This is a genomic window from Labrys sedimenti, assembly GCF_034424805.1.
GTDB lineage: Bacteria > Pseudomonadota > Alphaproteobacteria > Rhizobiales > Labraceae > Labrys > Labrys sedimenti.
Window position 1 is genome coordinate 1,298,156 of the sequence record NZ_JAXOUF010000001.1, and the last position, 46,407, is coordinate 1,344,562.

The 46,407-nt window shown below is 63.9% G+C and carries 41 protein-coding genes and 2 pseudogenes (1 of these 43 running past the window's edge); 29 read left to right on the forward strand and 14 right to left on the reverse strand.

The window, feature by feature from the left end:
• Positions 1 to 751 carry the 3' portion of a TCR/Tet family MFS transporter gene (locus U1R88_RS06195; RefSeq protein ID WP_322430434.1) on the forward strand. It extends 488 nt beyond the left edge of the window, so the window shows 751 of its 1,239 coding nt (coding positions 489-1,239); its start codon lies beyond the left edge, outside the window; the stop codon is at positions 749 to 751.
• 261 nt (positions 752 to 1,012) lie between these two features.
• Here the strand turns inward: U1R88_RS06195 and U1R88_RS06200 are convergent, their stop codons facing one another.
• Together U1R88_RS06200 and U1R88_RS06205 are read right to left on the reverse strand one after the other, a co-directional pair.
• Positions 1,013 to 1,756 carry an alpha/beta fold hydrolase gene (locus U1R88_RS06200; protein ID WP_322430435.1) on the reverse strand — a complete coding sequence of 248 codons (744 nt, stop codon included), beginning with the start codon at positions 1,754 to 1,756 and terminating at the stop codon, positions 1,013 to 1,015.
• A gap of 156 nt (positions 1,757 to 1,912) precedes the next feature.
• The gene (locus tag U1R88_RS06205) at positions 1,913 to 3,442 is read right to left on the reverse strand and encodes a UxaA family hydrolase (RefSeq protein WP_322430436.1); all 1,530 of its coding nucleotides are present in this window, start codon (positions 3,440 to 3,442) and stop codon (positions 1,913 to 1,915) included.
• 160 nt (positions 3,443 to 3,602) lie between these two features.
• Between U1R88_RS06205 and U1R88_RS06210 the strand changes: the two genes are divergently transcribed.
• Both U1R88_RS06210 and U1R88_RS06215 read left to right on the forward strand, forming a co-directional pair.
• Positions 3,603 to 4,319: a GntR family transcriptional regulator gene (locus U1R88_RS06210; protein WP_322430437.1), complete on the forward strand. Its 717-nt coding sequence runs from the start codon at positions 3,603 to 3,605 to the stop codon at positions 4,317 to 4,319.
• A gap of 11 nt (positions 4,320 to 4,330) precedes the next feature.
• Complete coding sequence (locus tag U1R88_RS06215; RefSeq protein ID WP_322430438.1) at positions 4,331 to 5,383, forward strand: aldo/keto reductase; 1,053 nt, start codon at positions 4,331 to 4,333, stop codon at positions 5,381 to 5,383.
• 142 nt (positions 5,384 to 5,525) lie between these two features.
• On the opposite strand, the gene U1R88_RS06220 is transcribed toward U1R88_RS06215, so the two are convergent.
• Together U1R88_RS06220 and U1R88_RS06225 are read right to left on the reverse strand one after the other, a co-directional pair.
• On the reverse strand, positions 5,526 to 6,428 hold the full coding sequence (locus U1R88_RS06220) for an EamA family transporter (RefSeq protein WP_322430439.1): 903 nt from the start codon (positions 6,426 to 6,428) through the stop codon (positions 5,526 to 5,528).
• Positions 6,425 to 7,084 carry a nitroreductase family protein gene (locus U1R88_RS06225; protein ID WP_322430440.1) on the reverse strand — a complete coding sequence of 220 codons (660 nt, stop codon included), beginning with the start codon at positions 7,082 to 7,084 and terminating at the stop codon, positions 6,425 to 6,427. Before U1R88_RS06225 ends, U1R88_RS06220 begins: the two co-directional genes overlap by 4 nt.
• A gap of 121 nt (positions 7,085 to 7,205) precedes the next feature.
• On the opposite strand from U1R88_RS06225, the gene U1R88_RS06230 reads away from it, so the two are divergent.
• Positions 7,206 to 8,177 carry a LysR family transcriptional regulator gene (locus U1R88_RS06230; protein ID WP_322430441.1) on the forward strand — a complete coding sequence of 324 codons (972 nt, stop codon included), beginning with the start codon at positions 7,206 to 7,208 and terminating at the stop codon, positions 8,175 to 8,177.
• A 143-nt stretch (positions 8,178 to 8,320) separates the two neighbouring features.
• A complete protein-coding gene (locus U1R88_RS06235) occupies positions 8,321 to 8,773 on the forward strand; it encodes a hypothetical protein (protein WP_322430442.1) in 453 nt (150 codons plus the stop codon).
• An 80-nt stretch (positions 8,774 to 8,853) separates the two neighbouring features.
• Here the strand turns inward: U1R88_RS06235 and U1R88_RS06240 are convergent, their stop codons facing one another.
• Positions 8,854 to 9,444 (reverse strand): hydrolase, encoded by a 591-nt coding sequence (locus U1R88_RS06240; RefSeq protein WP_322430443.1) that lies wholly within the window; start codon positions 9,442 to 9,444, stop codon positions 8,854 to 8,856.
• 370 nt (positions 9,445 to 9,814) lie between these two features.
• On the opposite strand from U1R88_RS06240, the gene U1R88_RS06245 reads away from it, so the two are divergent.
• The 7 genes from U1R88_RS06245 (at position 9,815) to U1R88_RS06275 (ending at position 15,397) form a co-directional block, all read left to right on the forward strand.
• The gene (locus tag U1R88_RS06245; RefSeq protein ID WP_322430444.1) at positions 9,815 to 10,585 is read left to right on the forward strand and encodes a GNAT family N-acetyltransferase; all 771 of its coding nucleotides are present in this window, start codon (positions 9,815 to 9,817) and stop codon (positions 10,583 to 10,585) included.
• Positions 10,586 to 10,756: 171 nt separating this feature from the next.
• Complete coding sequence (locus tag U1R88_RS06250; RefSeq protein WP_068289934.1) at positions 10,757 to 11,059, forward strand: DUF2849 domain-containing protein; 303 nt, start codon at positions 10,757 to 10,759, stop codon at positions 11,057 to 11,059.
• Positions 11,059 to 12,726, forward strand: a complete 1,668-nt coding sequence (locus U1R88_RS06255) for a nitrite/sulfite reductase (RefSeq protein ID WP_322430445.1) — start codon at positions 11,059 to 11,061, stop codon at positions 12,724 to 12,726. The genes U1R88_RS06250 and U1R88_RS06255 overlap by 1 nt, the downstream gene beginning before the upstream one ends.
• Positions 12,710 to 13,477 carry a phosphoadenylyl-sulfate reductase gene (locus U1R88_RS06260; protein ID WP_322430446.1) on the forward strand — a complete coding sequence of 256 codons (768 nt, stop codon included), beginning with the start codon at positions 12,710 to 12,712 and terminating at the stop codon, positions 13,475 to 13,477. Before U1R88_RS06255 ends, U1R88_RS06260 begins: the two co-directional genes overlap by 17 nt.
• A 59-nt stretch (positions 13,478 to 13,536) precedes the next feature.
• Positions 13,537 to 14,037 (forward strand): DUF934 domain-containing protein, encoded by a 501-nt coding sequence (locus tag U1R88_RS06265; RefSeq protein ID WP_068289930.1) that lies wholly within the window; start codon positions 13,537 to 13,539, stop codon positions 14,035 to 14,037.
• 114 nt (positions 14,038 to 14,151) lie between these two features.
• A complete protein-coding gene (locus U1R88_RS06270) occupies positions 14,152 to 14,502 on the forward strand; it encodes a hypothetical protein (RefSeq protein WP_068289929.1) in 351 nt (116 codons plus the stop codon).
• 67 nt (positions 14,503 to 14,569) lie between these two features.
• Positions 14,570 to 15,397: a class I SAM-dependent methyltransferase gene (locus tag U1R88_RS06275; RefSeq protein ID WP_322430447.1), complete on the forward strand. Its 828-nt coding sequence runs from the start codon at positions 14,570 to 14,572 to the stop codon at positions 15,395 to 15,397.
• An 8-nt stretch (positions 15,398 to 15,405) separates the two neighbouring features.
• Here U1R88_RS06275 and U1R88_RS06280 read toward each other — a convergent pair whose 3' ends face one another.
• Complete coding sequence (locus U1R88_RS06280) at positions 15,406 to 16,353, reverse strand: LysR substrate-binding domain-containing protein (RefSeq protein WP_322430448.1); 948 nt, start codon at positions 16,351 to 16,353, stop codon at positions 15,406 to 15,408.
• Positions 16,354 to 16,510: 157 nt separating this feature from the next.
• Between U1R88_RS06280 and U1R88_RS06285 the strand changes: the two genes are divergently transcribed.
• On the forward strand, positions 16,511 to 17,935 hold the full coding sequence (locus tag U1R88_RS06285) for an MFS transporter (protein ID WP_322430449.1): 1,425 nt from the start codon (positions 16,511 to 16,513) through the stop codon (positions 17,933 to 17,935).
• 32 nt (positions 17,936 to 17,967) lie between these two features.
• On the opposite strand, the gene U1R88_RS06290 is transcribed toward U1R88_RS06285, so the two are convergent.
• Entirely contained in the window at positions 17,968 to 21,390 is a 3,423-nt protein-coding gene (locus U1R88_RS06290; RefSeq protein ID WP_322430450.1) for a YhdP family protein, read from the reverse strand.
• A gap of 295 nt (positions 21,391 to 21,685) precedes the next feature.
• Between U1R88_RS06290 and U1R88_RS06295 the strand changes: the two genes are divergently transcribed.
• The 5 genes from U1R88_RS06295 (at position 21,686) to U1R88_RS06315 (ending at position 27,103) form a co-directional block, all read left to right on the forward strand.
• A complete protein-coding gene (locus U1R88_RS06295) occupies positions 21,686 to 22,159 on the forward strand; it encodes a peroxiredoxin (protein WP_322430451.1) in 474 nt (157 codons plus the stop codon).
• Positions 22,160 to 22,278: 119 nt separating this feature from the next.
• Positions 22,279 to 24,381 (forward strand): molybdopterin-containing oxidoreductase family protein, encoded by a 2,103-nt coding sequence (locus U1R88_RS06300; protein ID WP_322430452.1) that lies wholly within the window; start codon positions 22,279 to 22,281, stop codon positions 24,379 to 24,381.
• Complete coding sequence (locus U1R88_RS06305; RefSeq protein ID WP_322430453.1) at positions 24,378 to 24,737, forward strand: MmcQ/YjbR family DNA-binding protein; 360 nt, start codon at positions 24,378 to 24,380, stop codon at positions 24,735 to 24,737. The genes U1R88_RS06300 and U1R88_RS06305 overlap by 4 nt, the downstream gene beginning before the upstream one ends.
• A 356-nt stretch (positions 24,738 to 25,093) precedes the next feature.
• On the forward strand, positions 25,094 to 25,633 hold the full coding sequence (fae, locus tag U1R88_RS06310) for a formaldehyde-activating enzyme (protein WP_068289909.1): 540 nt from the start codon (positions 25,094 to 25,096) through the stop codon (positions 25,631 to 25,633).
• Positions 25,634 to 25,822: 189 nt separating this feature from the next.
• A complete protein-coding gene (locus U1R88_RS06315; RefSeq protein ID WP_322430454.1) occupies positions 25,823 to 27,103 on the forward strand; it encodes a cystathionine gamma-synthase family protein in 1,281 nt (426 codons plus the stop codon).
• Positions 27,104 to 27,131: 28 nt separating this feature from the next.
• Here the strand turns inward: U1R88_RS06315 and attM are convergent, their stop codons facing one another.
• The gene (gene attM, locus U1R88_RS06320) at positions 27,132 to 27,923 is read right to left on the reverse strand and encodes an AttM family quorum-quenching N-acyl homoserine lactonase (RefSeq protein ID WP_322430455.1); all 792 of its coding nucleotides are present in this window, start codon (positions 27,921 to 27,923) and stop codon (positions 27,132 to 27,134) included.
• Between the two features lie 117 nt (positions 27,924 to 28,040).
• Here attM and U1R88_RS06325 point away from each other — a divergent pair, with 117 nt between their 5' ends.
• Positions 28,041 to 28,898, forward strand: a complete 858-nt coding sequence (locus tag U1R88_RS06325; protein ID WP_322430456.1) for a LysR family transcriptional regulator — start codon at positions 28,041 to 28,043, stop codon at positions 28,896 to 28,898.
• Between the two features lie 79 nt (positions 28,899 to 28,977).
• On the opposite strand, the gene U1R88_RS06330 is transcribed toward U1R88_RS06325, so the two are convergent.
• Positions 28,978 to 30,453 (reverse strand): hypothetical protein, encoded by a 1,476-nt coding sequence (locus U1R88_RS06330; RefSeq protein ID WP_322430457.1) that lies wholly within the window; start codon positions 30,451 to 30,453, stop codon positions 28,978 to 28,980.
• Positions 30,454 to 30,671: 218 nt separating this feature from the next.
• Here U1R88_RS06330 and U1R88_RS06335 point away from each other — a divergent pair, with 218 nt between their 5' ends.
• Positions 30,672 to 32,252 carry an alkaline phosphatase D family protein gene (locus tag U1R88_RS06335; RefSeq protein ID WP_322430458.1) on the forward strand — a complete coding sequence of 527 codons (1,581 nt, stop codon included), beginning with the start codon at positions 30,672 to 30,674 and terminating at the stop codon, positions 32,250 to 32,252.
• A 166-nt stretch (positions 32,253 to 32,418) separates the two neighbouring features.
• Here U1R88_RS06335 and U1R88_RS06340 read toward each other — a convergent pair whose 3' ends face one another.
• The 5 genes and pseudogenes from U1R88_RS06340 to dctP form a co-directional block, all read right to left on the reverse strand.
• Positions 32,419 to 33,936 (reverse strand): malonate--CoA ligase, encoded by a 1,518-nt coding sequence (locus U1R88_RS06340; RefSeq protein ID WP_322430459.1) that lies wholly within the window; start codon positions 33,934 to 33,936, stop codon positions 32,419 to 32,421.
• Between the two features lie 10 nt (positions 33,937 to 33,946).
• Positions 33,947 to 35,371: a malonyl-CoA decarboxylase gene (locus tag U1R88_RS06345; protein WP_322430460.1), complete on the reverse strand. Its 1,425-nt coding sequence runs from the start codon at positions 35,369 to 35,371 to the stop codon at positions 33,947 to 33,949.
• A gap of 27 nt (positions 35,372 to 35,398) precedes the next feature.
• Positions 35,399 to 36,742 carry a TRAP transporter large permease gene (locus U1R88_RS06350; RefSeq protein ID WP_322430518.1) on the reverse strand — a complete coding sequence of 448 codons (1,344 nt, stop codon included), beginning with the start codon at positions 36,740 to 36,742 and terminating at the stop codon, positions 35,399 to 35,401.
• Positions 36,743 to 36,838: 96 nt separating this feature from the next.
• A pseudogene (locus U1R88_RS06355) lies at positions 36,839 to 37,354 on the reverse strand (TRAP transporter small permease); the annotation flags it as partial.
• Between the two features lies 1 nt (position 37,355).
• Positions 37,356 to 38,375, reverse strand: a complete 1,020-nt coding sequence (gene dctP, locus U1R88_RS06360; RefSeq protein ID WP_322430461.1) for a TRAP transporter substrate-binding protein DctP — start codon at positions 38,373 to 38,375, stop codon at positions 37,356 to 37,358.
• Positions 38,376 to 38,536: 161 nt separating this feature from the next.
• On the opposite strand from dctP, the gene U1R88_RS06365 reads away from it, so the two are divergent.
• From U1R88_RS06365 to U1R88_RS06405, 9 genes and pseudogenes are all read left to right on the forward strand, one after another.
• Positions 38,537 to 39,196, forward strand: coding sequence for a GntR family transcriptional regulator (locus U1R88_RS06365; RefSeq protein ID WP_322430462.1), 660 nt, complete (start codon positions 38,537 to 38,539; stop codon positions 39,194 to 39,196).
• A gap of 523 nt (positions 39,197 to 39,719) precedes the next feature.
• Complete coding sequence (locus U1R88_RS06370; protein WP_322430463.1) at positions 39,720 to 41,645, forward strand: autotransporter outer membrane beta-barrel domain-containing protein; 1,926 nt, start codon at positions 39,720 to 39,722, stop codon at positions 41,643 to 41,645.
• Positions 41,646 to 41,810: 165 nt separating this feature from the next.
• Positions 41,811 to 42,545: a FadR/GntR family transcriptional regulator gene (locus U1R88_RS06375; protein WP_322430464.1), complete on the forward strand. Its 735-nt coding sequence runs from the start codon at positions 41,811 to 41,813 to the stop codon at positions 42,543 to 42,545.
• Complete coding sequence (locus U1R88_RS06380; RefSeq protein WP_322430465.1) at positions 42,542 to 43,381, forward strand: inositol monophosphatase family protein; 840 nt, start codon at positions 42,542 to 42,544, stop codon at positions 43,379 to 43,381. Before U1R88_RS06375 ends, U1R88_RS06380 begins: the two co-directional genes overlap by 4 nt.
• A gap of 255 nt (positions 43,382 to 43,636) precedes the next feature.
• On the forward strand, positions 43,637 to 44,611 hold the full coding sequence (locus U1R88_RS06385; protein WP_322430466.1) for an MBL fold metallo-hydrolase: 975 nt from the start codon (positions 43,637 to 43,639) through the stop codon (positions 44,609 to 44,611).
• 33 nt (positions 44,612 to 44,644) lie between these two features.
• The gene (locus tag U1R88_RS06390; protein ID WP_322430467.1) at positions 44,645 to 45,109 is read left to right on the forward strand and encodes a tetratricopeptide repeat protein; all 465 of its coding nucleotides are present in this window, start codon (positions 44,645 to 44,647) and stop codon (positions 45,107 to 45,109) included.
• A gap of 58 nt (positions 45,110 to 45,167) precedes the next feature.
• Entirely contained in the window at positions 45,168 to 45,614 is a 447-nt protein-coding gene (locus tag U1R88_RS06395; RefSeq protein WP_322430468.1) for a DoxX family protein, read from the forward strand.
• Positions 45,615 to 45,840: 226 nt separating this feature from the next.
• Positions 45,841 to 46,257, forward strand: a complete 417-nt coding sequence (locus tag U1R88_RS06400; protein ID WP_322430469.1) for a DUF3592 domain-containing protein — start codon at positions 45,841 to 45,843, stop codon at positions 46,255 to 46,257.
• A 68-nt stretch (positions 46,258 to 46,325) separates the two neighbouring features.
• Positions 46,326 to 46,407 (forward strand): annotated as a pseudogene (locus U1R88_RS06405) (IS5/IS1182 family transposase); the annotation flags it as partial.

Genomic DNA, 46,407 nt, shown 5'->3' on the forward strand with positions numbered 1-46,407 from the left:
CCTGCTCGCCGGGCTGGGCCCGCGCGCGCCCTTCTTCGCTGCCGCGGCGCTGTCGATCGCCAATCTCGTCTATGGCTATTTCGTATTGCCGGAGACATTGCCGCCCGCAAAGCGCCGCCCCTTTGTTTTGTCCCGCGCCAACCCGCTCGGCACGCTGATCGCTTTTCGCCACCATCCCTTCCTGCTCGGCGCCGGGTTGGTGCTTTTCCTGCATTTCCTGGCCAACAATGTCTACCCGGCCATCTGGGCCTACTACACGATCTACCGCTATGGCTGGAGCGAGTTCGATGTCGGCCTGTCGCTGGCGGCCTTCGGCGTGATCACCGGCATCGTGCAGGGCGGCCTGGTCGGCGCCATCATCCGGCTCCTCGGCGAATGGCGGACCGCTGCCATCTGTCTGGCGCTCGAGGCGATCGTGCTGGTTGCCTATGGGCTAGCCAGCAAGGGCTGGATGATCTACGCACTGCTCGGCTTTTCCAGCCTCGCCGGCATCGCCATGCCTGCCATCAATGCGATGATGTCGCATCAGGTCGACGACGATGCGCAGGGTGAGTTGCAGGGCGCGATTTCCGGCCTGATGGGCATCACCGCCATTCTGAGCCCGGCCATGGCGACCCAGCTTTTCGGCCTGTTCGCCGGCAAGGAAGCGGCGCTCGAACTGCCCGGCGCGCCCTTCTTCGCCGCGGCGATCATCGCGGCGCTTGCCCTGATGGCTTTCCTCGCGGTGCCGGAGAAGCGGCGGGCGTCTTAGCGCGATAGTCGCAATTAGGCAGGGACATCGACTTGCGTCATTGCGAGCGCAGCGAAGCAATCCAGGAGCCATGAGCGATAGGTTTTACTAAGACTGGATTGCTTCGCTGCGCTCGCAATGACAGAGGAAACGTTATCGCAATTGTCATTACGACTATTGCTTAAAGCAAAATGCGTCCGGGCCTGAAAGGCTATTTACTTTAACTATTTGATTCGACGCGTCTCTGCGATTCGAGGCAACTTCGTCCAATCGCAAGACGCTCTAACCCTCCGGCCTGAGCCAAGCCCTGACGGCTCGCGCCCCCTCCGGCGCGTGTTCGTAGACGACGCTGTTGTGGTTGCCCGCGGTCCAGATCATCTCGATGCCATGGCGCTCGGCGAAGACCTTCATATGGCGCCCGCGAATGTCGTCGCGGCCGCACCACATCAGCACCGGCGCCTGGCCGGACAGCAAGGCATCCGCCAGGCCGTCCATTTCGGCGAGCGCATCCCAGCTCGCATGCAGGCCAGGCTCGTCGGCGGGAGTCACCCAGGAAACCAGATGCGGCACGAAGGCCCGCGCCAGTTCGAAGGCCTGCTCGAAATGCAATGGCCCCTCGAAACCCGGCGGAAAAGCCGCCGAGACGCCCTTTACCGGGTCCCAGCCACCGAGCGTCAGGGATTGCAGGCGATCGGGGCAGTACTTCGCCATGCCGGCTGCGGTCCACGCTCCCATCGAATGGCCGATGACGTCGGCGCGCTCGATGCCGAGGGCGTCCATCACGGCCACCACTTTGCGAGCCTGGTCCTCCAGACCGTAGGCGGCCGGATCCGCCGGCTTGTCGCTCTGGCCATGGCCGAGCGCATCCACCAGCACCACCGTGTGATCGGCCAGGAACGCTTCGGCGAAGCCACCATCGAGCCAGCATCGGGAACTCAGCAAATGCCCATGCAGCAATATGACGGCCGGACCCGCACCGACTGTCTGATAATGGGTGCGATGACCGTTGTGGGCGATGAAGGGCATGGCGGATGTCTCAAAGCAGAATAGGGCTCTGCATTTGTCATAGCCGGGCTTGACCCGCCTATCCAGAAGCCGCCCGTGCAACCCGAAGATCCAAGCTCGATTGCCGGGTCAAGCCCGGCAATGACAAGTGGCGTACAATCCGGGCCGATCCCGAAACTACATCGTGGCGCCGACCTGCCAGGGCACGAACTCGTTGGAGCCGTAGCCGAGTTCCTCCGACTTGGACTTTGCGCCCGAGGCAACGGCCAGGATCTTGTCGAAGATCTCCTTGCCCTTCTCTTCGATCGAGACGCCCTCCAGCACGTCGCCGCAATTGATGTCCATGTCGTCCTGCATGCGGCGATAGATGTCGGAATTGGTGGCGAGCTTGATCGAGGGCGTCGGCTTGCAGCCATAGGCCGAGCCACGGCCGGTGGTGAAGCACAGGACGTTGGCGCCACCGGCGACCTGCCCGGTGGCCGAGACCGGATCGTAGCCGGGTGTGTCCATGAAGACGAAGCCCTTCTCCTTCACCGGCTCGGCATATTCATAGACGGCCGTCAGCGTCGTCGTGCCGCCCTTGGCAGCAGCGCCGAGCGACTTTTCCAGAATGGTGGTCAGGCCGCCGGCCTTGTTGCCGGGGGACGGGTTGTTGTCCATCGAGCCGTTGTTCTTGGCCGTATACTCTTCCCACCACTTGATACGCTCGACCAGCTTCTCGCCGACTTCGCGGCTGGCGGCGCGGCGGGTGAGCAGGTGCTCGGCGCCGTAGATTTCCGGCGTTTCCGACAGGATGGCCGTGCCGCCATGGTGCACCAGCATATCGGCGGCAGCGCCAAGGGCGGGATTGGCTGAAATGCCGGAATAGCCGTCGGAACCGCCGCATTGCAGCGCCAGGATCAGCTCGGAAGCGGGGATCGTCTCGCGCCTGGCCTGGTTGGCGAGCGGCAGCATCGCCTTGATACGCTCCATGCCCTGCTCGATGGTCTTGCGCGTGCCGCCGGTATCCTGGATCGTCATGGTCTGAAAATGGTCGCCCTCGACGATGCCGTATTCGCTCTTCATCCGGCCGATCTGGAAGACCTCGCAGCCCAGTCCCACCAGCAGCACGGCTGCGATGTTGGGGTTGGAGGCATAGCCCCATTGCGTGCGCTTCATGATCTCGAAGCCCTCGCCCTTGTCGGCCATGCCGCAGCCGGTGCCATGCACGAAGGGCACAACGCCGTCGATGTTGGGATAGTCGGCCAGCATGCCGGACTGGTTGAAGGCATCCGCCATGAAGCGGGCCACCGAAGCCGAGCAGTTCACGCTGGTGAGGATGGCGACATAATTGCGCGTGCCCGCCTTGCCGTTCGGGCGGCGATAGCCCTGGAAGGTCGCTTGGCTGTCGAGCGGCAGGATGGCTTCCTGCCGCGCGTCCTGCGCAAAGGCATAGTCGCGCTCGAAGGCATGGAACTCGCAATTATGCGAATGGACGTGGGAACCCGGCACGATCGCCTGCGAGGCGAAGCCGATGATCTGGCCGAACTTGACGATGGGCTCGCCCTCGCCGATCGGCGCGACGGCGATCTTGTGCCCCTTGGGCACGCGCTGCAGCGCCGCCACGCCCTCGACCTCCGCCCCGGGCTCGATCACGTCGATGGCGACGAGCACATTGTCCCTGGCATTGAGGCGCAAGGTCCGGGCGGTTTTGGGAACGATCTGCATGACGACATCCAGTTGAAAAGGAGCTGTAGCGTTTTGCGATTTGACGGAGTCACCAAGAATCGCAAAGACGCGTCGAAACAAAGAGCTAGAGAAAAAGTGCGGTTCGGAGAAACCGCGCTTTGCTCTAGGCAAAGCCAACGGGCATTGCTAACATGTTAGCATGTCAGACGTTGCGGTCAAAGCCTCTTATGCCTTCCTCGAGCCGCTCGGCCTCACGGGCCGCGGCGGCACGACGGAGCGCGTCCTGGCCGTCTTGAGGGAAGCCATCATCGGCTTCGAGCTCGCGCCGGGCGAGGACATCGACAAATCAGCCCTCTGCGAAAGGCTGGGCGTATCGCGTTTTCCCGTCTCCGAGGCCCTGGCCCGCCTGCAGGGCGAGGGCCTGGTGGAGATCCTGCCGCAGCGCGGCACCCGCGTGTCGCGTATCCGCCTCGCCGAAGTGCGCCAGAGCATGTTCATCCGCCGCGCGCTGGAATCGCAGGCGGTTCGCAGCCTGGCCCTTGACCACGATGACAGGCTCCTGCCGACGCTCGAGCGCAATCTGCGCTATCAGCAGGCGGCGGCCGAGGCCGGCGACCGTCGCGGCTTTCACCTGCTCGACCTCGAATTCCATCTCACTCTGCTCGACGCCCTCGGCTTCGCCCGCGTCAAGGCAGCCGTCGAGGCGGCCCGCGCCAATCTCGATCGCGTCCGCCGCCTGCTCTCCTCGCCCCGGCACATAGCCCTCACTTTGGTCGATCACCAGGCCATCGTCACGGCCCTGCGGGCCGGTGACGCCGATGCCGCGGCCAGCGCCATGGAGGCGCATCTCGATTCCGTCATCACGGAACTGGTGGCCTTAGCCGCCGGAAACCCCACCTTGTTCGAAGATCTGTGAAGAGAGAGGCCATGACCAACAAATCGCCCGACAGCAAATTCGCCATCCGCAAGCATACCAGCCGTTCCGGTGCGGTAATCCCCTTCACCGAGCTCGGCTTCGGCACCGCTCCGCTCGGCAATCTCTACCGCGCTCTCGACGAGGACGTCGCCGCCCTCACCGTCAACGCGGCCTGGGACGCCGGCATCCGCTATTTCGACACTGCGCCGCTCTACGGGCTCGGCCTCGCCGAGACGCGCCTCAATCCCCTGCTGCGCCGGCGCAAGCGCGAGGACTACGTGCTCTCCACCAAGATCGGGCGCCTGCTCAAGGTCGTACCGCCGGATCAGCGTACCGGCATCGGCAAGTTCTTCGACACCCCGTCACGCCGAGAGGTCTACGACTATTCCTATGACGGGGTGATGCGCTCAGTGGAATTCTCGCTCGAGCGCCTCGGCATCGACACCATCGACGTGCTGCTCGCCCATGATGTCGACATCTTCACCCATGGCTCGAAGGAGGCTTCCGACCAGCGCATCAAGGAACTGATGGAGGGTGGCTATCGCGCGCTCGAGCAGTTGCGCAGCGAGGGCACCGTCAAGGCGATCGGTGCCGGCATCAATGAATGGCAGGTGGCCGAGACCCTGGCGCGAGCCGGCGATTTCGACGTCTTCCTGCTCGCCGGCCGCTATACCCTGCTAGAACAGGACGCCCTCACCAGCTTCCTGCCCTATTGCGCGGAGAAGAAGATCGGCATCGTGCTGGGCGGCCCCTACAATTCCGGCATCCTGGCGACGGGCCCGCGCCCCGGTGCATTCTACAATTACGATCCGGCGCCCCCCGCGATCCTCGACCGCGTCGCCCGGATCGAGCAGGTCTGCGCCTCCCATCACGTCAAGCTGGTCGAGGCCGCATTGAAATTCCCGCTCGGCCATCCCCAAGTGGTTTCCGTCATTCCCGGCGGCCAGTCGCCCCAGGAAGTCACCCGCAATGCCGAGATCATGGGTGCCAAGATCCCGGCGGGACTCTGGGACGACCTCAAGGCCGAGGGCCTGCTGCGCGAGGATGCGCCGGTTCCGACCTGACCGGGGAGGTCATCCCGTGCGCGATGCAGCATGAAATGCTGCTTCGCAGACACGGGACCGCTCACCAAATCCGGTACTATGACGCGGTCCCGCATCTGCATCGCATCACTTCGTGCTGCAATGCGTGCGGGATGACCTTTCCCTACTTCCCAGCTCCGGCCTGGACCTTCTGGCTCAGCCAAACACTGCCGATCACCACCGCCATGCCAAGAAGCTGCAGCAGGGTGAGCAACTGGCCGAGCAGGCCCCAGCCCAGCACGACGGCGGTCAGAGGACTGAGGAAACTCAGGGAAGCCACGGCCGAAGGGCCCAGCCTGGCGATGCCACGAAACCAGAGCATATAGGTCAGCGCTGCGCCGATCAGAGTGAGATAGGCAAAGCCGGCCATATTCTGCAGGCTGAGCGCCGGCAAAGGCGGCTCGAGCCAGAACGCCACCGGTATCAGAAGAACGCCGCCCGCCGTCAGTTGCCAGGCCGTGAAGGTCAGGGTCGAGACCGGCGGTTGCCAGCGCCGGCTCATCACCGTGCCCAGCGCCAGGGAGACCGCCCCGGCGAGGCCCGCAAGGATGCCGACGGGATCCAGCACCACGCTCCTGGGAGCGATCAGCAGCAGGGCGACACCGGCGAGGCCCGCCAGCGCCGCCGCGATCGCCGCCAGCCGCACCGGCGTGCCCAGCACGGCGCGGGTCAGGAAGATTACGATCAGGGGCTGGATGGCGCCGATGGTGGCCGCCACGCCGCCGGGCAGCCGATAGGCCGCGATGAACAGCATGGTCAGGAAGAAGGCGATATTCAGGGCACCCAGGAGCACGACGCGCCACCACCACTGTCCCGTCGGCAATTGCCGGACCAGCGCCAGCAGCAGCAGGCCGGCGGGGAGCGCCCTCAGCATCGCCACGGTGATGGGATAGCCCTGAGGCAGAAGCTGCGTGGTGACGATATAGGTGCTGCCCCACACGGTTGGCGCGATCGCCGTAAGCAGCACGTCGAAAGAGCGGCCATAGCCCATGATACCGCCCGGGGAGGCCTGACTGAGACTGCTCATGACAGCACCATCACCTCTTCCAGGGGTCGCCTCGGCTTCTGGCGCCAGTTGCCGTCAGCCGCCCGGCCGACGGCGACCAGCATCACCGGAATCTCGTACGGGTGGAGGCTGAATTCTTTCCTGACCGCCTCGGCGTCGAAGCCCGTCATCGGTCCGGAGGCAAGGCCGAAAGCGGACGCCGCCAGGATCAGCGTGGCCGCTGCGAGGCTGGCGGAGCGGATCGCCTCGTCGCGCTCGGCCTGGGCGTTGCCCGCGAACTGCCGGCGCACAGCTTCTACCCAGCCTTCCGCCATGCCGGCCGGCATCAGGCCCGCCTCGACCGACGGACGCAGCCTCGCGTCAAGATCGACGCTGCCCGCCGAGGTGCCGCAGACGATGAAGGTAACGGCCGCCTCGCTTACCTTGGCCTGGCCATAGGCGGCTTCACGCAGGCGTGCCTTGGCTTGCGCCTCGCGCACCGCGATGAAACGCCAGTTCTGCAGATTGTAGGCGGACGGAGCCAGCGTCGCCAGCCTGACCAGTTCGCCGATCTCCAACTCGGACAGGACATGCGAAGGATCGAAATGATTGGCCGAAACCCGGTTCTCGATCGTCGATTTCCAATGAGCCTCGATCATCGAGGCCTCGGCAACGGGGATCTGGGCAAGAATGGTCATGGCGTACCTGCATCATGAAACGGAATCGCATGCCGCGATCGATGCAGTGAATTTATGCCTCCACCATCAAGTGATAATATGCCATCAGATTATGATATTCACGACCAATGGTATTCAATCGATGGACCAGTTGACGGCTTTCAAGGCTTTTCGCCAGGCGGTCGAGCGTGGCAGCTTCGCCGAGGCGGCTCGCGCCCTCGGGCTGTCGCCGGCGGCGATCAGCAAGAATGTCGGCGAGCTCGAGGCCCATCTTTCCGTACGCCTGTTCAACCGCACCACCCGCCGCATGAGCCTCACCGAGGCGGGTTCGCTCTATTATGAGCGCGTGCGCCAGATTCTCGACGATATCGACGATGCCGGTGCTTCCATCGGTGCGCTCATGCTGGCACCGACCGGGCTGCTGCGTGTCAGCGCCCCCATGACCATGGCGCTCCGCCATCTCACGCCTGCCCTGCCGGCCTTCCTCGATGCCAATCCTGGCCTGTCGCTGGACCTCAACATGGACGACCGCCGGATAGACATCATCAGGGAAGGCTATGACGTCGCCATTCGTGGCAGCGACATCCTGGAGGATTCCAGCCTGGTCGCCCGCAAGTTGATGGCCGTTCCCCATATCGTCTGCGCAGCTCCGTCCTATTTCGCGCGGGCGGGCCTGCCTTCCGTCCCGGACGATCTGCGCCAGCATAATTGCGTGCAATTCAGCCTGTCAGGTCACGTCAATCATTGGACCTTCGCCAGGAACGGGGAAACCGTCGGCGTGCCGATCAAGGGACGCTACAAGGTGACATCGAGCGTTGCGGTGCGCGAGGCGCTGCTGGCCGGCTTCGGTCTCAGTCTCATTCCCCGCACCTATGTGGAAGACGACCTGCGCAGCGGCCGCCTGCAGCAGGCTCTGGCTGACTGGTCCGGGGTGGAGACGGCGATCTTCGCCATCTATCCGTCGAAGCGCCACCTCGTACCGAAGGTTCGGGTGTTCCTTGATTTTATCGTCGAGCGGTTTTCCCGCCCGGCTCTTCTCGATATTGTGGGAGGCGGGACGGCCGGGCCCGAGATAAAGATATCGCGCCCATCAAACGCGACACCGCATCAATGACGACAAGACCGCCTGCCCTGCTCCTGCTCGGCACCTCCCATGTCGGCAAATCGACCTGTGCCGCTCGCATCGGCGGAGCAATCGGATGGTCCGTGACGTCAACTGACCAGTTGGGACGCCATCCGGGTCGTCCCTGGACCGGCGTGCCGGATCCGGTCACGGAATTCTACCTGCGCCTGACAGACGACGCCATTCACTGGTTTCTCCTGGTCCACCACGAGAATATGCGGCCGATCATCCAGGCCAGGATAAAGGCCCTGCGCGAGGCAGGCGGCGGCTTCATCCTGGAAGGAGCAGCCCTCCGGCCGGACTATCTTCCCGACTGGGAAATTGGCGACACCTTGGCCATCTGTCTTCACATCGAGCCACGGGCCCTGCGGGAACGCATCGAACGAGAAAGCCGCTACATTCAGCGAGAAGAGCGGACCAAAACCGCCATCGACAAGTTCGCGGAACGGTCCGTTCGCGAGAACGATGCCTTCATCGAATCAGCAATCCGGCACGACATCCCCTTGATGGACGTCACCGATCCGAACACCGCCGATCGGCTGACCGAGGAGCTGATATCCCGTCTCGCTGGCGGATCAGAACTATGATCGAGCGGAACGAGGCGCTCGCATCGGCTTTCAGGGTCCGAGACAACCGCCAGGGAGCGAGGTCGCACGATCAGGCGCCCTCAATCCTTCATGGCTTCCTTAAGGGCATCGATGATCACCGCGCTCGACCGGATGCGGGCGACGCGCGGCAGGACATGATCGATCGAGAAACGATGCATCTCCGCCGTCATGCTGCTGGTGGCGTCCTCCACCACGATCGCGGCATAGTTGTTGGCAAAGGCATCGCGTGCCGTCGCCTCGACGCCGAAATTGGTGGCGATGCCGGTGATAATGACGGTATCGATGCCGCGGCGACGCAATTGCAGATCCAGTTCCGTGCCGTGAAAAGCACTCCATTGGCGCTTGGTGATCACCACATCGGCCTTTGACGGGTTGATCCTCTCATCGAAGGCGACCGCCTCCGCAGGCATTTTGTCCTCTGGCAGGATGAGGGGCGCATCCACGGGAACCTTCACCACATCGCCATAACCATCGGAAAAAGCCACGCGCACCAGGATCACCGTACCGCCCGCCTTGCGCAGCGCCTTGCCGATGCGCAGGGACCGCTCGATGACATCCCCACCCGAATGCGGCGCCACCGGCCGGCCCACGATCCAATTCTGCAGATCGATCATCACGAGGGCGGTATGGCGGGGGTCCAGACGCAACATGGCAAGCTCCGATAAACGTCAATGCGCTGGAGCAAAGCGCGTTCACGACTGAACGCTCGTCTGCCCCAGTTCCTTGTTTCCAAGCCGATCCAACGGATTGGCTGGAGCGTCTTTGCGATTCCAGGCGAGTTCGTTCAAGCGCCAGACGCTCCAGGGCGTGTCGTGGGTCCATGGTCTGGCTATGATCCATGACCCACGACACGCCTTGGGTAGCCAGCCTTGTAGGGGCAGCTTGCCGCAAAGCTCAAGTCGACCAACCGGTCAAGCCTGGGCTACAAAAGGATAAGTGGTCCGGCATCGAGAGACGCGCCTCACCGGCGCCCTACGCGCGGACGATCAAGGATTCAACGAGCAGGCAGTGCATACAACCATGGCAGACAACAAGGACGTGCTGGCGCGGCGGGTGGAAGAGGCATGCCTGAACGGCTGGCCAGCCTTGAAGACGATATGGCTCGACGGCTGGCTGCTGCGCTTCTCCCACGGACATACCAGGCGGGCCAACTCAATCAGTCTCCTCTGCCCCGGCTTGCGACAGCCGGGAGACCAGATTCGCTCAGCCGAAGCACTTTACACCCATCACGGCCTGCCAACCATTTTTCGCCTGTCTAATGTTTCGTCGCAGGATATCGGGAGTGCTTTAGACGAGGCAGGATATGGCCCGGGCGAGGATGAGACTTGCGTGCTCTATCGCGACCTCGCTGCCGCACCGCCCCACGGCGAGCACGGCACGGCCTTCGTGCGACCCGGCCTTGACGATACCTGGTTCGGGGCTCATGCCCGCCTTCAGAAGTTCTCCGATGCGACCGCCGCCCATGCTCGCGCTCTGTTCGGCGCGGTGGCCGTGCCGACCGGATATGCCATGTCGCCGGCCCATGACGGCAGCCCCGCGGCGCTGGCCTTTGGCGCGGTGCATGACGGCATCGTCTGCATCAACGCGGTGGCGACCGATCCCGCCTTCAGGCGCCAGGGCCATGCCTACAATGCCGTCAGCGCCCTGCTCGCCTGGGCTCGCGACGATCAGAGTGCGAACGGGGCCTGCCTGCCCGTGGTGGCCGGCAACGATGCCGGCCGGTCTCTCTACCGCTCGCTCGCCTTTTCTACAGAAATCAGCCGTTATTCCTATCGCCGCAAGGTTGCATGACCGCCGATCAGCGTTGCCCAGGATGCATGCCTTTTTAGCCATCACATTGATCGATATATCGAATTTCTTTAGTCGCCGTAAATTACATTATTTTTTTGTATTGAAATCTATTTGACAAATTGCGCGCGAGAACCGATATCGTGGACGAATTCCAAAAAGGGGTTTTTCGTCATGCCGCTCGCTATCACAGCCAACCGCCTCAAGGATGGGCGTGTGGTGTTCCGCACCCCCAATGGCAACTGGTCGCTCGACGTGGCCGACAGCGCCATCGAACCCGATCAGGCCACTGCCAATGCAATCCTTGCCAGCGTCACCGCCGCTGCCAATGAGCAGGACGTGGTCGAGATCTATGCCGTCGAGCTCGATGTCAGCGGCGAGAAGCCCCGTCCCGCCAAGCTGCGCGAGGCCATCCGCGCGCTCGGGCCGACCATCGCCTATCTGCCCAAGACCGAACTCGCCGAGGCTGCCGAATAATGGGTGCCCTCTACCGTTATGACGAGTTCGACCACGCCTTCGTGAACGCGCGGGTCGCCGAGTTCCGCGACCAGGTGCAGCGCCGCATCAAGGGCGACATCACCGAGGAGGAGTTCAAATCCCTTCGGCTGATGAACGGCGTCTATCTCCAGCTGCATGCCTATATGCTGCGGATCGCGGTGCCCTATGGCACGTTGTCCTCCAAGCAATTGCGCACCCTCGCGACCATCGGCCGCCGCTGGGACCGTCATTACGGCCATTTCACCACCCGCCAGAACCTGCAGTTCAACTGGATCGCCCTCAAGGACGTGCCGGACGTGCTGCAGGCCCTCGCCGATGTCGAGATGCATGCCATCCAGACCTCCGGCAATTGCATGCGCAACGTCACGGCCGACCATTTTGCCGGCGCCGCCGCCGATGAGGTCGCCGATCCGCGCGTCTATGCCGAGATCATGCGCCAGTGGTCGACGGCCCATCCGGAGCTGTCCTATCTGCCGCGTAAGTTCAAGGTCGCCATCACCGGCGCCGAGGAAGACCGGGCTGCGGTCAAGGTCCACGACATCGGCTACCAGATCGTGCGCAGCGAAGCCGGCGAGATTGGCTTCCGTGTGTTCGTCGGCGGCGGCCAGGGCCGCACCCCCATGGTCGGCAAGGCCTTGCGCGATTTCCTGCCCGAAGCGGATCTCCTCACCTATACCGAGGCGATCATGCGCGTGTACAACCTCGAGGGCCGCCGCGACAACAAGTACAAGGCGCGTATCAAGATCCTGGTGCACGAAAAGGGCCTCGACCCGATCCGTGAGGAAGTCGAAGCCGAGTTCGCGCGCATCAAGGACGGTGCCCTCAAGCTGACGCCGGATTCGGTAGCAGCGATGCAGCAGTATTTCGTCGCCGGCCCGTTCGAGACCATCGGCGAGACACCGGTCTTCGACAAGGCCAAGGCGAAGGATGCCGATTTCGCGCATTGGGTGTCCGTGAACGTCCATGCCCACAAGCAGTCGGGCTACGGCATCGCCACCATCTCGCTCAAGCCGATCGGCGGCATTCCGGGCGACGCCTCCTCCGACCAGATGGACCTGGTGGCTGATCTCGCCGACCGCTATTCGCTCAGCGAGATCCGCATCAGCCATCTGCAGAATCTCGTGCTGCCGCATGTGAAGCTCGACGACCTGCCGGCGCTGTTCGCGGTGCTGCAGGACGCGGGCCTCGCCACCGCCAATGAGGGGCTGATCACCGACATCATCGCCTGCCCGGGCCTCGACTATTGCTCGCTCGCCAATGCCCGCGCCATTCCGATCGCGCAGGGCCTGTCCGAGCGTTTCGGCTCGCCCGCACGCCAGGCGGAGATCGGCAGCCTGCCGATCAAGATCTCGGGCTGCATCAATGCCTGCGGCCACCATCACGTCGCGGCGATCGGCATTCTCGGCGTCGACCGCAAGGGCGTGGAAAACTACCAGATCACGTTGGGCGGTTCGGCCCGCGAGGATTGTTCGATCGGTGAGCTCGTCGGCCCCGGCTTCGGCGCCGATGGTATCGTCGACGCGGTCGAGAAGGTGGTGGACACCTATCTGGACCTGCGTCTCTCCCCACAGGAAACATTCCTGGAGGCGGTGCGCCGTGTCGGCCTGCCGCCCTTCAAGGAGGCACTCTATGGACAGCGTGCTTGATTTTTCGGACGCTCCGATGAACGTCGGCTTGGCCAGCCCAGCCATCGATCCGGAAGCGCAGGCGCTCGCTTTGGCGGCGCAGTATCACAACGCCGATGCGCAGACCGTGCTGCGCGCGGCGCTGTCGCTCTACAAGGGTGGCATCGCCCTCGTCTCGAGCTTCGGCGCCGAATCGGCTGCCCTCCTCCACATGGTGGCGGAGATCGATCGCGCCACGCCGGTGATCTTCCTCGACACCGGCCGGCTGTTCAGCCAGACCCTGCTCTATCGCAACGAACTCGCCCGCCGGCTCGGCCTTACCGATCTGCGCACGGCCTCGCCGCGCCAGGTGCTGGTGCAGCAGGAAGACCCGGACCGGCTGCTGGCCTATAGCAATCCCGATATGTGCTGCTGGATCCGCAAGGTCGACCCGCTCGACACTGCGCTGGAGCCTTTCTCGGCCTGGATCACCGGGCGCAAGCGCCACCAGGCTTCGACCCGCGCCGCCCTGCTGCCTTTCGAGGCGGATGCCGGGCGCATCAAGGTCAACCCGCTCGCGGACTGGACCACCAAGGACGTGGCGGACTATCTCGAACGCTATGACTTGCCGCCTCATCCCCTGGTGGCGGACGGCTATCCTTCGATCGGCTGCATGCCGTGCACCAGCCGCGTCGCCGAAGGCGAGGATGCCCGCGCCGGACGTTGGCGCGGCAAGTCCAAGGTCGAGTGCGGCATTCATGTTTCGCCTGAAAAGGCCGGAAGTGGTATCTAAGAGATAGCTTCCATACCGTTGAGAAGCCTGCGCTTTGCGTAGGGATTTAGGAGACGCGCGTGCCCCTCTGGAAGAACGGCCAATTCGAGGCTGACATCTATAAGCTGGCCGGCGACGAAGAGGCCCTGCCGGACGGGGCCGTCATCGTCTCGCTGAAGCGCTTCCTGGCCGAGAAGGACAGCCTTGCCACCCGCAACGCCCCGGTCGGGGTGGTGCTGCAGCCGGCCGACGACATCGAGCTGCTGGCCGACGCCCTGCCGAGCCTGCCGCTGCTGGCCCTCGCCTTCCCCAAATTCGGCGACGGCCGGGCCTTCTCCCTGGCGCGCATTGCCCGGGAACGCTACGGCTTCGCCGGCGAGCTCAGGGCCGTCGGCGACATCCTGTTCGATCGCATCGCCTATATGATCCGCTGCGGCTTCGACGCCCTCGACATCAGCAACGCCCCGACGGTCGCCGCGCTGGAAGCCGGCAAGGTGCCGATCTCGCACACGCGCTACCAGCCGACCGGCGGTGATGGGACAAAGCCCGACAAGCTCAAGCCCTGGCGGCGGCTGGGATAGCACGGATCACGTGGCACGGGAGGCCGGCCGCCTCCCTCCGCCACGACGACTTCCAACCATCAAGCTTGCCCTTGGCGGCATATCGGCCCAAACTAGCCGGGAATCGGAGGCTGCATGCTCTCATTCCAGGTGATGTTCATTCGGGCCATGTCTTCGGCCCTCGAAACCAGCCAAGCCAGCGCCGTCACCATCGGCCATCGTATGCCCATCCTGGCAACGCTGCCATTCTGGCCCCACCCCGACAATCTGATCGAAGCCAGCCGCATGGTGACCGAGAAGTTCGAGGCCCTTGCGGAAGGTGCGGTTGCGGCAACCGACGAAATGGCACAACTGGGATTGCGTGCCGCCTTCGGCAAAGCGGATGTGCATGATCTGGCCTCCGGCCTGATGTCCGTCGCCGTCGCGGCAGCCCAGCCGGCCCAGCGGCGCGTCCGGGCCAATGCCAGACGCCTCTCGCGGCATTGATGCCATGCGCTGGTGCTCGGATAGCCCGCAAGCGGTTTTACCGGCTCTCCCATAGCGTGCGCGAGCCATGGAAAAGGTTTCTCTGAGCCAGGAGAAGGAAACCCTTCTCATCACCCTCTACGCCAAGGGCGAGGAAAGCCGCCTGTCCGACTCGCTCCTGCAGGACCACTTCGCGGCCTCGGCGATCGATCGGATCGATTACGATTTCTCCCGCCTCGGCATCAACCGCGACCTCATGATCGGTTTGGCGATGCGCGCCCACATCCTGGATGGTTGGGCCCGCGCCTTCCTCGCTTTTCACCCCGAGGCGATTGTGCTGCATCTGGGCTGCGGCTTGGACTCGCGTGTCTTCCGCCTCGATCCACCGGCCAGCGTGCGTTGGTTCGATGTCGACTATCCCGAAGTCGTCGAACTCAGACGCAGGCTCTATCCCGAGCGCGCAGGTTACCAATTGATCGGAACCTCCGTCACCGATCCCGCCTGGCTCACAACGATCATGCCCGAAGGCCGCCCAGCGCTGATCATCGCCGAAGGCATGTTCCCCTATCTGCAGGCCGATGAAGCCATCCCGCTGCTCGCCCGGCTGACTGGGCACTTCCCCACCGGAGAGATCGCCTTCGATGCCTATAATCGTCTTGGCCTGCGCCTGATCCGCAAACAGCACTCGGTTCGCGTCACCGGTGCGCAGGTGCATTGGAGCCTTGACGATGCCCATGAGATCGAACGCCAGGTGCCGCGCCTCAAGCTGATGCAGGAACTGCTCTCCTACGGTCGGCAGGGCTATCATGCCGCCCAGATCGCCAGAATGTCCCTGTCGGCTCGCACGGTCATTCCATTCTTCAGGGCCATTCCTGCGCTCGGCCGCATCGGCCGGCTGCTACGCTACAGGTTCTGAAACGAGCATCACGCGCTCACCGGCCTGCCACCAGTCCTGCCCGGCAAGGTACGCTGTTGCGCTTCGACCGCTTCGAGCATCCAGTCTCGAAAGGCCAGGATAGCAGGATCTTCGCTGCGCTCGTGCGGATAGACGAGATGATAGGTCTGGTCTCCTGCCACCGGGACCTCGATGTCGAATAGACGCACCAGTCGCCCTTCGGCGATATCATTGGCGATCATGGCAAGATCGGCCAGACCGATTGCCCCGCTATCGATCACGGCCTGTACGACATGGCTGGTATCGGCAAAGGCGACGCAGGCGCTTTCGTCGAACGTATCGACACCGGCAGCCGCCATCCACATGCGCCAATCCGGCCAGGTCAGATCGCGCCGGCGCCAATCGCGATAGCACAGGGTGCGGCCGATCAGATCCGTCGGCGTTTTAAAATGCTGGCCGGCTTCGAGCAGCCGCGGACTGCAGACTGCCACCATGACCGTATCGAACAGCCGCACCGAACTCAGCCCGTAAAAGTTTCCGTCGCCGAAACGGATGGCCAGGTCGATATCGTCGATTTCGAAATCGCGGACCTCGTCGGTAATGTCGAAGCGTAGCTTCAGTTCGGGATGGACAGCGTGGAAGGCTGGCAATCTCGGCAGCATCCAGTTGGTGGCGAAACGCGCGCCAAGCGACAGGCAGAGCTGCGCCGAGGCGCGCTGCGATCTGCTGGCCCGGGCGACGGCGCGCTGCAGACCGGCCAGTGCCTCGCCCACCGCCTCGAACAATAGGCCTCCCGCAGATGTAAGCTGGATGCTGCGGCTGGTCCGCGTGAAAAGCACGATGCCAAGCCGATCCTCGATCTCCTTGATCTGATAGCTGACGGCGGCCGGCGTCAGGCCGACCTCCTCGGCTGCGCGGGTGAAGTTGAGATGCCGGCCGGCCGCCTCGAAGATCTTCAGGGCTCGAGTCCCCGGCATTGTGCGCGCCATCAATCTTCAAGCCAATTTTGATGTTCTATCGAGAATTACTCGTTTTTCAATATCCTATCAATCGGCCATGACAGTCAAACTTGACAATCAGGGAGCCTGGAGCTGGGCGACAACCGGCTTTTATGCTCCGTTTTGGAGTGACCTCATGTCCGTCAATACCGCCCCTGGCGAGACCAGTCCGGATGATCTCGCGCGTGCTTCCTCGTCAGGTCCGGGCGCGGCGTTTCGCTGGTCGGCACGCCTGTGGATCGTCCTCCTCGTCTCCAGCGGGGTGATCCTGCTCGATGGCCTCGACGTCTCCATGATCGTGGTGGCGATACCGCAGATTCAGCGGGAATTCGGCTTGAGCGCGGCGACCGCGCAATGGCTGGCCGGCGCCTATATCCTGGCCTTCGGCAGCTTCCTGCTCCTGGGTGGGCGCTGTGCCGATCTGTTCGGCCGGCGTCGCATGCTGGTCGCCGCCATGGCCGTATTCATCCTCGTTTCTGTGTTCGGTACCTTCACCAGCGATCCCGCCCTGCTGATCGCCTCGCGTTTCGTCAAGGGCGTGGCGGCAGCCTTCACCGCACCGGCAGCGATGTCGCTGCTGACGACCACCTTTCCCGAAGGTCCCCAGCGCAACAAGGCGTTCGGCATCTTCAACGTCTTCGAGGCCTCCGGCTATTCCTCCGGCCTGTTGATCGGCGGCCTGCTCGCCACGCTGAACTGGCGGGCCGTGTTCATCCTGCCAGTACCCATAGCTGTGCTGATCCTGTGGGCGGCGCTGCGCTATGTGCCCGCCGACCCGCGCTCCGACCGGCCAATGCGGCTCGATCTCGGCGGCGCGCTGACCTTGGTCGCTGGCATGCTCACCCTGGTCTTCGCGCTCGTCCTCGCCGCCGAAATCGGCTGGCTGTCGCCATGGACCCTCAGTGGCCTCGTTGCCGCGGCTCTGCTGCTGGCTGGCTTCGCCGCCATCGAGAGCCGCGTCGAGGCACCCCTGATCCGTCTCGGCCTGTTCCGCAACCGCAAGCTGGTGGCCGCGAATGCCAGCGCCGCCCTGCTTTATGGCGGTGCCATGGGCTTCCAGTTCCTGCTCAGCCTCTACTTGCAGAACCTCCTCGGCTGGCGGCCCTGGCAGATGGCGCTCGTATTGCTGCCGGCGGGCTTGATGGTGGTTGCGATCGGTCCCAGGCTCGGCGGCTTGATCGACAGGTTCGGGGTGGCGCGTACCCTGGTCGTCGGCCTCGCCGCCTTCGTGCCCTGCTATCTGCTGGCACTTCGCCTCGGTCCCGAGCCGGACCTGTGGACCCTCTTGCTGCCGGTCTCGCTGCTCTGGGGCTTTGGCTTTGCTTTCAGCATCTCGGCCTTGATGGTCGCAGGGACCAGCGGCGTCGCCGACGAGGAACAGGGCCTTGCCGCCGGCCTCCTCAACAGTTCGCTGCAGGTCGGCGGCGCCTGCGGCCTTGCCGTGGTCACCGCGGTCATCATGCCGGCGACGGAATTGGCCATGCTTTCGTCCGGCGTCGTGGTTAGCCTGGTCTTCGCCTTCCTGACCCTGCTGGTTCAATTGCCCTTTCGGCGCGGCTGAACCCGCAAGGTCAACGAGACGCCGGGGTCTCCTCAATTGGCCTGCTTCTGGAACTCGAAGATCTTGCGCAGGAAACCGGGCGCGATGGCCGAGAGCGGATTGACCGTGAGCACCGGTGCGTTGATCCGGCCCGACACCTTGAAGTTGATGGCGAACAGGCCGCCATATTGGCCCCCGCTCAGCAGACCGCCGATGAGCGGGATCTTGGAGAAGATGTTGTTCAGGGCATAAGCGGGCACAAAGGTGCCGGTGAGGTTGACCCTGTCCGTGCCGTAGTCGAGGGCGCCCGACAGGCTGACGCCGACGTCGGGTCCCCAGACGACCGAGTCCAGGATGCCGATCCGCGAGGCTGTCCGGGTGAAGGCGAGTTCGAGCCTGGTGAACTGGGCGGAGTCGCCGCTCCCGGGCGCGTAGGAAGACAGCTTGCCGGCGTTCTTCAGCGTGTCGCGGTATTGCCCCAGGGCGGTCTCGTTCTCCACCGAGAAGCTGCGCATCACCAGGCGGCCGCGCATATTGTCGATCACCGGCGAGAAGCGGGCACCGAGCGCCCCGCCACGCAAGCGGGTGTAGAGATCCAGGAAACGCATGACGGCGCCGGCATTGGTGGACTGCACAGTGACCAGATTGCCGCTGCCCCCCTCATTGCCCAGCGAGGCGGTGACCTGGCCGTTGGCCAGCCTGCCGCTGAGATCGAGCTTGCGGATCGTCGTACCCTTGCTGTCGAGCATCAGGCCGAGATCGGCCAGGGACTCGTCGTTGAAGCCGACCACCTGGCCGACCCTGATATCGGCATTGATGCTGGTGCTGGCACTGCTGCCCTTGGCACGCTTTTGGAGCATCGACAGCAGAGGGCGGGCATCGAGCCGGTTCCCGCGCACAAAGACCTTCCAGCCATTGCCGAGTGGTTCGAAAACGCCCTGGAAATCATCACCCGGCGACAGGCTGATCACATCCATCATCGCCTTGCGCAGCTTGTTGTCCGGGCCGAGCGTCACGGTGCCACGCAGCGACACCGATCCGCTCTCCACCGTCAGCTTGTCGAGCGTGCCGCCGCCCTTGTCGGCGGGGTCCCAACTGAAACTGACCCGCCCCGGCACGCCGGCCGCCTTTTGCCAGCCCGGCAGCAGGTCCTTGATACGCACGGCGGCCAGATCGATATCGACATCGTAGCGCGGGTCGCGCGGATCGGCGACCGGATGGATGTCGGCCTGGATGGGCCCCGTCAGTGCATCCCCGAAATCGAAGCCCTTCCGCTTCCTCGTGGCGTCGTCCAGGATGACGCTGAGGGCCGTCTGCGGTTCTTGGCCCTCGGCCTTGCGCAGGTCGAAATTGGCCGGCAGCCCATCGAACACACCCTTGCCGGTGAGCAGCATCAGCCCCGGCTCGAGCGAGAGCTTCATCGTGCCGCTCTGCAGGCTGCTGCCGGCGACATGATCGATCGACATTCCCTGTACGCCGCCCGTGATCGCATATTTGATGTCTTCGGGGCGAGGATGGTCGATCAGCGGCAGGTCGAGCTTGACCTTGAGATCGGCAGTGCCGTTGACCTCATCTGGCCTGATATCCATGCCCTTTGCGGCATCGGCCAGCGGCGGCATGGTCATCAGCCTGGCCACGGCCTGCGCGGGGCCCTTCACCCCGAAGACCGCGGACTGGTTCGGCGGTTTCAGGGCGAAATCGTCGATCTTATAGGACCCATCGGCGAGGTTGAGTGTGCCGGTGTCACCGGTCTCGACCACCGCGCTGTCGACACTGACGATGAGATGGCGTCCGGAGAAATCGACCCTGCCCTCGACGTCGCTGATCGGCGGCAGCGTATCGATGATCTGGACGATGCCCTTCGACATCGGCACCGAGCCCGAAAGAGCTTCGTCCGGCAGAGGCGGCGTCTTGCCATTGACCGAAGCCAACGCCCCTTGCGGAATGGCGAGCTTGAGCGTCGCTCCATCGACGACACCAGCCTTGATATGGTCTTCCAGCCAGATCTTGACCTCGGGTACCGAGAAGACGGGCCATACCCGGTTCAAGGCCACCGCCGACAGGGTCTTGGCCTTTGCGGTCAGGTCGATCGCCGGGGTCTTGCCGCCGAAGCCGACGGCACCGTTGAAATCGATGGCGACTGTCGGCCCCAGCACCTCGCCCTTGTCCAGGCTGAGGCGATTGGTGGCTGGATCATAGCGGCCGGCAAGGTCGATACGGTCGAGCTTCAGCGGCGGACGTTCCTCGCGGCGGCTGGCCAGCAGCACGTTCGGCGCCTGCAGGCCATAGGTCCACACCGGCCCCGTCGCATCGGAAGGCGGAATGACCTTTCCCTTGAAATCCAGGATGCCCTCGCCCGACTTGACCATCGCCTGGTCGATCTGGACGGCACCGACCGTCTTGTCCCAGTTCAAGCTCATCTGAGCGCCGTCGAAAACGAAGGGAGGCTCCTTCGGCTCGACATTCCAGCTGCCCCCGGCGCTGGTGATATTGACCCGCGCCATCTCGACGGAACCATCGGGATTGATGCTGGCACGAGCCAGTAGATCGAAGGAGGCTTTGACCGATGGCTGCTCGACGCTCGGCGCCAGCGCCGCCACGAGTTCGGTGACACCGATATTGCTGGCCTTGATGTCGATCGAGCGCGGTTCGCCGTCGCCACCTTCCGTGGTGGCATTGATGGAACCACCCGCAGCGGCAAGAGCCACCGACAGGCCACCGGCCGTGGCGGTACGGCGGACCGTCAGGTCGATACCGCGATGGACGATGTCGTGGCCGATCGCCTGGTCATGCACCGCCAGCGCGGCGTCGCGCAGCTCGACCCTGTCGATGGAACCGATCGAGGCGATCATCGTGTCGAAGCCGTTTAGGACTGCCGCAAGCGAAAGGGCTCCGCCCGTGGCAGGCGCCGGGCTGTCGACGCCGGCCTGAAGCGTGAACCGGCCGTCGATGCTGACATTGACGGTTGCCGCCGCCCCCTCGACCACGATCGAACGGGCCGTGACATCGCCAAGCAGCAGAGACGCCAGATCGAAACCGGCAAAAATACGCGGCGCCGAGGCGATCACGACGTCATGATCCCTCACGGTCACACCGCGGATCATCGCAATCAACCCTTCCGGGCGTCGTTCGATCGCGACATCGTCCAGGCTGAGACGATAGCCCGGCGGTAATTTGGCGGCGATGGCCTGATGCACGGTCTGGGTGATGAAGGGCAGCGATAGAGGACCATTGCCGAGCCGCCAGTAGAAGATGCCGATGGCAGCCCCGACCACCACCGCTGCCGTGGCCGCCACGGAGACGGCGCTGCGCAGCAATACGCGGCCGCTGCCAGGCCGCCGCCGGGGCGAAGGATCCGCCAGTGGCTCTTCCACAGGATGGTCGTACGGCAACTGGTCAGCAGCGGTCTCCAGGGATACCTGCTCATCGGCGGCAGCCGTCGCTTCATGCACTGCGTTATGTGCGTCCCTCGCCATCAACGATTCGCCAGCCCCTTGCGATAAATCCTTCATGCCCCACGGCAATGCCGGCGAGATGATGGCCTCACCCAGGTTGCCGTACCGTTAAGGAGACGCAGTAGGATGAAGATGCAAATTGTTGAGATAAGCCGACAATTCCAAATCGTCTTATCCCAGGATACGCTGGGCAAACACGCATCGGGGCAATCCATCGCGAGAGACGAGTGCCCGGATGCAGAACGGCCTGGACCGCGCCTGTCCCGAAACATACACGATTGTGCTCTGACGTACCATTTTGCCAAAAGGAAGGCATATGCATCCCCTGCAGGTCGGCGAGGTCGCTCCCGCCTTTTCCCTCCCCCTCGCCGATGGCGGCACCGTCCGGCTCGAGGACTTCAGTGGCCGCAAACTGGTGATCTTCTTCTATCCCAAGGCGGATACCCAGGCCTGCACGCGTGAGGCCGTGGAGTTCTCGGCGGCCAAAGCGGATTTCGCCGCCGCGGGCGCGGAATTGCTCGGCATCTCGCACGATCCTGTGCGCAAGCAGCAGAAATTCGTGGCAAAGCACGGATTGACCACGGCAATCGCCTCCGACGAAAGCCTCGACATGCTCAACGCCTATGGCGTCTGGGGCGAAAAGCAGATGTATGGCCGCACCTATCTCGGCATCGAGCGCACGACCTTGCTGATCGACGGCAAGGGCATCGTCGTCCGCGTCTGGTCCAAGGTGCGTGTGGCGGATCATGTCGCCGAGGTGCTGGAGGCCGCCCGCGCCCTGCCGGGATGATGCGCATGCGAGCCATTCCCCGTGTGAATGGATCGATCAATTCTCGCAATGCCTGCACGCAAGGCTGGCTCTTACGGCCTCCTCGCCCTACGATGCGACGGTGAGATGACGAGATCCCGATGAACAAACCGCTTGGCCCGATCCGCAGGGCCTCTGCCTGCCCGCATGATTGCCCCTCGACCTGTGCCCTCGAGATCGAGGTGCTCGACCGCAACACCATGGGGCGGGTCTATGGTGCCGCCGACAACAGCTTCACCAAGGGCGTGATCTGCGCCAAGGTCGCCCGCTATGCCGAGCGCGTGCACCACAAGGATCGCCTGCTCCACCCCCTGATGCGCACCGGCCCGAAGGGATCTGGCCAGTATACACGCATCGGCTGGGACGAGGCGCTCGACCGCACCGCCGAGGCCATGCTGGCCGCCGAGCGCGATTTCGGGGCCGAAAGCGTCTGGCCCTATTACTATGCCGGCACCATGGGCCTGGTCATGCGCGACGGCATCAACCGCCTGCGCAATGCCAAGCGCTATTCGGGCCAGTATTCGACCATCTGCACGTCGCTGTCCTGGTCCGGCTATCTTGCCGGCCATGGCCGCATGACCGGCACTGACCCACGCGAGATGGCCCAGTCCGACTGCATCGTGCTGTGGGGCACCAATGCCGTGGTGACACAGGTCAATGTGATGACCCACGCCGCCTCCGCCCGCAAGAAGCGCGGTACCAGGATCGTGGCCGTCGATGTTTACGACAACGCCACCATGCAGCAGGCTGACGTCAAGATCATCCTCAAGCCCGGTACGGACGGGGCGCTTGCCTGCGCCCTCATGCATGTGATGTTCCGCGACGGCCATGCCGACCGGGCCTACCTCGCCAAATTCGCCGACCATCCCGCCGAATTCGAAGCCCATCTCGCCAGCCGCACGCCGCAATGGGCTTCCGACATCACCGGCGTGCCGGTGGCCGATATCGAGGCCCTGGCCAAGTTGCTGGGCGAGCGGCCCCGGACCTTCTTCCGCCTCGGCTATGGCTTTGCCCGCTCGCGCAACGGCGCGGCCTCGATGCATGCGGTCAGCGCCATTCCCGTGGTGATGGGCGCCTGGCAATATGAGGGCGGCGGCGCGCTGCACTCCAATTCGGGTATGTTCGGCTGGCGCAAGACGCTGATCGAGGGCCTGGACGTGCGCGACCCCAAGGTCCGTGAGCTCGACCAGACGCGTATCGGCGCCATCCTCACCGGCGATGCCGAAACCCTGTGCGGCGGCGGCCCGGTGAAAATGCTCTTGATCCAGAACACCAATCCGATGTCGGTCGCGCCCGACCAGGACAAGGTGAAGCAGGGCTTTGCCCGCGAGGACCTCTTCACCGTCGTACATGAGCAGGTGATGACCGATACCGCCCGCATGGCCGACATCATCCTGCCGGCGACCATGTTCGTCGAGCATGACGACGTCTACCAGGGCGGAGGGCAGCAGCACATCCTGCTCGGCCCCAAGCTGATCGAACCGCCGGGCGAATGCCGCAACAATCACGAGGTGATCAGCGCCATCGCTGCCCGCGTCGGCGCCGAACATCCCGCCTTCGCCATGGATCCGCGCGAGTTGATCGACCGCACCCTCCAGGCCTCCAAGCGCGGCACGCTGGCTGAGCTCGAGGAAAAGCGCTGGCTCGACGTGCAGCAGCCTTTCGAGGACGCTCATTTCCTGAAGGGTTTCGGCTGGCCTGACGGCAAGTTCCGCCTCAAGGCAGACTGGCCGAAGAACCCCTATGCGGCGCCCGCCAAGTTCGGGCCGGTGCATGACATGCCCGCCTTCCCCGATCATTGGACGGCGATCGAGCTGGCGGACGAGGCCTTCCCCTTCCGCCTGACCACCAGCCCGGCCCGGAATTTCCTCAATTCGAGCTTCACGGAAACCCCGACCTCGCTCGCCAAGGAGGAACGGCCCGATGTGCTGATCCATCCCGACGATGCCGCCGCCCACGGCATCGAGGATGGCGACAAGGTCGAGCTTGAAAGCCCGCGCGGCAGGGTCCGCCTGCACGCCAAGCTCTTCGAGGGCCTGCGTCGCGGCGTGCTGGTGGCCGAGTCGATCTGGCCGAACAGCGCCTATGAGGACGGCAAGGGCATCAACACCCTGACGGGGGCCGATGCGCCCGCGCCCGTCGGCGGCGGTGCTTTCCACGACAACAAGGTGGCGATCCGCAAGCTCCCAGCTTTGGCGGCATGACCCACGAGGAGTACAACGCCTTCTGCGGCGCGCTGCCCGCCACCAGCCATGTGGTGCAATGGGGCGGAGCCCATGTCTGGAAGGTCGGCGGCAAGGTCTTCGCCATCGGCGGCCAGCAGGACGGCGAGCCGCGCTACACCTTCAAGGTGAGCGAGATCTCCTATGAGGTGCTCAGGGAGCAGCCCGGCCTGCGTCCCGCCCCCTATCTGGCTTCGCGCGGCATGAAGTGGATCCAGCATTATGCCGAGCCAGGCCTGAGCGACGAGGAACTGCGCGACTATCTGCGCCAGTCGCATTTCATCGTCTCCCGCGGCTTGTCGAAAAAGGTACGGGCGGAACTCGGCCTGCCAGGCTAGAGCTACAATCATGGTCCTCTTGCTCGACCGTCATTGCGAGTCGAGCGAAGCAATCCAGCTGGTGCCATGCGTGAAAGACTGGATTGCTTCGCTCGACTCGCAAAGACGAAGGGAACCGCCACGAGGTTGGAACTGCGGCCATAGCGCCAAAGCGCCTTGTGATCGACGGAACCACCAATTGTCGCGAGAACTCGTCACAACGCGGGCTTGGAGCCAGGCTACCCGACTCCCGAGAACAACTATGCGTCCTTTTTTCACAAGCCCCGAGGCTTGCGGTTTTCAGGACCGCCGGCCCATCATCCGCTGCCGCAGAAAGATCTCATCGTGCCGATTGAGACCGGAACAGGAGCAGTGACTTGACCGACATCATCTTTCGCACCGGCGAAGCCACCGTGCTCGCCAAGGAAGGCCAATACACGGACGCCATGCCGGAAGTGCTGATCGGCTCCGTCGACGGGCCGGTCGGCCACGGCTTCGCCGCCATGCTCGGCCAGACGGTCGGACATACCCGCATGTTCGTGGTGCGTGACCTCAACCAGCTCGTCCGTCCCGCCACCATGATGACGACGAAGGTGACGATCCACAATGCCGCCTATGTCGAGCTTCTCGGCGGCGTCGTTCAAGGAGCGACCGGCGACGCGATCGTCGACTGCGTCATCGAGGGCGTACTGCCGAAGGACCAGACAGACAAGATCTGCATCATCATCACGATCTGGCTCGATCCGCGCTGCCCGGCGGACCCCAATCTCGACAAGGCCGACCTCTATCGCACCAACTACGAGGCGACCAAGCTCGCCATCCGTCGTGCCATGACCGGTGAACCCACGATCGACGAATTGATCGCCAACCGGAAGACCATCAAACACTACGCGCTCGATGGCGTCGTCGAGTATTGAGCCGGCATGAAGCACCCGACGTCGTTGCAGCCTTCCTGGCAACGAAATCGAGGTCCTGATGCCCTCCCAATTCGCCGAAGGAGTCGATCGCTCCAGCGATCGACTCCTTCCCTTTGACAGACTTCATGGCCGACCGCACCATACGCGCCACACCACCGCTTCCGACGTCACACGTGAAAGGAGCCGGTCATGGCCGTCGATCGCAGCCACAAACATATGCTCAACAACCACGCCCTGCATCCCGAGACCCTGATGCTGGGCTATGGTTATGACCCGGCCCTCTCGGAAGGTTCGGTGAAGCCGCCCGTGTTTCTCACCTCCACCTTCGTGTTCCAGTCGGCCGAGGACGGGCGTGATTTCTTCGACTACACCTCGGGCCGACGCGCCCCGCCCGCCGGCAGCGCGGCCGGGCTGGTCTATTCGCGCTTCAACCATCCCAATACCGAGATCGTCGAGGACCGCCTCGCCATCTATGAAGGCGGCGAAGCCGCCCTTCTGTTCTCCTCGGGCATGGCCGCCATCTCCATGGCGGTGCTGGCCTATGCTCGTCCCGGCGATGTCGTGCTGCACAGCCAGCCGCTCTATGGCGGCACCGAGACACTGCTCGCTCGTACCCTCGCCGATTTCGGCATCGGGCATGCGGGCTTCATCGACGGGCTTCATGTCGCTTCGATCAATCAGTCTGCCGACAAGGCGATGGCGACAGGCCGGGTCAGCGTCATCCTGATCGAGACCCCGTCCAATCCGGTCAACACGCTGGTCGACTTCTCCCTCGTCGGCGCCGTTGCCGATCGCATTGCCGACATGCAGGGTGCACGCCCGGTGATCATTTGCGACAACACGCTGCTGGGGCCGCTCTTCCAGCGGCCTCTCGGCCATGGCGTCGATATCGTGGTCTATTCGGCCACCAAATATATCGGCGGCCACAGCGATCTCATCGCCGGCGCGGCGATCGGCAGCAAAACGGCGTTGAAGCCGGTGCGAGCCCTGCGCAGCGCCGTCGGCACCCAGCTGGATCCCCACACCTGCTGGATGCTCGGCCGCTCGCTCGAAACCTTGTCGCTGCGCATGCAGGCCGCCGCGCGCAATGCCGTGGCCGTCGCCGACTTCCTGGCCGCCCATGCCGGCGTCGTCGCCGTGCATGCCCTGCATGCGCTGCCGGAGGACAGTCCGGCACGCCGGGTATTCGAGCGGCAATGCACCGGTGCAGGTTCGACCTTCTCAATCGAGATCAAGGGCGGCCAGGCCGAGGCCTTCCGGATGCTCAACGCGCTGAAAGTGTTCAAGCTCGCCGTCAGCCTCGGCGGCACCGAGTCCCTCGCCAGCCATCCCGCCTCGACCACCCATTCGGGCGTACCGGCCGAGCTGAGGGCGCAGCTCGGCGTGACCGACGCCACCATCCGGCTGAGTGTCGGCATCGAGAACGCCGAGGACCTGATCGCCGACCTCGCCCAGGCGCTGGAGGCCTGAGCGGGCGCGCTTGCCGAAGCGAGCGGTATCAATCGTAGAAGTGGGGCGCCTGCCTGAAACCGGCCCAGGCCTCGGGATCATGGCCCGGCACCACCGTCGCTCCCATCCGGTCGGCGAGAAAACGCAGCTTGCGTACCGAGCGCGCCGCGTCGCTGGCCGAGCTCATCAGGCCTGGCAGTGCCTTCTCGTTCCAGTGGTCCCAGGTATAGGCGGCATCGATCGCCAGCAGGTACGGCCCGCTGTGCGGAAGATCGACCATGACGGATTGGTGGCCGGGCGAATGGCCCGGCGTAAACAGGATCCGGATGGCGCCATCGCCATAGAGGTCGAAGTCGTCCGTGGCCTCGCCCTCCAGGAACTGCCAGGCAAGGTCCGGCCGGTCGAAATCCCGGCGGACATAGGCGGCCGCCGAGAACCAGTCCGGAGCGAAGGCATATTCATATTCCCGGCGTTGCACGATGTGGGTGGCATTGGGAAAGCGCCCGACGGCACCAGTATGATCCGAATGCAGGTGCGAGAGCAGCACGAAGCGGATATCGCCGGGCCGGATGCCGAGAGTTTCGAGCTGGGCGAGGCAGCCTTGCTCCGGTGTCATCACCGGGCGGAAAACCTCGACGCTGCCGCCCCAATAGGCTCTGGGATCGGCAAGGCCTTCCGCCGCCAGGCCCCCGTCGATCAGCACCGCGCCTTCCGGATGCATCACCAGGAACCAAGGGACCGGGATCTCGTAGTCGGCTCCCTCGCCCTGGTTCATCTTGATGTGGTGCAGCTTGCAGCGCTGGGTGCCGGACTGGAACATATACAGTCGTAGACTAGACATTCGAAACTCCGACGGGCCGTCGGCTCCTTCAACGCGGATCACGGTTGTATAAGGGCATGCTTCCAATCGGAAAATCGGGAATATATGATATCATCCATCAGAAAAATGGATGGATAAATGCGCCCTTTCGACCTCGATCTCCTGCAGACCCTCGTCGCCATCGCCGAGGCAGGCAGCCTGTCGGCGGCGGCGCCACGGGTCCATCGCTCGCAATCGGCCGTCAGCGAGCAGATGCGCAAGCTCGAGCAGCATTGCGGCGTGCCCTTGCTGGTGCGCGGCAAGCTCGGTGCCAGCCTCACGCCAGCCGGCGAGCGTCTGGTCGTACATGCACGCCGGCTGCTGGCACTCAGCGAGGAGGCTTTCCGCGATGTCATGGGCATGCCGCTCACCGGAGATCTGCGCCTGGCCATCACTGACTATTTCCGCCCGGCGACGATCACGCTCCTGCTCAAGCGCTTGCGTGAGCGCTATCCGCAGCTCAGGCTGCATGTCGCGACCCGCCAGAGCCTGATGATCGAGAACCGTCGCGACTTCGACATCGGCCTGTCCATGCGCCTTCTCGACAAGGACAGTGCGTCCGACGAAGACGGCCGCATCCGGCTCGGCCGCGAGCCGCTGTCGTGGGTGGCTTCTCCCGCCGTCGAGCTCGATGCAGCCCAGCGCCTGCCGCTTGTCGTGCTTCCCGAGGCCTGCGCCCTCCAGCGCCTAGTCATCCGCACGCTCAACCAAAGCGATATCGATTATGAGATCGCCCATTCGGCCGCCGGGGTCGCCGGCCTGCATCTGGCGCTCGGCGCCGCCCTGGGCGTGGCCTGCCTTAACCGTTCCGCCATACCGGCCGGCATGGCCGTTCTCGATACCAGTCTCGGTCTGCCGGCCATGCCCGACGTCGAATTCTCCATCCTGCCGCCCCAGGCCGGCGAATCCGCCCTGATGGCGAAAGTCCGCCATTTGCTGGCGAAAGAACTCGCCTGATCGAACTGCTTCAGACGCGAAGAGGGCGGCCTTTCGGAAAAGGCCGCCCTCGGAATCCTGCTCGCCGCTTGGGAGCTCCCTATTTCTGCGCCCCCGGCCCGAAGGACTGGCCATTCACCGTGACCTTGCGGGCGAGACTGTCGAAGTCGATGTCCCAGGTCAGACGGCCGTCCGGCCCGGTCTTGGCCAAACCCTTGAGGAAGGCGATGCCCATGGCCGCACGCTGAGGGCCGGGACCGGCGGCGCCGGCCTTGCCGAGAGCCCCGGCGATCGCATCCAGATTGGAGGCGGAGACCGTCGCCTTACCCTGCTGGGAGGGCAGCAGAGAGGTCTCACCCTGCCCCTTCACATCATAGGCGGGAGCCGCGAGCGTCTGGTCGAAGGCAAGCTTGGGCTGGCCTGCCAGAAGCAAGGGCAGCAGAACGGCTTTCAGGCTGTCCGGCTGGGGAGGCTTGGTATCGGTAGTGGCCTCGATCACCTTGCCCGCGATGGCATCGAGATCGAGCCCCGTCACCTTGAGATTGAGCGTTGCCTGCTCCGGCACCAACGTCTTGGCCCAGTCCGGCATCATCCCATCCGGCAGGGTGAGGCCGCTCATGGCGAGGTTCAGGCCGACATTGCCTGTCGTCACCAAGCCGTTCGAAGCCAGGTTGGTATCCACGGTGGCAATCCGGATGATGCCCTTGGGCGTCCCCACCGTCATATTGTCGTAGCGGATCTGCGCGGCCAGTGTTTTCCACAGCGGCAACACGGCCTTCAGCTTGGCCCGCGCCTGCTCCTGGGCCGCCTTGCCGTTGTCGCCAGCCTTGCGGGCCGCGAAATAGGCCAGAGCCTGCATGAATTGCTGGCTACTGAAGCCATTGGCCGCAAAGGTCTCGTGTATGCGATCGGCGCGCAGCACCATCGGCGGCGCCGGATTGGCCGGATCCTTCACGGTAACCGTCTCGACGAGATCCAGCAGGTCTCCCGTCATCGTCAGGTCCGACTTGCCAGCCTCTCCGACTTTGCCAGTCATGGTGAAATCGATCTTTCCAATGCTGGCGTCGATGTCCTCGATCGGCGAACGCATGGTGAAGACGGCCGACTCGCAGCTCATGCTCTGATCGGCAAACTGCTCGGCCTTGGGATCGAAGACACCCTTTCCGGTGCAATTCTTCAGGCGCTGGACCAGCTCGCTCTGGGGACCGGCTTTTCCTGATTTATAGGTGAAATCGAGCGAAGGTGTCGTCTGCTCGAAAACATATTTGCCACCTGCCTCGGGCTTCACGTGTCCGGTGAACGGACCGAAGCTGAATTGGGCACCGTCGGCAGGCAAGCCGAGCTTGGTGCTGCTGAAATCGTAGGTGAGGTCGTAGCCATCGCCATTGGGTTTGATCGTGAGAATGCCCTTCTCGATCACTTTCGGGCCGAAATAGCGGGTAATCTCGTCACGAATCGCCTTGGCGCCCTGCTCGGTGGCGGGCTCGGCCATGGCCTGCGAAGAGGCCAGCCCTGCAAGCGCCACGCTGGCCAGAATGACCCGGCGACGAACGCCGCTTTTGCGCTCAGATGTCATCAAGAAAGCCATAAAATACCCGGTCCGCTCAATGGAAGATCCCCAACTCCCTATGCCATAAGCAGAAGCAGGCTGCCTGTGAATTTTTTCTTCAGGTCCTCGCACCGAAGCCTGTTCGAGGTTTCTCTCGCGTACAGTTTACAATTCCTCCAACCATCTGACATGCCCCTGTCATGTCGATGGCCAAGAAGGAGCGCAATTCAAGCTGGAGAGTCGCCATGCGCTTCATCGAAAGACCTTTGTCCCGCCGCCGCTTCCTCACTGCAACCGCAGCAACCGGCCTCCTCGGAGCCACGGGCACGTTCGCCATTCCGGGCCTGTCCCGCGCTGCCGACCGCCCCGAGGTTACGGCCGGCCTGCAGTCGGGCGACGTTGCCGGCGACAGGGCGGTATTGTGGTCGCGCACGGACCGCCCGGCCAATGCGATCTTCGAATGGTCGACGACCGAGAGCTTCAAGACGGTGAACCGGCTGCCGACGGTGACCGCCTCCCCCGAGACCGACTACACCGTGAAGATCCTGGCCGAAGGCCTGCCGGCGGACCAGGAGATCTTCTACCGCGTGCGCTTCCAGGACCTCGCCCATACCAGCGTCGAGAGCGAGGTGGTCACCGGGCACCTGCGTTCGGCCCCGGCCGGGCTGCGTGACGTCTCCTTCGTCTGGTCCGGCGACACCGCCGGCCAGGGCTGGGGCATCGATGCCGACCGCGGCGGCATGAAGATCTATTCGGCCATGCTCAAGCACAACCCGGATTTCTTCATCCATTCCGGTGACAACATCTATGCCGACGGCGTGATCAAGCCCGAGGTGAAGCTACCTGACGGCACCGTCTGGAAGAACATCGTCACGCCGGAAAAATCCAAGGTCGCCGAGACTCTCGACGAGTATCGCGGACAGTACAAATACAACCTGATGGACAAGAACTTCCGCGCGCTCTACCGTGAGGTTCCGGTCATCACCCAGTGGGACGACCATGAGGTGACCAACAACTGGTCCTCGTCCAAGGACCTGCTCAGCGACGATCGCTACAAGGAAAAGTCGATCGCGGCCCTGGCGGCACGCGCCGCGCAGGCCTTCCACGAATATATGCCGATCGCCACCACCTTGGCCGAACCGCGCCGCGTCTACCGCAAGATCCCCTATGGCCCGCTGCTCGACGTCTTCATGCTCGACATGCGCACCTATCGCGGCCCCAACAGCGACAATCTGCAGACCGCGGAAGGCGGGGGAGCGGCCTTCCTCGGCGCCGAGCAGCTTGCCTGGCTCAAGCGCGAACTCGCCAACTCCAGGGCGACTTGGAAGGTGATCGCCGCCGACATGCCGCTCGCTCTGGTGGTGTGGGACAAGGCCGAGCAGAAGAAGGGCTTCGAGGCTGTCTCCAACAACGACAATGGCAAGCCGCTCGGTCGCGAGCTCGAATTCGCCGATCTCCTGCGCTTCATCAAGGCGGCCGGCGTGAAGAACACGGTGTGGCTGACAGCCGACGTCCACTACACCGCCGCCCACTACTACAATCCGGACAAGGCGGCCTTCCAGGACTTCGATCCCTTCTGGGAATTCGTTTCCGGCCCGCTCCATTCCGGCACATTCGGCCCCAACGACCTCGACATGACCTTCGGGCCCGAGCTTAAATATGTGAAGGCGCCGGAAGGCGGCCAGCAGAACCTGTCGCCCGCGGCCGGCCTGCAATTCTTCGGCCATGTCGCCATCGCCGCCGACACGCGGGTGATGACCGTCACGCTACGCGACGCCGCCGACGCCTCGCTCTGGTCGACGCAGCTCGAGCCGAAGCTGGGCTGACGCGGAAATCGCGCGCGCGATAAACCTTCTCCCCTTGTGGGAGAAGGTGGCATTGCGCAGCAATGACGGATGAGGGGTGTTGGCGCATACCTTTCAAGGGTGCGTTTCTCCCCTCATCCGCCCCTTCGGGGCACCTTCTCCCACAAGGGGAGAAGGCTTTCACGCCTCACCCCCGCGCGTAGAGATCGCGATAGGTCGTCTGCAACACGTTCTTCTGGACCTTGCCCATGGTGTTGCGCGGCAATTCGTCGACGAAGAGCACGCGCTTGGGCTGCTTGAACTTGGCGAGGCGCCCCTCCAGGGTGGCAAGGATCGTCCTTTCCTCCACGGTAGCGCCCGGCTTGCGCACCACGATCGCCGTGACTCCCTCGCCGAAATCGGCATGCGGCACGCCGATCACGGCGCTCTCGAACACGCCGGGAATGCCGTCGATCTCCGTCTCCACTTCCTTGGGATAGACGTTGTAGCCACCTGTAATCACCAGGTCCTTGCCGCGTCCGACGATGTGGACATAGCCCTGGGCGTCGATCTTGCCGAGATCGCCGGTGATGAAGAAGCCGTCGGGCCGGAATTCCGATCTGGTCTTCTCCGGCATGCGCCAATAGCCCTTGAACACATTGGGGCCCTTCACCTCGATCATGCCGATCTCGCCCTGCGGCAAGGCTTCGCCCGTCTCCGGCTGGACGATGCGCAGCGAGATGCCCGGCAGCGGCATGCCGACGGCGCCGGCCACGCGCGCGCCCTCATAGGGGTTGGAGGTGATCATGTTGGTTTCGGTCATGCCATAGCGTTCGAGAATGGCGTGGCCGGTGCGCGCTCTCCATTGTTCATGGGTCTCCGACAGCAGTGGCGCCGATCCTGATACGAACAACCGCATATGGGCGGTCGCCTCGGCGGTGAGGCCCTCCTGCTGCAGGAGGCGCACATAGAAGGTCGGCACGCCCATCATGCAGGTGGCGCCGGGCAGGTGGCGTAGCACCTCCGCCGCATCGAAACGCGGCAGGAAGATCAGCGAGGATCCCGCCATCAGCGTGGTATTGATGGCCACGAACAGGCCATGGGTGTGGAAGATCGGCAGGGCATGCAACAGCACGTCGTCCTGGCTGAAGCGCCAATAGGCAGCCAGGGTAACGGCATTGGAAGCCAAGTTGCCATGTGTCAACATCGCACCTTTGGAACGCCCCGTGGTGCCGGAGGTATAGAGCAGCGCCGCCAGATCGTCCTCGCCGCGCGCGACATCGTCGAAGCTCTCCGGTGCGGCTTTCGCCGCTTCGGCGAGCGAGCCGTCATCATGGCTTCCCAAGGTCGCGACGGCAGCACCGAGCCGGGTGCCGATCTCGCCGAGTTCATCCGCCTTTTCCGGCGCGCAGACCAGGAGCCGCGGTTCGGCATCGCCGACGAAATAATCGAGCTCGGCCTTGGTATAGGCGGTGTTGAGGGGCACGAACACCGCGCCGGCGCGCAGGCAGGCCAGATAGAGAAACACCGCCTGCGGGCTCTTTTCGACCTGGACGACCACGCGGTCACCCGTTTCGACCCCATAGCCGCGCAGGGCATTGGCATAGCGGCCCGACCAGGCAAGCACAGCGCCATAATCAAAGCCGCGGCCATCGGCGAGAGTGAGGAAGGGTTTTCCCGCTTCCGGCATCCGGGAACGGATCAGGCTGAACAGATGGTTCGACACGCAAATTTCCTCAAGAATTGGGACGAGACCGCTGGGCCGCATCGGCGCTGCGGGCGGGCGGCGGCAAGGCCGGTACGGCTGGCTTGCGACGCGCCGGTTTCGCTTCCGTGGCTTTCAGCAGCTTGCGCACGGCCGCGCTGGCGGCGATTACGCCCTGATTGGCGAAGGCCTCATGATTGGCTTCGATGGCATCGAGGTCATAGAGATAATTGACCATGAGGCCGCCGGCCTGGCGCAACCCGTTGGCCGAGACGTCGCCCCGCCAGTTGATGCGCTCGAGGCGGGCGCCATTGCCGAGATGGAACCGCGCCACCGGGTCGATCGGCGCACCCGACGGGGTCCTGGCCACCAGGAAATAATGAGCGGCGGCCGCCAGCTGCGCCTCACGCATGGCTTCCGTCGGCCCGGTGCCGCCCTGTTCGGCTGGCTGGAACAGCCCCTCCAACACCGAGAGGTCGGCGACACCCGGAATTTGGGGGTCCTGCTTGGCGAGCTCCCGCTTCAGCCAGCCCATGAAGCCGGGGACCGGCGACAAAGTCACGAAGGTCTTCAGCTTCGGCAGGTCGCGCCGGAGTTCCTCGACCACCTGCTTGATCAGGAGATTGCCGAAGGAGACGCGGCGCAGGCCGGTCTGGCAATTGGAGATCGAATAGAACACCGCGGTGGTCGCATCCTCGGCCCGGATCGGCTTGCGTTCGAGAGCGAGCAGCGGCGCGATCGTCGCCGGTATGTCCTGCGTCAGCGCCACCTCGACGAACACCAGCGGCTCGTCGGCCATCTGCGGATGGAAGAAGGCAAAACAGCGCCGATCCGAAGGCTCCAGCCGGCTGCGCAGATCCTCCCAGCTATGGATGGTGTGCACGGCCTCATATTGGATGATCTTGGCAAGAATGTTCGCCGGTGTCGTCCAGTCGATCCGCTTCAGCATCAGGAAGCCCCGGTTGAACCAGGACGAGAACAGATGGGCAAGGTCTGCATCGAGGGCCTCCAGCTTCGCATTGCCCTGCAGGTCGGCGAGTACGTCCTCGCGCAGCCGCACCAGGGCGGCCGTGCCGCCGGCGGGGCGGTTGAGCCGGCGGAAGAGCTCCTGGCGTCTCGGCTCTGCGGCCACGCTGAGCTCGGCCATCGCCCGGGGCGACTTGTCCTGCAGATAGGCCTCGATCGCCGCATCGAGGCGCTGCTGGTCGGGACCGAAGCCGTCGGCCAGCGCCGCCAGATGGCGCCGCCTTTGCTCCTCGTCGGCCGCGGCATAGGCGTCGAGCCATTGCTGCGCCAGGGCGACGCCGGAAACCTCGCCCCGGCCCGTCAGCAGCGCATTGCTGAGCGCCAGCAGATCGCCCGATCGCACCGGGGATGCAGGGCGCTCAAGACCGATGAGCCCCCTCCCCCGCTCGGCCACCGCTTCCAGGAATTCCTGCAGGAAATTTCTGCTCATCGCTGTTCACCATGCCAATTCATTGGATTACCCCATGATCAGACCGGGCAGCCAGGTGGCGAGGCCGGGGATCAGGCAGGCCAGCACCACCGCCAACGCCATCAATCCGACGAAAGGCAGCGTCCCGCGCATGATATCCCCGAGCGGGATGTCCGGCGCGATATTCTTGATCACGAAGATGTTGAGCCCGACCGGCGGATGAATCAGGCCCATCTCCATGACGATGGTCATCACCACACCAAACCAGATCAGGTCGAAGCCGGCCGCTTTCAAGGGCGGCAGGATGATCGGCGCCGTCATCAGGATGATCGAGACCGGCGGCAGGAAGAAGCCGAGGACGACCACGAAGAGCAGGATGGCGGTAAGCAGCAGCCATTTCGACAGGTTCAGGCTGATGATCCAGGCCGCCGCCGACTGGCTGATCTGGAGATAGCTCATCACATAGGAATAGAGCAGCGACATGCCGATGATCATCAGGAGCATGGTCGATTCCCGCAGCGTGCCCGAGAGGATCGGCATCACCTTGGAAGGCCGCCAGATGCCGTACATGGCCGAGATCACCACCAAAGCGAGCACGGCGCCGACGCCGGCCGTCTCCGAGGGCGTCGCCCAGCCGGCATAGAGCACCACCATCACGCCGGCGAGGATCGAGACGAAGGGCACCACCCAGCCGATCATCCGCAGCTTCTGGGCGAAGGTGTAGCTCTCCTCGAGCAGGATGGCCGAACGAATGCCGGTGCGCTCAGCCTGCACCAGGGCCTGCCGCTTCTCCTTGCGGTAATGCAGCATGGCGTAGACGGCGAACATCGTCATCAAGAGCAGGCCAGGGCCGATTCCGGCCAGGAACAGCTTGCCGAGCGAAACCTCCGCCGCCACCGCATAGAGCAGCATGGTCACCGAGGGCGGCAAGAGGATGCCGAGCGTGCCCCCTGCCGCGATGATGCCGGCGGCAAAGCCCCCCGAATAACCGCGGGCCCGCATCTCCGGGATGCCGGCTGCACCGATGGCCGAGCAGGTGGCGGGCGAAGAGCCCGCCATGGCGGCGAACAGGCCGCAGGCGACCGTGTTGGCGACGCCGAGGCCGCCTGGAATGCGATAGAGCCAGGCATGCAAGGCCGAATAGAGATCCTTGCCGGCATTGGAACGACCGATCGCCGCGCCCTTCAGGATGAAGAGCGGGATGGCGAGGATGATGACGTTGGCCAGTTCCTCGTAGAAGTTCTGCGCCAGCGTATCGATCGAGGCCGCCGGCATGAACAGGATCATGAAGGTCAGAGCCACCACGCCGAGCGCGAAGGCGATCGGCATGCCCGAGAACAGTACGATCAGCGTCGCGGTGCAGTAGGCGACGCCGATGCCCCATTGCGGCAGGCCGGTCAGTAGTGGCAGCGGCGGCCGCGACCACAGGGCGAAAGCGGCGAAGGCGAGCAGCACGATGACGAAGACCGGCAGCGAGCGTTCCGCCACCTGCAGGGCGACCTGCGCCGCCAGCAGCACCATGCCTGATGTCAGCAGGGAATAGGGAATCCACAGAGGCGGCCCCCAGGCCGAGTGCGAGGTCTGCTCGTCCACCCAGGCTTCATGCAAGAGCGAGCCCGATTTCCAGGCGAACAGGAGGCAGAAGAACAGCACCAGCGCATCGACCACCAGCCGCCTGGTGCCGGCGGCAGCCGGCAGCCAATGATCGAGGATATCGATGCCGACATGGCCGCGCACGGCCTGCACCGAGGCCGCCGACAGGAAGATGGCGCCGGCGATCAGGTAGATGGTGACCTCGTCCTGCCACAACACCGACTGGCGGGTGATATGGCCGGTGATGACGCCGAAGGTAAGGACAACAGCCGCCGCCAGCAGAGCCACGGCCGAAAGCCGGAAGGCGACGGCGTTGACCGCGGCGAAGGCACGATGCACGACCCCCGCGCGCTCGGCCGGACCGGCTTCGTCGCCGGCGAGGATGGCATCGTGCTGGATCGAGCCGCCCATCTCACGCCACCTTCTGCGCGAGCTTCAACAATTCCGCGGCCTCGCTCGAACGGGCCGCATAATCCTTCCAGGAACTGGCTTCGGCAATCTTGCGCCATTCGGCGAGATCGGCCGCGCTGAAATCGGCGACTTCGACACCCTTGGCGGCATAGACCTTAGCGACCTCCTCGTCGTCATGCTGCGCCTGCTTGGTGGCCCAGCCCTCCATCTCGGCGCCGACATCGAGGAGCGTCTTCTGCTGATCGGCAGGCAGGGCGTCGAAGATGGTCTTGGACATCAGCAGCGGTTCGAGCATGAACCAGAAGGAACCCTTCCGCGCCGAGGTCAGCGATTTGGCGAGTTCTTCCAGGCGGAAGGAGATCAGGCTTGTCGAGGAAGTCACGGCCGCATCGAGCGCGCTGGTCTGCATGCCGATATAGATTTCGTTCGAGGGCATGGTGGAGACCTGCGCCCCGGCGGCGGTGAACATCAGGTCCATTTCCCGGCTGCCGCCGCGGATCTTCAGCCCCTTGGAGCTGTCCGGCGTCAATACCGGCTTGCCGCGCGAGGCCACGCCGCCGCCCTGCCAGACCCAGGCGATGATCTTGATGCCCTTGGCCTCCAGAATGCCGGAGAGCGCCTTGCCGATCTCGGCATTCTTCCAGGCCGCACCTTGCTCATAACTCGTCACCAGGCAGGGCATCAGGCCCAGATTGGTGGCATGCAGTTCGCCGCCGGCATAGGCGACCGGGAACAGCGACATGTCCAAGGCGCCGCGGCGCATGGCCGAGAACTGTGCGTTGGTCTTCATCAGCGAGGCATTGGCATAGACGTCGAATTTCAGGCCGCCGCCGGTGCGCTTCTCCACTTCGGCGGCGAAGATGCGGCAGAGCCGGTCGCGAAAATCACCCTGCTCGATGGTGCCGCCGGGAAACTGGTGCGACATCTTCAGCGTGGTGGCGGCGCGGGCAGCCCCGGCGGACCGGATGACCAATGGCGTTGCGAGTGCGGCAGTCAGGATCTGCCTCCGGGTGAGCGACATGGCGTTTTCCTCTTCAATCCATCCGAGGCTGGCTGGTTCCGCCTGCGGTTGCATTCATCATTATTGCAATTTTGAAACAGTTACAATAAAATTGTATACAAGTTTTACGAGATTGACTCCCTCGTGCCGGGAGTCGTACGAAATTGCGGAGGATATCGGCCATGAGCGAAAAACCCGCGACCCGCCTGCGCAACCAGATCGAAGAGGAAATCGCCACCGGCGTGTTCAAGCCCCGCGACAGGCTCGACGAGGTCTCGCTGGCGGCCCGGTTCGGGGTCTCGCGCACACCGATCCGCGAGGCTCTCCAGCAATTGGCGGCAGCCGGCCTGGTCGAGATTCGCCCGCATCGCGGCGCCATCGTCAGCGCGCCCGATCCCAAGCGCCTGATCGACATGTTCAGCCTGATGGCCGAATTCGAGGCGATCTGTGGGCGCCTCGCCGCCCGCCGCCTGCTGCCGAGCGACGAGGCCGAACTGAAGAGCACGCTCGAAGCCTGCCGCAAGGCAGCCGACAGCGGCGACATGGACATCTATTATTACGAGAACGAGCGCTTCCATCGCGCCATCTATGTGGCGAGCGGCAACGATTTCATCGCCGAGCAGGCCACGGCCCTGCATAAGCGCCTCGCCCCCTTCCGCCGGCTGCAACTACGCGTGCGCAACCGCATGCGCACCTCGCTGGCCGAGCATGAAGCCATCGTCGATGCCCTGCTGGCCGGCGACAGCACCCTCGCCTCCACGCGCCTCTATGACCATGTCGCGGTGCAGGGCGAGCGCTTCACTGACCTGATCGCTTCGCTCAATCGGGCAGCGGCGGAATAGTTCCGCTCTTTTTCCCAGGCTATCTGCCGGAATTCCGACGTCGCGTTCGCCGGCCGAACCGCCTCGGCCAGGCTCGACGATGCCCCCTTCTATTCTTCATATTATTCATACTATTGTCACGAGCGATCTCTATGAAGCATCTCGTCGAGCAAGCACTGGGCCAGGCCGCTCATCGGACTGTGCATCGAAGCAGTCTGCTCGCGACCGCGCATAATGACCATCGATAGGAAATTCTCACTCAGCTCGCCATTTCGCCGGGATCCCCCTCTCCGCACTGCGGATGACGGTACGCTTCAGCAAGCCGAAGCTCTGACTGCACCTTCCTCGCGCCGATACGAATTTGCCCGTAATGGCGCGCCTCTTCCCAGTCCCTGCCAATGTCCAAGGCCGGGCGGTTAACGCCCCGGCCGGGTCACGTCGCCTTAGCCAAATTTTCGAACGTCATCGCCGACCTACGGGCCGGCGGATGCTGCCGCGCGCCTGCCGCGCAACCACAAGAACCCTACCCCGAGAGATCGAGACCATGTCCGTGACAACGCCTGACAGGCCGAGCAAGCCGCCTGAAAACGCTGCTCCTTGCCCTCCCCTTGCCTGTGCCCACCCCAAATATCGGCTGCGCAGGGCCGCATGGCCATACCTTGCCGGCCTGTCGCTGTTGGGTGCCACCAGCCTGCCGGCCCTGGCGGTCGAGCCGTGGATCATGGTCGAAAAGACGATGTTCTCGGGTGTGGACGCCTCCCGTGGGCAAGGCGTCACCACCGATGGCACCAATTGGTATTTCTCCGGCACCAATGCCCTGGAAATGACCAATGGCTCCTTCGATCCCAAATTGCTGGTCACGCCCGCCATTCCGGACATCCTGAAGAACCCCTCCCAGTTTTCGGATATCGGGCTCAACCATATCGGCGACATCGATTATGCCGACGGCAAGCTCTACATCTCCCTGGACACGAGCAACCGCTCGCCGACCACCAACGGGAAATACGAACGACCGGTCTTCGCGATCTATGACGCCAAGACACTGACCTATCTCGGCCAGGCCTTCGCCCTCAACCCACCCCACGGTACGCACGACATTGCCAGCTGGGTTGCTGTGGACGCCAAGAACGGTGTCGGCTACGGCATGGCCTATGAAAATGCGACCGAACTCGCCGTCTATAATCTTTCGGACTGGTCGTTCCAGAAATACATTCCCCTGTCGCAGACCATCGATCAGGCGCAAGGCGGCAAGATCTTCAATGGCTGGATGTATTTTTCGACCGATAACGATCAGAAGCTGATCTACCGCGCCAATCTGCTGACGGGGCAGGTCGAGCTCATCGGCAATCTCAAGATCGATGGCGAGCAGGAGATCGAGGGGCTGGTCTTCAAGAACACGCCCGACGGCTGGTCAATGCATATTCTGAACCGGGAGGAAGACCCGAACCATCCCGGTGAGACCGCAATCGGCTTCTACCGCTACGTGCGCCCGTTCGGAAACGCACTTTCGGGCGAGATCCACGCCGATATCAAGGGTGCCCTTATCGAAGACAGCCGCTACCCGCGTGATGCGGCCAACCGGCGCCTGCGCTCGGCCTTCGGCGGCATCGCCGGAACGTCCGGCGGGGCCGCCACTGGCAGCACCGACGGCATCGTCGTCTGGGGCACGCCCTTCGCTGCCACTGGCAGGGCCGAAGGCTCGGGTGACGCCGCCTCCTTTGACCGCACCAGCGGCGGCTTCATCGGCGGCATCGATGCGCCGGTCGGGGACTGGCGCCTGGGCGTCCTCGCCGGCTACAGCCACACCAACTTCGACGTCTCCGCCCGGAGTTCGGACGGGTCCAGCAACAATTACCAGCTCGGCCTCTATGGCGGCACGCAATGGGGGCAGCTCGGCTTTCGCACCGGCGCCATCTATGGCTGGCACAATGTTGACACCAAGCGCAACGTCGTGTTCCCCGCCTTCCGCGAAACGCTTTCGGGGCATTACAACGCCGTGACGGCGCAGGCCTTCGGTGAACTCAGCTATCGTTTCGATCTGGGGCGTAACGTCTTCGATCCCTTCGCCAATCTCGCTTATGTCCATCTGGACACGAATGGCTTTGCCGAGAAGGGCGGCACCACGGCTGCGCTGGCCAGTCCGAAGAGCTCGACGGACATGGTTTACACCACATTGGGGCTCCATGCCTCGACCGCCTTCGACCTTGCCGGGACCACGCTGACCCTGCGCGGCACGCTTGGCTGGCAGCACGCCTTCGACGACGTGACCCAGAACGCAAAGCTCGCCTTCAACAATGGCTCGTCCTTCACGATAGCCGGCGCGCCACTCGCCAAGGATGCGCTGGCAGTCGAGGCCGGCGTTGACGTCGCGCTCTCGGCGAACGCAACCCTGGGCGCCACCTATTCCGGCCAGCTTGCCAGCCACACCCAGGGCCATGCCTTCAGGATCAATCTCGACATGAAGCTGTGAACTGAAGGATGTCGCCACGGTGGGGATTGGACGCGGCAGCTTTACCAAGGCAAGCTTGCCGTTCCATCCCACCGCCATATCGTCCTGAGATACGCATCAGCGGCATGATATGTTGCCAACAAGGATAGAATGAAGAATGCAGTCCCTCCTTCCAAGGTTTCGCCCATGACTTCGCGGGGAGGGAATGCCACCGGCACAAGCCTCTATTCGCGCCTCCTCAACGACATCGGTCAAAGCATCGTGCGGGGCGAACTCGCGCCCGGCGATCAATTGCCGAATGCCGATGACTGGAGCGCGGCCCATGGCGTCAGCCGCACGGTGCTGCGGGAAGTCGTCAAGGTGCTTGCCAACAAGGGCATGGTGGAAATGCGCCCCAAGGTAGGCACTCGCGTACGCCCCCGCCAGGACTGGAACTTTCTCGATCCCGACGTGCTGGTCTGGCGCTACGGGTCGAGAACCACGGCTGAAGAGGCGCGCTCCCTGTTCGAACTGCGCCGCGCCATCGAGCCGATGGCAGCCGCTCTCGCCGCCGAGCGGGCCAGCGCCGAACAGATTGCGCAGCTGCAGCGGCTGATCTCACAAATGGAACAGGCCGGCGACGACAGCGAACGCTTCGCCGTGCCGGACCTGGCATTTCACCAGGCCATCCTGCGCCTATCCGGCAACGAACTGATCGGCTCGCTCGCGGCGCTGATCGAGACGGCCCTGGTGATCAGCTTCCGCCTGACGGACGACAATCCCGAGGGCCAGAGCCACTCGCTCGCCTTGCATCAGGCCGTCGTCGACAACATCGCCAGGCGAGATCCGGCCGCCACGGCCAAGGCCATCACCTCCCTGCTCGACGAGGCGGAGGAAGACGTCAGGCGCTCCCTGCTGGCAAGGCGCGAGCGGAAATCGTGACCAGTGACGATATCGACCGGCGGCATCGCTTCGCCCAGGACTGCGCCCGTGAGGCCGGAACGATCGCCCGTCGCTACTTCCGCTCCTGCGAGGCCCCGTCCAGCATCGAAAAAGGCCGGCACGATCCGGTGACCCGGGCCGATCTGGAAATCGATCGTTTCCTCATCGACCAACTTGCCGGGGCGTTTCCGGCCGATGGCATCCTGACCGAGGAAACCGGCGGTGTTCCTGCGCGGCATCTTTGGGTCATCGACCCAATCGACGGCACCCTGAACTTCGCCCGCGGCATCGCCCATTTCGCCGTGTCGATCGCCTTTTGCATCGACGGCCGGACGGAGAGCGGCATCGTCTACGATCCCATCAGCGACGAGATCTTCACGGCCCGGCGCGGCCATGGCGCCTTCTGCAACGGCCGACCCATCCGGGTCCGGACCACGCAGGGCCCATGGGATGCGATCGTCGATGCAGGATATTCGAGCAGGCATCCCGCAGCTGATTATGTACGGCTGGTCCATGGCCTCCTCGCGCAGGGCTACGCCTTCGTCCAGAACGGCTCTGCGGCAATGGGACTGGCAGCGCTCGCCTGCGGCCGCATCGACGGCTTCTGCGAACTCTCGCTCAAGAGCTGGGATGTTCTCGCCGGCCTGCTCCTGGTCGAAGAGGCCGGCGGCTGGACCGGCGGCTTTCCGCACGGTCCCGGCCTGCTGGAGGACCACGAGGTCCTCGCCTGCACCCCGGCCATCCGCCAATCCCTGCAGGATCTCCTGCTGGAGGCGTCGCCCCTACGCGGGAAGACGCCGCTTCCGTCCGTCCAGAGCGTTATCCAGAAAAGTTGATAGACTTTTCGATTAAGAAAACGCGTCAAAACAATATGTTAGAGAGAAAGTCCGATTCAAAGAAATCGCACTTTCTCTAGAATGGGCGGGACCTTGCCCCGGCGTATCTCGGCCCCAGCACGCCGGATACGGGCCGTCCAAAAAACTTTGCACCGCGCGGGAATAATTCCGCGCTCCCTCGGGTCTGGTCACTCAGCGGAGGCACTGATTGCCAGTGCGCCGTCCGGCATGAGCCGTTGAACAGGAGTGACCAGAATGCTGAAGATGACGCGCCGTACGGTGCTGGGTTCTGCGGCGGCCGCCGCGGCGTTCGGCCTGGCGGGAAGACTTGAATTCATAGCCCCTGCCCTCGCCCAGACGCCGGTCGAGCCAAGCGTGGGCTTCTACAAATACAAGGTCGGATCCATCGAGGTGACTGCCATCTATGATGGCATCTGGCGCAAGCCCCACGACCCGGCCTTCATCAAGAATGCCTCGGTGGAGGATACCAAGGCGGCCTTGTCAAAGGCCGGCCTGACCACCGAGTTCATGCCGATCCCCCTCACGGTGGTCGTGCTCAAGGTCAACGGCAAGCTGATCATGATGGATGCCGGCTCGGGTGTCGGCCAATGGCAGGCCAATGCCACGCATCTGCCAGCCAACATGGCCGCAGCCGGCATCGACTACAAGGCCATCGACACCATCATGATTTCGCATTTCCATCCCGATCATGTCTGGGGGCTGATGGAAAAGGGCACCAACGCGCCCGTCTTCCCCAATGCGGAACTGATCGTCAGCGCCACGGAGTATAATTGGTGGACGGACCCGTCGCGTGTCGAGAAGCTCGCCGAGGGGCGGCGGCCCGCCGGCAAGCGCATCGTCGAGAACTTTCCGAAATGGAAGAACTGGAAGCTGGTGCAGGACGGTGCGGAAGTCGCGCCCGGCATCCAGATCCTGTCGGCACCAGGCCACACGCCGGGGCATTCGGTCTACCTCCTCGGGTCCGGCAACGAGCAGTTCATGGTCTCGGCCGACATCATGTACGTGCCCGCCCTTCTCGCCCCGCATCCGGACTGGCAAGGCGCCTATGACCAGGATGGCCCCATGGCCATCGCCACCCGGCGCAAGCTCATCGACCGGGTAATCGCCGACAATGTCAGGATCTGCGGTTCGCATTTCCCGTTCCCCGGCAGCGGCACCTTCGTAAAGGACGGCAATGCCTATGGCTTCACGCCGACCACGCAGCTCTGAAACCCGATATCCCTGCCCTCAGGAGAGAAAACCATGCTGAAATATGCAGTCGCAACCGCGGTGGCCACGCTGGCTTTGGCCGCGGTCACCACCACGCTGCTCTCGATACCGGCCTATGCCGTCGACAATATCGAGTCCACCGATGCCCCCGACCTGACCTCCGTCAAGGCCAAGATCGAGGCCAAGAACTATACCGGCGCGCTGGAGGAACTGCGGGGCCTGGCCGAAGACACCCAGCAGGCCGACGTCTACAATCTGCTCGGCTTCACGCTGCGCAAGACCGGCGACTACCAGACGGCGCTGACCTACTACACCAAGGCGCTGGAACTGCAGCCCGGGCACAAGGCCGCCCGGGAATATCTCGGCGAGCTCTATGTCGAGACAGGCGACGTCGACAAGGCCAAGGTGCAGTTGTCGGAACTCAGCAAGCTTTGTCCCCAAGGCTGCGAGGAACTCGAAGACCTGCAGAAAGCCATCGACACCAAGGTGACGAAGTGACGTGTGAGCCGGCAGGCGCCAAGGCACTTGCCGGTCCTCTCCCCCGGAGGTGGCTGCAATGACCCCAATCAGCAAGATCAAGGCCGGGCTCGCCGATGCCATGCTGCTCGCCGGCAGGCTGCTGCTCGCCCTGATCTTCGTTCACGAAGGCACGACCCTGGCGCTGCATTTCACGCGCACCGTGGAGGCCATGGCGGTGATCGGCATCGGCGCGCCCCTGGTCGTCGGCGTCATCGCGCTGCAACTGGGTGCAGGCCTGGCCCTCGCTTTGGGCGTGCTCGCCCGCATCGGGGCCATCATGCTCGGCCTGTTCTGCCTCGCGACGGCAACGCTTTTCCACATGGACTTCTCAAGCCAGAACGAATTGCTGCATTTCGAGAAGGACCTCGCCATCGCGGGGGGCATGTTCGTTCTATCGATTGCCGGATCCGGCGGCTTGTCGCTGGACAGGTTGCTGCGGCATATGTCCTCCCTACCCGGTCCTCTGAGGCGGATCCTGTTCTAGGACGAAAGCCGTTTTGATGGCCGAGCTGGATTTTCGTCATTGCGAGCGCAGCGAAGCAATCCCGTGCTCGGGATGAGCCAAGTCTGGATTGCTTCGCTGCGCTCGCAATGACGGCTGCTTCACTCCTGCCGGACCCGCAGCCCGCCGATCTCGCAACCTAGCTGTTCCCTCGGGGCAGCAAGTGCCGTAAACCCCGGGGCATCGGAACTGCGACTGGAACGAAGCGATGGTGAGTGTAAAACGTGTCCGGGGGCCGGCAGCCCTGCGTGTCTTGGGGCGTAGCTTCCTCATCCTGGGCTTCGTCGGATTGCTGGCCGCTCCCGTGCTCGGCATGAACGAATGGCGTAGCCCCCGCACGGCTTCTGCCTCCGGCACCATCGTTTCGGTCAATCCCTATCCGGTCGTCAGCTTCTCGACACCGCAGGGCAGTGTCATCCGCTTCACCAACCTCGTGCGCAGTTCCTTCCTGCACGAAGGCGACAGTGTGACCGTCGCCTATAATCCGGCCGTTCCGACCGACGCCACGCTCGACGGCCTGCTTGGGCGCTGGTTCTTTGCAGGCCTTGCCGCCTTGCTCGGCGCGGCATTCCTGCTGGTCGGCGGCCTCTCGACCGTCATCGGTCGCAGGCGCATCGCCCGCTAGGAGCTGTGGACTCTTGGGATTCCCAAGAGTGCGGGTATGTGATTCAAAGCTGTCTTTTGGAGGCAGCGATGGTTGTTTTGGACCGCCTGATACTTCGAGACGATCAGTGGGACCGGATTTCGCCGCATATTATCGGTGACGAGCGGACGC

Excerpts from the sequence above, each read along its gene's own strand:
- U1R88_RS06200 (WP_322430435.1), bottom strand. The coding sequence starts at position 1,756 with ATGCCCTTCATCGCCCACAACGGTCATCGCACCCATTATCAGACAGTC.
- U1R88_RS06205 (WP_322430436.1), bottom strand. The coding sequence starts at position 3,442 with ATGCAGATCGTTCCCAAAACCGCCCGGACCTTGCGCCTCAATGCCAGG.
- U1R88_RS06210 (WP_322430437.1), top strand. The coding sequence starts at position 3,603 with ATGTCAGACGTTGCGGTCAAAGCCTCTTATGCCTTCCTCGAGCCGCTC.
- U1R88_RS06215 (WP_322430438.1), top strand. The coding sequence starts at position 4,331 with ATGACCAACAAATCGCCCGACAGCAAATTCGCCATCCGCAAGCATACC.
- U1R88_RS06220 (WP_322430439.1), bottom strand. The coding sequence starts at position 6,428 with ATGAGCAGTCTCAGTCAGGCCTCCCCGGGCGGTATCATGGGCTATGGC.
- U1R88_RS06225 (WP_322430440.1), bottom strand. The coding sequence starts at position 7,084 with ATGACCATTCTTGCCCAGATCCCCGTTGCCGAGGCCTCGATGATCGAG.
- U1R88_RS06230 (WP_322430441.1), top strand. The coding sequence starts at position 7,206 with ATGGACCAGTTGACGGCTTTCAAGGCTTTTCGCCAGGCGGTCGAGCGT.
- U1R88_RS06240 (WP_322430443.1), bottom strand. The coding sequence starts at position 9,444 with ATGTTGCGTCTGGACCCCCGCCATACCGCCCTCGTGATGATCGATCTG.
- U1R88_RS06245 (WP_322430444.1), top strand. The coding sequence starts at position 9,815 with ATGGCAGACAACAAGGACGTGCTGGCGCGGCGGGTGGAAGAGGCATGC.
- U1R88_RS06250 (WP_068289934.1), top strand. The coding sequence starts at position 10,757 with ATGCCGCTCGCTATCACAGCCAACCGCCTCAAGGATGGGCGTGTGGTG.
- U1R88_RS06255 (WP_322430445.1), top strand. The coding sequence starts at position 11,059 with ATGGGTGCCCTCTACCGTTATGACGAGTTCGACCACGCCTTCGTGAAC.
- U1R88_RS06260 (WP_322430446.1), top strand. The coding sequence starts at position 12,710 with ATGGACAGCGTGCTTGATTTTTCGGACGCTCCGATGAACGTCGGCTTG.
- U1R88_RS06270 (WP_068289929.1), top strand. The coding sequence starts at position 14,152 with ATGCTCTCATTCCAGGTGATGTTCATTCGGGCCATGTCTTCGGCCCTC.
- U1R88_RS06275 (WP_322430447.1), top strand. The coding sequence starts at position 14,570 with ATGGAAAAGGTTTCTCTGAGCCAGGAGAAGGAAACCCTTCTCATCACC.
- U1R88_RS06280 (WP_322430448.1), bottom strand. The coding sequence starts at position 16,353 with ATGCCGGGGACTCGAGCCCTGAAGATCTTCGAGGCGGCCGGCCGGCAT.
- U1R88_RS06285 (WP_322430449.1), top strand. The coding sequence starts at position 16,511 with ATGTCCGTCAATACCGCCCCTGGCGAGACCAGTCCGGATGATCTCGCG.
- U1R88_RS06290 (WP_322430450.1), bottom strand. The coding sequence starts at position 21,390 with ATGGCGAGGGACGCACATAACGCAGTGCATGAAGCGACGGCTGCCGCC.
- U1R88_RS06295 (WP_322430451.1), top strand. The coding sequence starts at position 21,686 with ATGCATCCCCTGCAGGTCGGCGAGGTCGCTCCCGCCTTTTCCCTCCCC.
- U1R88_RS06300 (WP_322430452.1), top strand. The coding sequence starts at position 22,279 with ATGAACAAACCGCTTGGCCCGATCCGCAGGGCCTCTGCCTGCCCGCAT.
- U1R88_RS06305 (WP_322430453.1), top strand. The coding sequence starts at position 24,378 with ATGACCCACGAGGAGTACAACGCCTTCTGCGGCGCGCTGCCCGCCACC.
- U1R88_RS06315 (WP_322430454.1), top strand. The coding sequence starts at position 25,823 with ATGGCCGTCGATCGCAGCCACAAACATATGCTCAACAACCACGCCCTG.
- attM (WP_322430455.1), bottom strand. The coding sequence starts at position 27,923 with ATGTCTAGTCTACGACTGTATATGTTCCAGTCCGGCACCCAGCGCTGC.
- U1R88_RS06325 (WP_322430456.1), top strand. The coding sequence starts at position 28,041 with ATGCGCCCTTTCGACCTCGATCTCCTGCAGACCCTCGTCGCCATCGCC.
- U1R88_RS06330 (WP_322430457.1), bottom strand. The coding sequence starts at position 30,453 with ATGACATCTGAGCGCAAAAGCGGCGTTCGTCGCCGGGTCATTCTGGCC.
- U1R88_RS06335 (WP_322430458.1), top strand. The coding sequence starts at position 30,672 with ATGCGCTTCATCGAAAGACCTTTGTCCCGCCGCCGCTTCCTCACTGCA.
- U1R88_RS06345 (WP_322430460.1), bottom strand. The coding sequence starts at position 35,371 with ATGAGCAGAAATTTCCTGCAGGAATTCCTGGAAGCGGTGGCCGAGCGG.
- dctP (WP_322430461.1), bottom strand. The coding sequence starts at position 38,375 with ATGTCGCTCACCCGGAGGCAGATCCTGACTGCCGCACTCGCAACGCCA.
- U1R88_RS06365 (WP_322430462.1), top strand. The coding sequence starts at position 38,537 with ATGAGCGAAAAACCCGCGACCCGCCTGCGCAACCAGATCGAAGAGGAA.
- U1R88_RS06370 (WP_322430463.1), top strand. The coding sequence starts at position 39,720 with ATGTCCGTGACAACGCCTGACAGGCCGAGCAAGCCGCCTGAAAACGCT.
- U1R88_RS06375 (WP_322430464.1), top strand. The coding sequence starts at position 41,811 with ATGACTTCGCGGGGAGGGAATGCCACCGGCACAAGCCTCTATTCGCGC.
- U1R88_RS06385 (WP_322430466.1), top strand. The coding sequence starts at position 43,637 with ATGCTGAAGATGACGCGCCGTACGGTGCTGGGTTCTGCGGCGGCCGCC.
- U1R88_RS06390 (WP_322430467.1), top strand. The coding sequence starts at position 44,645 with ATGCTGAAATATGCAGTCGCAACCGCGGTGGCCACGCTGGCTTTGGCC.
- U1R88_RS06395 (WP_322430468.1), top strand. The coding sequence starts at position 45,168 with ATGACCCCAATCAGCAAGATCAAGGCCGGGCTCGCCGATGCCATGCTG.
- U1R88_RS06400 (WP_322430469.1), top strand. The coding sequence starts at position 45,841 with ATGGTGAGTGTAAAACGTGTCCGGGGGCCGGCAGCCCTGCGTGTCTTG.